The organism is Ahrensia marina, assembly GCF_001293565.1.
Classification (GTDB): Bacteria; Pseudomonadota; Alphaproteobacteria; order Rhizobiales; family Rhizobiaceae; genus Ahrensia; species Ahrensia marina.
On the sequence record NZ_JXMU01000026.1, the window covers coordinates 1 to 55162 of the forward strand.

Here is a 55162-nt window from a genome sequence, read left to right on the forward strand (position 1 = left end):
CGCGCGCGCGCGGAGCGCACGTAATCTTTGCCCAGCTCATCAACAACTGCAGCGCGCGTGATACGCGCATATGTTGCCAGCGACAATAGACCAAGCGCGATTGACGGCATAATAAGATGTGCCAGAGTTCCGGTTCCCGATGAAGGAAGCCAGCGCAGCCAGACACCGAAGAAAAGTATCATCATTATACCGGACCAGAATGTCGGCATGGATTGGCAGGCAAGCACAATACCCATGATAAAGCGCGAAATCGCGCGGCCGCGGGTGAGCGCCATCACCAATCCAAGCGGCAATCCTATCAGCAAGGCAACAACCAAAGCGCCACCGGCAAGCTGCAAGGTTTGCGGCAAGCGGCTAAGAATAATGTCCCAGACACTGGCGTTTTGGACAAAGCTGCGCCCAAGATCGAGACGTGCCATATCCATCAAAAAACTCGTATACTGCGCCCATAAAGAGCGGTCGAGGCCAAGCGTTACACGCATGGCCTCAATATCTGCCTGTGTCGCGGTTTCAGGCAATAAAAGCGCCGTTGGGTCCCCTGTGAGACGCTGGATAAAAAACACCAGCGTCACCACGCCAAAAGCTGCAATCAATGCCTGACCACCGCGATTAAGCAGAAAACGTAACATTATTCGGCAATGCTCATACGGTTAAGGAACATGCTTTCATTTGCAGTCGGTTCGAAAGTCAGATCCGACGCCGCGCCGTACAATACAGCTGCCTGATACATTGGCAGGATATAGTATTTTTCACGAACAATCTGATGCACTTTTTCATAGGCATCTTTACGTGTCTGCTCGTCCAGTGACACACGGGCAGTCTCGAGCAATTCGTCGAGTTCAGGGTCATTGACCCGGCTCCATGCACTACCCGAATGAAGGGTCGGATAAGCGATACCGTCAGCATCCTGACATGCGCAAGACCAGCGACCGAAGCTCAATTCAGAGTTTTCAGACGGCTCGGAACGCACAATGTTCAGATATGTCGGCATGTCCGTCACACTGATTTCGATATTGAAACCGACATCGTTGAGCATCTGTTGCAAGGCCTGAACAACGCGCTGGTCAAAAACTGGCGCTGTGGCAAACACTGCCGATGTTTCTGCAAGATCAGGATTTGCGGAAGTAATCTCCCGTGCGGCATCCGGATCATATACAAACGGCTCAATGTTTTCGGAATAACCAAAGTGCGCCGGGCTCGACATCTGGGCCATCGGTATTTCACCCGCACCTAGAAGTCCTTCGGTGATACCAAGATTATCGATGGCTAGGCTTGCAGCTTTTCGCATCTCGATGTCATTGAAAGGCGGCTTATCATTGTTGAGACCAAGATAGGCCACACGTTCTGTTGGCGCAGAAAGAACCTTTACGTCCGAGTTTGATGCCAATTGTGCCGCAGCATCGCTATCAATGCTTACAACCAGATCGGCTGTTCCTGCCTGAAGATCAGCAACGCGGGTTGCAGCATCCGGCACCGCACGGAATACGGCCTTTTCAAACGGGCCAGCCTCACCCCAGTAATTGTCGTTCCGGTTGAGCGTCACTGAAACGCCTCTGTCCCAGGCAGCGAATGAATAGGGACCGGAACCGACCGGCGATGCGTTAAACGCCTCAGCGCCGACTTCTTCAACGATTTTTTGCGGTACGATCGAAAGCTTCACCAATTGCGCCAAAAGAGCAGGATACGGCCCGTCAGTTGTCAAAGCGACCTTATTGCCATCAACAATTTTTGCGTCAGTGATCTGGTTGAACTGACCAAGTTGCGGTGATCCAAATTCAGGGTCAGTGATACGCTTTACAGAAAACACCACATCTTCCGGCGTAAGCGCAGAACCGTCATGGAATGTCACATCGTCACGGATCGTTAATGTCAGCTCCGTATCCGACGTCTGCTCCCATTCGGTGGCAATTTGAGCAACGATGTTGCCGTCATTGTCACGTGTGACAAGGTTGTCGAACACGTTGCGATAGACATAATAGCTATCCGGGTTCCATTGCATATGCGGATCTAGTGACGAAGGCTCTCCGGCCAAATCAATCGTAAGATCCCGGGCCAGAGCGGGTGTCACGATAACGGCTAAAGCTACCCCCGCAAGAAAACTCTTCATTGAATGTTTCATGCTTCTCTCCTGTTTTTGGTAGATGTGGTTGGTTTTGGTCGTGCTTGCGATCCGTTGCCTGACATCAGCGGCGTATCGCTTTTTAAGAGCTGGCGAAGGAAGAACGTTTCTTGCTCTTCTATCAGCTTCTCCCGCTCAAGCCTTATGGCTTCGCCATCCCCATCCAGTATTGCTTGCACTAGCTCGCGTATCTCAACACGGTGGAACAACTGCCTGTCGCCCACACCTTCCAAGAAATGGGTGATACGCGCAGAATGATGCCACAGCTTGCGCAAATGACGCGCTGTAAACGGGTTTATTGATTGCAGCATCAAACCATCGATACGATTTACATAATGACGGAATGAAGCCACGGCACCCGCTTCGGTCCGGCCGTATAAAGCCTCAATGACACTGGCAATCTGAATAAGCTCAGCTTTTGAGTCCGCGCTTAACTTCAGATCGCCTAAAGCCGGCTCGGCGACACGCCGCGCATCCAGAACCTGACCAATCAAAGCGCCCGTCACCGGTAATACCAGCCAACCAGTGCGCGGCTGCGGTGTCGCCCACCCGTCATACCCAAGCCGGGTTAAACCGGAGCGCGCGGCTGCGCGAGTCAATCCAAAACGATCCATCATGTCCGCCTCGGTAACAACTTCGCCGGGCTCGATTTCACACCAGATCACAGCATCAAGCAGCCGGTCTTCTGCAAATCGTGCTTTTGCTTCCGGCGCTGGAACGCCCTCAGCAGTGGTTACAGGGCGCAACATTGGTGAACTTGGATCGTACATAAAAATCTCAATTCGTTGTTGTTGACATGTTAGACATGAGTTTTAAACATTTTCAATAGTGCTTATTAATTTTTTTAAAGGAGCCTTCAATGGGGCAGAAACACATATCGGTTGCGGGTGCTAACACATTGCTTGGGCAGCATTTTCTGGCCCGAACAGCTGCAGATGAAGCAATCGTAATCGACAGCTTTCACAGCGAACTGTGCAAAGACGGCAACTTTAATTTGATGGATAAAACGCCTTGGCAGTTAGCTACCGCAATAGCAGAGCACTATGCCAAAGTACCTGTTCTCAGAGCGGATTCACCGCCACTGGCGCCAATTTTGATCTCTTTTTTGCCAGACAGGATTGGTGAGAAAATAGAGAAAATACACTTAGCCCGCGGCACACGGTTGGTCACGCACTGTGAATATGCGCGCTATAAAGCACCGCTCGCTATTCCCGGCGTGTTGCCGGTCGAGCCTTCCGCCGGATTTATAGCCACACCGAATTGTACGACCGCAATGTGCGCTTTGCCGCTACATCATTTGCACAAAGAACATAAAATTCGCGCTGTCACGATCACAACATTGCAAGCCATAAGCGGCACCGACTTACCGGGAATGCCGGCTCATATCATTCACGATCATGTCATCGGGCATCTGGAAGGAGAAGCTGAAACCCTGACTAATGAATTGAGTCATATTTTCAACAATGCCTTTGCATTGAACAGTTTTGCAACCCGTGTACCCGTCTGGAGGGGCCATACAATTACAATGGCAATATCCTTTGCTGACAAAACCGATGCAAAGACGGTGAGGCGTACCTTGGCCAGAACCAGCAATATCGAATTCAAAAACCAAAACGCACGCGATAATTTCAGCAATTATTGGCCGATGACAACAATCACAAATATAAGGGACGGTAATGATGCGGTGCTTATTGTTTTGAAAGGTGACAACCTGGAAGCCGCAACAACCGGGATCATGCATGAAATCGTCCATATGCTAGCGCCATAATAACGCTATATGATCGATGTACAGCGATCCAACTAGCGATAAACTACCTGTGGAAGCCACAAAGCAATTTGCGGGAAAACCATTATTAGGAAAAGAACTGCCAAAAGCGGAATTAAGAACGGCATTGTTGCCCGCACACAATCTTCAAAGCGCACATTCGCAACCTCTGCCAACACATAAAGAACCATTCCGATGGGCGGTGTCAAAAGTCCAATCATCAGATTGAGGATGACAAGTATTCCCAAGTGAACCGGATCAATACCGACAGTGCTTGCTATCGGAATAAGTACAGGAACGAGAATAGTTATCGCAGCGATTGTCTCCATGAACATGCCAATGACAAGCACAAGAAGCATCATCATGAAGAGTATGCCGATCTTGCTGTCTGTTATACCAAGCATGGCATTACCCAGAACAGCAGCCGCCTGATTGGCTGTCAAAATCCATGCAAAAATTGCGGCCGCAGCGACAATCATCAATATTGCTGCGGATGTCTCGATTGTATCCATCGACACTCTTAGTAGGTGTCTCCAGTTCAAGGTGCGATAAACACCAACACCCAGAAACAATGCATAGAACACAGCGGCAACCGCTGCTTCCGTTGGCGTGAATGCACCAGTGGCAATCCCGCCCACAATGATAACCGGCGTCAGCAGAGGTAAGAATGCCGCACGAAAGGTGTGCCACAGTGCGCACAAGTCAAAACCGCCATCTTTGGGATAGTTGCGACGCATTGAATACCAAGCGACCATAATCATGAGCGCCACCGCCATTAATAAGCCAGGCACAAGCCCGGCAGCAAACAGCTCACCAATCGACACAGAAGCCATTACGCCGTAAATCACCAATGGCAATGAGGGCGGAATAATTGGTCCGATGGTCGAAGAAGCGGCAGTCACGCCAACTGCAAAATCCGAGTCGTATCCGGCATCGCGCATGGCTTTGATTTCCACATTTCCCAGACCGCCAGCATCAGCAACAGCGGCGCCTGACATGCCTGCAAAAATGACACTCGCTCCAACATTTACATGCCCCAGCCCGCCCGGCAGCCACCCCACGAGCGAACGCGCAAATGTAAAAATCTTGGCGGTAATACCGCCGGTATTCATCAAATGGCCGGCAAGAATAAAAAACGGTATGGCAAGCAGCGGAAAGCTGTCCACGCCAGCGACCATATTGTGCAGAACCACAACATCAGGGACACCCGCAATTAATACATATATGAGTGATGCAGCGCCTAGTGACACGGCGACGGGCACGCCCATAACAAGAAACAGGACAAGAAAAACAAAAAGTAATGCGAGCGCCATGGTAAAACTTTCTCAGCCGAAATTATCAAGCTTTTCGGCAGCGACAGAACCGGCATCGCGGCGAAGTATTTGGATAATTCTAATAAATGCAAACAGCGCCATTAAAAAACAGGACGCGGTGACAGTGTAATAAATCAAGGATTTGGGCAGCGGCACCGAGGCCATGTATTGAGCCTTGGTTTTATATGCCAATTCGAGTCCCAGTACACCAAGCCAGCCAAAAAATGAGGCTGTTATGACCTCGGCGCTAACCGCAACAGGTTTGATCATCCATCGCGGCAGGAACAGGTAGAAAAATTCAAGATAGATATGCGATCCTTTTCGCACGCAAGTAATCGCACCGACAAAGCAAAGCAAAACCAGAAAATACCGAGACACTTCCTCCGTCCAGGCAAGACTGTCATTGAGAACATAACGGGTAAAGAACTGTGCTGCGACAAGACCAATCAAAATAACAAAAATCACAATAACCGGAGAATCCATCCAGCTAATATCCGAGATATCATCTGTTATCTCTTCGATTTCCGCCAGTTCTGCCTGATCGCTTTTAATTGCCGTCATTACATCCTCCCCCAATAGGCGCCCCCTTGTGCAAACAAAGGACGCGCCTTCTTGATGCTACATATTAATTGCTTCCGGACAATGATTGAAGTCTTTCGTAAAGCTCGGGGGAAAACGGAAGATCACCGGCAGTTAGTGCCGGCTTCACCGCAGCAATGAAAGGCTCGCGGTCCACAGTATTCACTGTAATGTTTTTCTCTTCGAACCAAGTCACGAGTTCCTGTTCTGCCTTTTCAATTTCATCACCGGCAGTTGCTGCGGTATCCTGCAAAGCCTTGATGACAGATGAACGGTCTTCCTCACTCAAACTATCCAATAATCTGCTCGTTGTTACAGTCAAAATGGAATTAGTAATGTGGCCGGTTAAATTGATATTGGTTTGAACTTCATAGAATTTTTTAGCCTGGATCGTTGTCAGAGGGTTTTCCTGCGCATCAACCACGCCCTGCTGCAAGCCAAGATAAACTTCTGAAAATGCCATAGGCGTTGGATTGGCACCAAGCGCTTTTGGAAAGAGCAAATAAGCAGGCGCATTTGGTACGCGAATTTTCAAGCCCTTCATGTCTTCTGGCTTTGTAACCGGTTTATTTGATGTGACATGACGCGAGCCGTAATAGCTGATGGCGACGATCTCATTCCCACCGGTTGCGTCTTTATATCCGTCCGCCAATTCTCTGAAGAGATCGCTGTCCCGATATAGTTTCCAGTGATCAAGGTCACGCAAAGTAAACGGAAAGTCGGTTATCGATATCGGTCCGTAAGATGTACCCGCAAAACCCGCACCGGTATAGATAATATCGACAGTTCCAAGGCTCAATCCTTCGTTGATTGCATCTTCCTTGCCAAGTGCCGAAGCCGGAAACACCTCAATTTTCACTCGGCCATCGGTTGCTTTTTCCACTTGCTCGGCAGCGGCAAGCGCGGCGCTGTGCAGCGGATGGGAAACCTCATACACATGGGCAAATTTCAGCATGCTTGCGGCCCATGATAATGTTGCTGTCAATGAGACAGCTGCCGTAACAGCCATACCACACAATAGTTTTAATACTTTCATAAACGTTACTCCCTTTATTTACTCTAAGTATTTCGATTGATTGAACCTTCAGATGGTTTTCACCGCCCCATCCAGCCGCCATCGACGGTTAGAATCTCCCCGCTAACGTAGTCGGATGCGCGTGATGCCAGAAATACAACAGGTCCGGCAAAGTCCTCCGGCTTGCCCCAACGGCCTGCCGGGATACGTTCAAGTATGGATTTTGATCGCACCGCATCGTCCTGCAACGCCTGCGTGTTATCGGTCGCAATATAACCTGGTGCTATCGCATTCACATTCACGCCCCTCCCTGCCCATTCATTGGCAAGCGCTTTCGTCAACTGCCCGATACCGCCTTTGGACGCAGCATAACCCGGCACTGTAATACCGCCCTGAAAGGTTAGAAGCGAAGCAGTGAAAATAATTTTCCCGCTGCCGCGCTCGACCATGGATTTCCCAACCTGCCGCGCCAATACAAATTGCGCAGACAAATTGGTTTCGAGCACCTCATCCCATAATTCATCGTCGTGCTCTGCTGCTGGTTTACGTTTAATCGTGCCAGCATTGTTTACGAGAATATCAATAGTTGGATGATCGGCAAGCACTTGATCTGCATATTTTCGCAAGGCTGCGCGGTCAGAAAAGTCACATTGATAGGACGTAAAGCTACGGCCCATAGCGCGGATCGTTTTGCCGACATCGCCCCCATCGGCCTCCAGCGTCGCACTAACACCGATAATTTCAGCACCAGCTTCTGCAAGTGCCTCCGCCATTCCCCGACCAATGCCGCGCTTTACCCCGCTTACAAGCGCCGTCTTACCAGACAGATCAAAAGATTTTAGAATACTCATTATGCGTCCTGTGTGATTTTTATCATGGATTTCATTGCGTTGGGATTAGCCGTAAGCGCTTCAAACGCAGCCTGAATATCATCGAGCGACTTGATGTCTGTGATGAAACTATCACAATCAACAACGCCTTCAGCGAGCAAGGTCATCGCTTGTTCATAATCTGACTTCAAATAAACCCGTGCGCCAATCAATTCGAGTTCGCGCCAGAAAAACTTGAACATGTCGATCTGGGGCTTGCTTGCATGGATAGCGACCATAACGATCCGCCCGCGTACCGCAGCAGCCTCAGTCATCAAATCAACGCCCGGCTGGCTACCTGAGACCTCAAATACAACGTCAGCGCCTTTACCGCCGGTACGCTCATGCACCAACTTGGCAACATCATCCGACTTCGGATTCAACGTTTCAAACCCAAGCTTTTGAGCATAGGCCAAACGGTTCTCATTGATTTCTGAAATAGTGACATTTGCGCCTGCATGACGCGCAACAAGCGCAATCAGCATACCGATTGGGCCACCGCCGATAACCAGAACATCTTCACCGGCAGAAACTTGGCCACGATCAACATCATGGCAAGCAACGGCCAATGGTTCGATCAATGCTGCATGAGACAGGTCAAGACTATTGGGCAAGACATGGATCGTATGCGCGGCCACGTTCCATTTTTGCTGAAAGGCTCCTTCGGTATCAATACCGATGAATTTCAAATTGTGGCAGATATGCTCATGCCCTGCTTTACATGCCGGACATTCTCCACAATGATCGAGCGGCCGTACGACGATATGCTGGCCAATTTCCAAACCTTCTACATTATCACCTATAGCGGAAATTACGCCCGACATTTCGTGACCAATGGTACGTTCAAAACCCACACGCTGGTCCATATGCCCAAGATAGATATGCAGGTCAGTGCCGCATATTCCACAATAAGCAACATCAATCTGTACTTCGCCTGAACCGAGTGCGGCAACAGGTTTACTGTCAACCGTGAACGTCTTGTTACCGCAATAAGTGGCTGCCTTAATGGACATTATCTCTCACTTTTTAAAATATTAGCATCGTTTAGTTTTTCCCAATCAAATGTTACGCCGACACCTGGCGTGTCGGGCGCAATAGCGCGCGCGTTCTCGATCACTAACGGGCGCGTTGTGTATTCATCGATCGGAAATGAGTGAACCTCCAGCCAGCCGCTGTCAGGAAGACCTGAAAGCAGACTGACATGCAACTCCTGCATGCCGTGGCTGCAAACCAGCACAGTGTATTTTTGCGCGAGTTTAGCAACCTGCAAGAACCCCGTTATGCCGCCGCAATTTGAAGCATCGGGCTGGATGAAAGAGAGTTTGGCATGCTTAAATGCTAACTCAAACTCATGAAGTGTGTGGAGATTTTCCCCCATCGCAAGCGGCATGCCCGAGGTCTCTACGATCTTTGCAAACCCAAAATAATCATCAGGAATCGTGGGTTCTTCAAACCATAATAGATCAAACGGTTTGAACGCTTCACACGCTGCAATGGCCTCATCCACCGACATGGAGTAATTCGCATCCACCATAAAGGCCACATCAGGGCCAACAAGATCGCGAACAGCAGCAATACGCTCGATATCTTCAGACAGTGTTGGCTGCCCGATCTTGATTTTCACCCCGTTAAAGCCGCGCTCAAGGTGCTTGCTTATTCCACATAGAAGCTTCGGCAACGGAAAGTTAAGGTCAATTCCGCCGCAATAAGCTTTGCAGGACTGTCCGGCCCCGCCCGCCATTCTCCACAATGGTTCGCCGCGCTGTTTCCCGCGCAGATCCCACAACGCAATATCAATTGCAGAGATTGCGAAAGACGCAATGCCCCCGCGTGCCACATAATGTACATGCCATTGCATCGCATCATATAGTGTTTCTAACTCGCCTGCCTCCTTCCCAATCAGGAACGGCGCGAGATCGTGCTGGATCATGGCCAGAATTGAATGCCCTCCTTTGCCGCCAGTATAGGTGTATCCCGTACCTGTGCAGCCGTTCTCAAGAAGGACAGTGACTGTGATCAGTTCGAAAAAATGGTGATCGCCATGCTTGGCATCGACAAGAACTTCAGCCAACGGAATATGAAACAGACGCGCATCGAGTGATTTAATTTTACTCATGCAACACGCCCTTTTCTTTTATTCCGTGACATCACGCGCGCTTGGAACAAGATAACCGCAAACAGGAAGCCGCCACGGATCACCATCTGCCAGTAGGCACTGATGCTGATAGTTCCCAGACCGTTTTCAAAATTGAGAATATTGAAGACAAGACCAAGCAGTAAGGCACCGGCAACAGTTGCAGGCACTGACCCTAACCCGCCGGTCAGCAAAGTACCGCCGACAACCACAGCTGCGATGGCAGACAGCTCCCAGCCGATGCCTTCGAGGGGTTGTCCCGCACCAAAACCGGAAGCCAGAATAACACCCGCCAGACCAGCGCATCCGCCAGAAAGAAGATAGACAAATGCTTTGGTTCGATTAACCTTCAAGCCCATCAATGTCGACGCATCTTCGCTGCCGCCAATGGCTAATACTGTGCGACCCAGCGATGTTTTCTCAAGAAGAAACCATAGACCAACAACAATGATCCCCACCACGACAATGGACCACGGCAAAATGTTGAAGACTTTTTCCATACCCATTTTGGTGAAGTTGGATCCCCAGTCCACCGCAATTGTATCCGCACCGGAGATGACAAGTGCACCACCTTTAGCGCCAAGCATCGTTGCCAACGTTGCGATGAAAGGCGGAATACGCAAAGCAATGATAAAGAATGCATTGAGCCCGCCAAAAAGCATCCCTGCCAGCACCGCAATGGGCAGGGCAATCTCAATACCATAAGGAGACATATAGGCTGCAACAACTGATGTGAATGCGGCAACCGAACCGACAGACAGGTCGATACCGCCCGTCATTATGACAAAGCTCATGCCCACCGAAATAATGATGAACATCGAATTATAGTTCAAAAAGGATGATATATTATAAGCGCCGCCGAAATTATCATAGCGAAGCAAACCAAATGTGATGAGTGCCGCAAGTGCAATCCATACAGCTATTGATTGAGGATTTCGCGAAATATAGCTACGCAGATCGAAAGCATTGGTATCTAACATGGCTTACTCCTTACGCGCTTGCTGCACATAAACGGCAGCCACAATAATGAGCGCCTTGGCTATGAGGGCAACTTCATCTTCCACGCCATTTGCCAGCAAGGTGTATTTTACGAGCTGAATAATAACCGCGCCCAGAATGGCACCGAAAATAGGCGCTCTACCTCCTTGCAATAAAGCCCCGCCGACAACTGCCGCCGCAATCGCATCTAGCTCCATCAGATCGCCATTGCGCGCAGCATCAGATGCGGAATTGATTGCGACGACAATCAAGCCGGCCAAGCCTGCAAGAGCGCCGCATATTATATAAACTGCAATTTTAACGCGGCGCACTGGACCGCCGGACAAGGTGGCGGCCCGTTCATTGCCGCCAACAGCAAGCACATACCGGCCAAAAATCGTCCGGTTAATGACCCAGAACAAAACAATAGCAATGACAATTGCCAGCCAGCCTTGAAAGGGCAAACCAAGAATTTTGCCAGTACCGAGATAGCTGAAGGCTGGATTTTTAAATGTTTGTAAATTGCCGTTGGTCAAAACCTGCGCAATGCCGCGACCAGATATAAACAGTATTAGTGTTGCAATAATCGGCTGCACCTTCAGAATTGAAACAAGAGCGCCATTGAATAGGCCGCAGGCCATGGCAACCAACACCGGAAAACCGATCGCTAATGCCACGCCAAGAACGGGGTACATTTGCCCGAATTCCGACTGGAAAATAAGCGGTGCAATTGCGCCTGCCAAAGCCATAATCGCCCCCACAGAAAGGTCGATACCGCCGGTGGCAATTACCAAGGTCATTCCCATTGCGACAATCGCGATCGTGGCAACCTGGCTAATGTTCACGAACAGTGTTTGTAATTGTAGAAAGTTGGGTGTTACTAAAATATTGAACACAAGGATCACGGCCAGAGCCACGAGCCCGCCATGATTTCGCAGGACTTTCTTCCAGTTAAATGCCGGCCCAAAAGACTGGCTTACATAGTTTTGCGCACTCATGCCGCTTCCCCATCCGTGTGTGCCAAAGCGTGCACGAGAATGTCTTCCGTAATGCCCGGGTTCTTCAGTTCTGTTATCGAGCGCCCTTCGTTGAGAACAACAATCCGGTCAGCGCCTTCAACCAATTCCTCAAACTCGGAGCTTATCAACACAACGCCGAAACCTTTGCTGACAAAATCGCGGATGATCGCTTGAATCTCACGTTTCGCCCCGACATCGACACCGCGTGTTGGTTCATCAAGAATAAGCAGCTCCGGCTCAACGGCCAGCCACCGCGCAAGCAGAACTTTCTGTTGGTTGCCACCTGAAAGCTCGCGTATAGGCTGCTCCATGCCCGCTGTTTTAATGCCAAGCGCCTCAATAAAGCCCTGAACAATCTCGCGCTCTCTTGCCCGATCAATTTGTCCGTTGCGCGTGAGCTTTGGCAAAAGTGCCAATGTTAGATTTTCGCGCACGGTCATGTCGGGAATAATCCCTTCTGCTTTGCGATCTTCTGTCAGAAATGCAATACCGGCCTTTATTGCCGCTGCCGGTGTTTCCAGACGCGCATCCAACCCTTTCAAGGAGACAGTACCGCTAGCAAGTGGATCAATACCGAAAAGCGCACGCGCAGCTTCTGTTCTACCCGAGCCTAAAAGCCCGCCAAGGCCGACAATTTCACCGCGGTGAACCGTCATATCCAGCTTCGTCAAACGCGGGCCGGTTGCGATATTATCAGCATGCAAAAGCACCTCGCCGTGTTTAGCGGCACCGCCGGAAAATTCGGTCATACCCGCTTCAGCGATTTCGCTTGAATCACGCCCCAACATACCCGAAATAAGGCCAAGCTTTGTGACACCATCCATCTTGCGGCAGTCAACTGTTCGCCCGTCACGCATTGTCGTTACACGATCACAGATTTCGAAAAGCTCATCGAGGAAATGCGAAACGTAAAGCACCGACACACCTGCATCGCGCAGGCTGCGCACAACGCCAAAAAGAACTTTGACTTCTGAGACATCGAGCGAAGATGTCGGCTCGTCCATAATCACCAGTTTCGCATCCAGTGATACAGCACGCGCGATTGCGACTAGTTGTTGAATCGCGGTTGAAAAACTCCCCAACCGGGCAGTCACATCAATATCAATACCAAAGCGTTTAAGTATTTCACGCGCACGATTATGCGCTTCATCCCAGTCTATGAATACGCCCAGCTTTTTGGGCTCATAGCCCATTACAATGTTCTCTGTGACCGAACGCAGAGGAACAAGATTCAACTCTTGATAGATTGTCGCAATTCCTGCGGCCTGCGCTTCCCGCGGGCTGCTTATCAGGCTCTCTGCACCGTCAAACTCTACCGCACCGTCATCACTGCGATAAACACCTGTCAATATTTTGATCAGTGTAGACTTACCGGCTCCGTTCTGCCCGATAAGCGCATGCACTTCGCCTTTTTCAATTTCAAGCGATGCGCCGTCGAGCGCGACCACGCCATTAAACGCCTTCTGTATTGCGCTCATTTTTAATAATTGTGACAATTATCCCCCTCGCTCCTCGAACAAACCAGGAGGCGTCAAGCTGTACGCCCCCTGCTTCATTGGGAGGTAATCAGTAAGCGTCGTCGACATTTTCTGCCGCATTTTCCTGTGTGAAAATGCGGTCTTTCACCTGAACCCAAGGCTCAATTTCCTCACCGGCGGCATAACGTTTCATCGTTTCACACGCCAAAGGACCAAAGAAAGGAGAGCTTTCGACAGTTACGCCCATTTTGCCATCAATGATGGCTTGAAGCGCGTCGCGTGTGCCGTCAATTGAAACGACCAAAACATCTTCGCCCGGTTTGCGTCCTGCAAGTTCCAGAGCTTGAATTGCACCAATTGCCATTTCATCATTGTGGGCATAAACGACGTCGACATCCGGGTGTGCCTGAAGCAATGTCTCCATAACCTGACGCCCTTTATCGCGCGCAAAATCACCTGTCTGGGAAGCAACAATCGTGAACCGCGAATCTTTAGCGATTGCGTCATCGAAGCCTTTTTTGCGATCATTGGCCGGAGATGAACCTGTTGTACCTTCGAGCTGGACAACAACGGCTTTGTCGCCTTCGAAATTTTCAATTGTCCATTCTGCAACACGGCGACCCTGATCAATAAAATCGGACCCTAGGAAAGACACATAGTCGACGCCCGCCTTGGCATTATTCGGATCAACCGAGCGGTCAACAAGGAATGTCGGAATGCCTGCTGCGGCCGCTTTCTTCACGGCTGGAATCAACGGCTTTTCTTCACGCGGGGGTAAAAATAAAACATCGATACCCTGAGCGATCATGCTGTCTACATCGGCCACCTGCTTGGCAGCCGAACCACCAGCATCTGTAGTGATGAGATCCCAGTTGCACGTCTCCGCAGTGTCTACAAAAGATTTTGTTTCCGCAATGCGCCAAGGATTGTTGGACTCCATTTGCGGGAACCCCACCTTGTAGCGTTCCTTCTGTTCAAGCGGCGGCAGACTTTGAGCCATTGCCACTGTGGACATTGCAAGCGCTAGAAAAGAAGCACCCAAAATTGTTCTGCGTTTCATTATAGTTCCTCCTCATTGTGCGGCCATCTTCCTCTTGGCCGTTTGGGTTAATCCCAATTCAAATAGCTGGTCTGCTTTCGCATATAGCCATCGAAACCGTATTTGCCGTCTTCGCCGCCAAGGCCCGACATTCCCCAGCCAGTATGAAATCCCTGAACGGCCTCGCCATTGCTTCGGTTGAGATAAAGCTCACCGAATTTCAAAACGTGTGGCGCAAGTTGAATGTGCTTGAAGTTTTTTGTGAACAGGTAGGCAGACAGCCCATATTGAGTATCATTGGCCAATGCGACCGCTTCATCGAATGAGTCGACCGTCATCGCGACCGCTACGGGTCCGAAAACCTCATCGCGAATGGCCGGAATCTTATTATTTTTGACGGATAGAACAGTTGGCGCCATCCAGTGGCCTTGCGCATATTGGCCGCTGTCCAAAATACCGCCCTCAAGCAACACTTCGGCGCCTGCCTCTACGCTTGCCGCAATTACGCCAGCAACCTTATCACGCTCAAAGCGGCTAATCTTCGGGCCCAAATCAACCGCTGCCATCGGATCGCCAATTGTAAGCGCCTGCGAGGCCGCGACGAATTTACCCATGAACTCGTCAGCAATCGAGCTATGCAAATACATACGCTCGTTACAGGTACAAATTTGCCCGCAGTTTGTATAACGCGCCAACACAGCGGCTGCGACCGCAGCATCAATGTCTGCATCGTCCATAACAATGAATGGCGCCTTGCCACCAAGCTCAAGACGAACAGTTTTGATCGTGTCTGCCGCTGTACGGAATATTTCTTTACCCGCACGAGTACTGCCGGTCATTGTCACCATTGCCGTCAAGGGGTGCTCTAGCATCGCCTGACCGGCTACTCGCCCTCTGCCGGTTATCGAATTAAAGACCCCGGCCGGAAATCCCGCATTGTGAGCAAGCTGCGCAAGCGCCAGACCGGATAGAGGTGTATGTTCGTGAGCCATCAACACAAATGTGTTGCCCGCAACCAACGCAGGTCCAAGCTTTCGGGCAGCAAGCGCTGCCGGATAATTCCAGGCTGTCAATCCGACAACCACACCATAGGGATGGCGGCGAATCTGTATTTCCTCGTTTAGGTTATCAGAAGCGACAATATCACCTTCAATGCGACGCGCATTTTCTGCCGCGTAGGTCAGAAAAGTTATGACTGCATCAATTTCGCCCCGCGCCTGCGCAATCGGCTTTCCCTGCTCAAGCGTCACAATGCGAGCCAATGCCTCGTGGTTAGCCTGAACTTCACTGGCTAGCTCCATTACTAGCCGTGCACGCTCAATAGCCGGTCGTCCCGCCCAACCTGTGAAAGCCTTCTGCGCGGCTTCGACAGCCATTGCGGCATCGTCTGCTGTTCCATCAACAATTGAAGCAATGACAGATTCGTCTGTCGGGCTTTCAACCTCAATTATCTCCCGTCCTTTCGGGTGAAACCAGGCGCCATCAATATAAATGCCTGCAGCAACAGGGTTAGAACTTGAAATGTTTAAATTGAACACGCTTTATCCATTTTGGTATGACCAATTTGGTTGTACCAAACATTTTTAGAAGAAGCTTGTCAATAGCGTAATTTCCTACACAGTGCCTTAAAATGCTTATTCAGTAGCTATCTACCGGTTTATTTAAATACTATTGCGTTTGCATTACCCCGATATTTTTGTCATATTCAACTCAGCAGATAGTTTTTAGTAGGACCAAAAAGCCTATGTCATTAGATGAAAATATTCGTGCCGCCGATGCAATCGTGGCAGAACTAGAGTCTCAAATCGTTTCGGGGCGCCTTAGAAACAAAAGCCCCTTGCCTGCAGAACGCGAATTAATGGAGCAGTTCGGCACCAGCAGAACTGTCGTAAGGGAAGCCATTTCGACACTATCCAATCGCGGGCTGGTTGAGAGCAAGCCCCGATTTCGCCCAATCGTCAGCAAACCGGATTATGCGACGGTGTTGAACGCGACCGGAAATGTTGTCAGACACCTTCTCAATGAGCCTGGCGGCGTAAAAAACCTGTATCAAAGCCGTGTCTTTATGGAGCGTGGCTTAGTAAGGCAGGCAGCAGTCTCTGCAACCAAAGACGACATAAGCGATCTTAAATCTGCTCTGGAAGCCAACAAGAATGCGATCAACAATTCAGAAGAGTTTTACAGAACTGATAATGCCTTCCACGGGGTCCTGTATCAAATTCCGCAAAATCCGATTTTCCCCGCACTTCATGAAGGATACACATCCTGGCTAGCACCACAATGGGCACAAATGTTGCGTCTGCCTGAGCGAAATCTGGCAAATTACAAAGCACACAAAGCCATTCTTGATGCGATATTGGAACGTGATCCCGACGCAGCCGAAGAAGCATTGAGCGTTCATCTTAAGGCGGCATGGGAATATGTGCGCGTTACATTTGATATGGACGCCGAGTGAAATGGAAAATTTTGACCATATTGTTATTGGCGGCGGCTCGTCAGGATGTGTAGCGGCTGCAAGACTTGTATCGGACAGCAACGCTAGAGTTCTCGTTCTGGAAGCAGGACACTCAAACCGCCACCCGTTGCTTGATATGCCGCCCGGCATTTTCAAGATGATAAATGGCTCAAAATATATGCGCTATCATAAAACGATCCCGCAAGAGCATCTCGACGGGCGCGTGCACGACATACCTCAAGGGCACGTGCTAGGCGGTGGATCATCGGTTAACGCGCAGGTTTACATGCGCGGCAGACCTTCCGACTATGATGAATGGCAGGAAATTCTACGTGGCAACAACGACAATATCGGCTGGGGCTGGAAAGATGTTCTGCCTCATTTCCGTAAAATGGAATCAAACAACCGGTTAAACAATGAACTGCACGGCACCAATGGTCCGATGCTTGTCTCTGACCCTGGACACATAGATGAAATGTCGCGCTGGTTTGTGCAGGCAGTACAAGCACTGGGCGAGCCGTTCAATCCTGACTTTAACGGTAGCAGCCAACGCGGCGTCGGCTTCTATCAGTTCATGAACCGATATGGAAAACGCAGCTCGGCAGCCTACGCATATATTGAGCCGCTAAAAAACAATCCTAAGTTGACAGTTAGATTGAACGCAGAAGTCCTTCGAATTGTCATTAAGAACGGCGCTGCCAAAGGCGTAACCTATCGGGACCGCCAAGGCGAGACTAAAACAGTCTATGCCGATGGCGAAATCATTGTCGCCGCCGGCGCGCTGGTTACGCCCAAAATATTGATGCTGTCCGGTGTCGGTCCTGCCGACCATCTTAAAGAACATGATCTCGATGTTCATATCGACCTACCAGGGGTTGGCCAAAACCTTATTGATCATCCGGAAGTTCACGCCACTGCGTTGGCAAACGGCGCTTACGGCTATTACAGACAGGGCAACGGGTGGCGGATGCTTAAAAATGGTATCCAGTTCAAACTGTTTGGCTCCGGTCCTGTCACTTCAGCAGGCGTGGAAGCCGGTGCTTTCGTCAATCCGGATAATCCGGACACGCCGCCGACAATTCAGGCCTTTTGTGTGCCAATCGTATATCTGGATCGAGATACACTTGGCCTCGTCGACGACGGACATGGGTTAACGATCACCACTGTGGTTGTAAAACCCAAGTCTCGCGGCGAAGTGCGGCTGAAATCGGCCAACCCGACTGATATGCCGGTAGTCTCGCCAAACCTGCTCAAACATCCCGAAGACATGAAGGATATGGTGGCAGGACAGCGCTTTTTCATAAAGGCGCTGCAAGCGTCACCGCTTGCAGAGCATATTGAACGCATTGCAATCCCGTCACCTGACGATCTTTCAGATGATGCTTTAAAAGCCCATTGCAAACGGTTCGTGAAAACCAACTACCACCCGGCAAGCACCGCAAAAATGGGAGCAGATGGAGACCCGATGGCCGTACTGGATGCAAGGCTGCGTGTGAGGGGTATTAAGAACTTGAGGGTTTGCGATATGTCCGCAGTCCCCAACATTAATGCCGGAAACACCAATGCTCCAGCGATGATGCTAGGTGACCGATGCGCCGACCTGATAATGGAAACAATTTAGTTACACAGAAAGTAACAGTGTCATAGGAACAAACAGCGGACCGGCTAAGCCATTTGGCAGCTCAATGGTTCTGAAATACCAAATGGCCCGACCCGCTATTCGGCCGCTATTTTCATCGCTTTCGGGTTCTCGATTTGATTAAGCAGTTCCTGTCGTCTTTGTTCATGCGCCATACGCGCTTCATCCTTGACCGGTCCAAAACCGCGCACCTGATCAACAGAGGACAAAAGTGACAAGGCAATGTGAGGAGGAATGCTCCCAAGCTTGCCAAGAACCAGCTCGATGTCCTTCTCATATTGCGCAATCAATGCGCGCTCCGCCTTGCGCTCTTCGCTTCTTCCAAACGGATCAAAAGGTGTGCCGCGCAGGCCTTTCATTTTTGTAAGAAAGCTGAACAACTTTAATGTCAGTGGACCGAATTCACGTTTTTTGGGACGTCCATTCGGTGCCGTACCACTGAGAACCGGCGGCGCAAGATTAAACGAAATCCGGTAATCGCCATCAAATTGCTCATCAAGTGCGGCCTTGAATTCCGGCTCTGTAAATAGGCGCGCCACCTCATACTCATCCTTATAGGAAAGCAGTTTTGAATAGTTCACGGCCACAGCACGTGTTAACGATTCACCGTTTCCAAAGCCGCTCGTCGCTTTGCGAACCTTTTCAACCATTTGCCTGTACCGGTCGGCCAGAGCTTTGTTCTGATAAGCCGTCAGATGGGAGGAACGATGATCAATCAGTTCATCAAGAGACATTTCGTCCTGAACAATCGACGCAGATTTATCCCGTAGTTTTGACATGACGAAATCAGGATCATGCGCCAGATACCGCCCCCAGTTTAAGGCGGCAATATTGGCGTCGATTGCAATACCGTTCAAACGTATTGCTTCTTCCAAAGCCTCAACGCCAACCGGTACAAGACCTTTTTGCAAAGCATAGCCAAGCATCATGATATTGGTCGCAATTTCATCGCCGGCCACGGTGACGGCAATATCGGAAAAGTCACGGAAATCGTCTTTCGAGCGAACCGTTTCGGCAACTGTCCGCTGAACGCCCGCAGCTTTAAAATCAAAGTCCCGCATCCGCACGAAATCAGAAACGGGAATAACCTTTGTATTGATAATACCGTGTGTTCGCTCAGGGTTACAAATAATCGTGCCATCTTTGGAAGCCGCCACAACAGCATCTGCGGCGATAATCACATCAGCGCAGCCATTGGCAATACGCGGCGAGCGCACCGGCTTATCTTGCGGTGAAATGCGGATATGACTCAACACTGCGCCACCTTTTTGCGCAAGGCCAGCCATATCCATGATCAGAGGGTTCTTGCCTTCAATATGCGCCGCCATACCGATAAGAGCGCCGATTGTCAGAACCCCTGTACCGCCGACACCTGTCACCGCTATATTCCATGGCTTTTCCATCACAGGCTGTTGCGGCTCAGGCAGTGTTGAAAAATCAGGCATCTGCGCCGGAGTATTTTTCTTCTTTTTGCTACCCCGCACGGTCACGAAAGACGGACAGAAGCCTTTAAGGCATGAATAATCCTTGTTGCAGGAAGACTGGTTGATCTGGCGTTTACGGCCAAATGCTGTCTCATGAGGCTCGATAGCAATACAGTTTGACTGCTTTGAACAATCACCGCAGCCCTCGCAAACCGCAGGATTAATAAATAGCCGCTCATCAGGATCAGGCGCAGCCTTATGTTTGCGTCTTCTGCGCAATTCCGCCGCGCAAGTCTGAACATAAACAATGGCCGTTACGCCCGGCACATCGCGCAGCTCAACCATAACCTCATCAATATAATCGCGATGTTTGACAATCACGCCAGGCGCTAAATCATGCGGTGTATAAAGATCAGGCTTGTCAGACAAAAGATAGATCTTTTCCACGCGCTCATGGTGTAGCTGATGCGTTAACTGTTGCGGCGAAAGCTCCCCGTCAATTGGCTGGCCGCCGGTCATGGCAACCGCATCATTGTATAAAAGCTTATAGGTGATATTGGCTTTGGCAGCGACAGATGCCCTGATAGCCAATGTACCTGAATGGAAATAAGTGCCGTCCCCTAAATTGACAAAACGGTGCTTTTCATCGGTGTAGCGGCCAATAGCTGTCCACGGCACACCCTCCGCTCCCATATGGGAAAAGGTTTCCGTGTTACGGTCCATCCACTGCACCATAAAGTGACAGCCGATCCCTGCCATAGCCTTGGAGCCTTCGGGAACACGTGTGGATGTATTGTGCGGACATCCGGCACAATAGTGCGGCAAGCGCGTAACCGGCGCGACATGTTTCAAGCCTTCCGCCTGACGGTGCTCCAAAACATGCAGCTTGGTTTCAATGCTTGCGGCCAAGCCTTCCGGCAGTCCCATTTTCAAAACCCTGTCGGCAATCGCCCGTGCAACGGCACCCACGGTCAAACCCGCGGAAAGCGAAAGAAACGGCTGGTCTTTTTCATCAAACTTACCGACGATGCGCGGCCGCACATCAGCGCGCCAGTTAAAGAGCTGTTCCTTAATCTGGTTTTCAATGAGCTCACGCCGCTCCTCGACAATCAAGACCTCTTCCAGCCCTTGCGAAAACTGGCGGATGCCAACCGGTTCAAGCGGCCATGGCATGCGGACCTTGTAAAGTCTAAGACCGATCACTTTGCGCTCTTCAGGTCCAATGCCCAGTTCAATCAAAGCCTGAACGACATCTTCATAGGCTTTACCCGAAGCGACGATGCCAAACCGCGCCTCCGGGCTATCCAGCGTAACCTTGTTGACATTGTTTGCCCGTGCAAAAGCAATTGCGGCATAGGCCTTTAGCTCCTGAAGACGCTGGTCCTGAACCAGTGGCGGATCAGGCCATCGCAGGTTAAGCCCTCCTTCAGGCATTTCGAAGTCTTCAGGCAGCACAAAACGTGTTTGCTCCTGCGCCAGATCAATGACTGACGTCGTTTCGATTGTCTCGGAGATAACTTTATAACCCACCCAGCAACCCGAATAACGGGACATGGCAATGCCAAACAAACCCATTTCTATAAATTCATGGATTGAGGAAGGATAAAGCACCGGCATCACAGCAGAAATAAACGCGTGGTCCGACTGATGCGGTATTGATGAAGATTTACAAGTATGGTCGTCACCGGCGAAAGCCAGAACACCGCCATGCTTCGAGCTGCCAGCCGCATTGCCATGTTTGAAAGCATCGCCGGACCGGTCAACGCCGGGGCCCTTACCGTACCAAAGACCGACAACACCATCACGGTTGGCTTGCTCAGAAAGATGAACCTGTTGTGACCCCCAGATTGAGGCAGCAGCCAGATCCTCGTTCAGCCCCGGCTGGAAGGAAATATTGTAAGGGTCCAAAAATTTCTTAGCCCGCACGATTTGCTGGTCAAGGTTACCGAGCGGCGATCCGCGATAACCGGAGATAAAAGTTGCCGTATTCAATCCCGCTTCGCGGTCGCGGCGCATTTGCACCATCGGCAAGCGGACCAAGGCCTGCGTTCCGGACAGGAAAACCCGTCCCGATGTCGCGGTGTATTTATCGTTCAATGTGACGTTCGCGTTCAATCTTCATCCTCCCGATGCTGAGTGACCGACATTGAAAGAGATAGGGTCAGATTGTGGACCGCGCTCGATTTCAAGTCTGATCTTAAACAGTAAGACGAACCAGCAGAAACATAGTCGCTAATTTTAAGAGTTTACACCAAGACGATGAAACAAGGTATCAGAAAAATGATAAAATAAGAGTACGTGTTGCTCAAAGCATCGAAATGCCATGACATAGCCACGAAAAATCCTGCGGACATTAAACGGGAATATCAGGCGTATTTTTTACCTCTTTCAGCGTCAGGCTTGTATTGATAAGCGAGACATGCGGCAGCTGGAGAAGCTTGTGTTTAACAGCTTCTTCGTAATCCCGAATACTTCGGGACAAAACCTTCAAGATGAAATCATATTCACCGGCAGTCGTGTAACACTCGACCACCTCAGGAATATCCCGGGATGCCCGCTCAAACTCCTCCAATGTGCTTCGTTTGTGCGATGCCATACGCACAAAGCAGAAAGCAACAATTTCAAAACCCATTTTTTGAGCATCAAGCAGGTAGCGTTTATCGGTTATATAACCTTCTTCCTGAAGCCTTTTGAGCCTGCGCCAACAAGGCGTGTGACTTAGCCCGGTCGCTTCACCCAGTTCCCGCATTGTCAGCTCCGGCTGGTTTTGCAGCACTCGGAGAATGCGTTTGTCCGCCTCATCCAACGATGTTTTATCCGGCATAACGCTCTCCAGCCTATCAGTTTTCCCAATAAGAGACATATTACACCATCCTACCGCATAGTTCAAAAGCGAAACAGTAACACTCAAAAGAGCAGGATATCGTCAGCTTGTTACCCAAGCGCCGCTTCACTCAAAGACACGTACTCTTATGGGTTTTTAAGGTGCGGCAAGCATTACAACCTGATGCACGCATGCGTTTGGATCGCATTTAAACGGAAAACATCCGAAAAATGATAATTAAGTCATTCGTTTAACAATATTTTCACCTCGTGGAACGAACCTATAGCCACGTTAGCGGCGAGTAGGCTGGTCCAGAGCCATCACAAACAGATGGTGTATTGGGCCTACATCTGCTGGTTTATCCAGGTTGTTGAGGAGACGACACGCTTACTAGGCCACTGGAATCGGGGGGCGATGCATGAAAACAACGATGCGCCTAAATTCAGATACGAAACTGTCGGTCTCCGGCCGCAATCGTTTGTCAAGTTTTCAGTCAGACATATGCCATACCATCGTCGACCGTATGGAACAGGGCGTCATTGTTTTTGACCGCCAGAATATTCTTTATGCCAACGACAATGTCTTTGACATCTTGTCAATTCCGGAAGAACTCCTCGCACCAGGGTCATCGCTGGAAGAGTTTATCAAATTCGGCGTCAAGCGCGGCGATTATTACCCCAATTCAGAGCTTACTTTCGCCAGCATTCGTATGCGCTTAATGGCAGGCGAAGATTTTGTTTTACTTCGCAAAACACCAAACGGACGGTTTTATCGCATTAACAGCCGGTTTCGCGACGGGGTTGGCATTAGCACCTATACCGACATAACAAATGAATCACGCGAAAAAGCTGTTCTGACCAATACAGTCGAAGCAATTGCGCAGGGCTTGCTCGTGCATGACCGTGAAAAGATCGTTATTTCCAACAAACATCTGTTGAGCGTCATGGATCTGCCACCCGAAGTCGTGGAGGCAGGAACGCCTTGGAAGGAATTCATCGAGTATCGGGCAAAACGCGGCGATTACGACGATCCTGAAGAGCATGTAAAAAAAATTCTACAGGCTTTTGACTCGCAAACCGGTTTCTCTTCTGAAACCCGCGCGGGCAGCAAAACCATCCGTGTTGAGTGTCGGAATGCGCACGGCATGATGTTTGTCACTTATACGGATGTTACCGATGCCCGGGACCGCGAATATAAATTGCAGCAAAAAGAGGCAGAGGTACGGCTTCTGGCTGAAACCGACAGCCTCACAGGTTTGAAGAACAGGCGCGCATTTGATGATATTCTTGCCAGACATTTCAAGAAAAGGAAAAAGAAGTCCAGTAAAACGTCGAAAGAATTGGCGTTGATACTGCTTGATTTAGATCATTTCAAACCGGTGAATGATACATATGGCCATAGCTTTGGCGATACGCTGCTAAAGCAAGTCGCACGCCGATTTGGTAAAATTGTTCGGAAAAGCGACACGATGGCCCGCATCGGAGGCGATGAATTTGGCGCAATCGTCGAAGTCGATGACAAAGGCGAAGCCATCGAAATAGCCACATGTATGCGCGATGCGGCGAGAATTCCGATCTTGATCGAGCAAACTAAATTGCGGGTAAATGCATCCGTCGGCGTAAGTTATTTTTCTGACGGATTTGAAGACGCACCTGCCATGTTTGTCGGCGCGGATCTTGCTCTATATGCTGCTAAAGACGACAGTCGCGGGTCTGTATATGAGTTCGAAGCTGAATTTGCGACCAACGCCATACAAAAGTATTTGCTTGAGCAAGACCTATTATCGGCCCTAGATAAAAACGAATTCGTTCTCCATTATCAGGTTCAGCAGGATTTGAGTTCCGGCAAGGTAGCCGGCTATGAAGCCCTTATGCGTTGGCACCACCCGGTAAAAGGTCTCATTTCTCCGGCGGATTTCATTCCTCTGGCGGAAGAAACAGGGTTCATCGTGGAAATGGGACGTTGGGCCTTGAAGCAGGCAGCGCGTGATTTTGGCGGCAAGGATAAATCCACACGGGTTGCTGTGAACGTGTCTCCGGTTCAGTTCCGCGAATCTAACTTGATCGAAGATATCAAACAGGCACTCGAAGAATCAGACCTTGCTCCAGAGCAGTTGGAAATCGAAATTACGGAAGACGTTCTTATTGAAGACAATGTAAATACGTTGAAAATCTTGAAAGGCATCCGCCAAATTGGCGTCGGACTGTCACTGGACGACTTTGGCGCTGGCTACTCTTCCTTGAGTTATCTGACACGCTACCCGTTCAGCAAACTCAAAATTGACCGCTACTTCATAGATCAGATGATCCGTGATGAACGCAGCCAGTCTCTGGTCAAATCCATTCTTTCCCTCGCCTCCAATATGGGTATGAAAGTAACCGCAGAAGGGGTTGAAACGTCTGAACAGCTTGATCTTCTGGTTAAAAGCAATTGTGACGAAGTTCAGGGTTATTTGCTTGGGAAACCGCAACCTTTGGACGAAATCAAGAAAACGGCCGTGTTGTAGCATCAAGCGTGAACATTTTTCCTTTGCGTGCACTGCACAATACTTTTAAATGGGACGGCATGATCAGCACGTCCCGAGTATAGGCATGTTACCCGACAACCCGAAAAATCACGCAGATTTATTGGCGCGGTTTCGGTGGAACATTCCCGAACGCTTCAATATTGGAACAGCATGCGCCGATGATATTGCGCGCCTTACCCCAGACAGGCCGGCTATTATTGACTATGCTGATGGCGAACCGCAAATCTTAAGCTTTAAGCAATTGGCTGAACGCTCGAGCCGTTTTGCCGCCGCGCTGAAAGGCATTGGCATCAGGCGCGGTGAACGAGTTGCGGTTATGCTGCCGCAAAGTATCGAAGCTGCTATTGCTCACCTTGGTATCTATAAACTCGGTGCGATTGCTGTCCCGCTGGCCATGCAGTTCGGTCCCGAAGCGATGCAGCACCGCTTGGCAACATCGGGAGCACGGGCGTTGATAGCAGACATGATAGGTCTGGAACGCCTCGCATCCATTCAATCGAATTTACCGGCATTAGAGTTTCGCATTTCTATTGATGGAACGGAAGCAACGCAAGACTTCAATAGTCTGATTTCAAAAGCGTCGGCTCATTTTCCGATTGCAGAAACATCACCAAATGACCCTGCGATGATGCTGTTCACATCCGGCACAACCGGTCAGCCCAAAGGTACATTACACGCCCACCGTGTCCTGCTCGGCCACCTTCCCGGCATACAGATGGCGCAAGGTTTTATGCCGCAAAAAGATGACCGTCTGTGGACCCCGTCAGATTGGGCTTGGGCAGGCGGATTGTTGAACGCGCTGCTGCCAGCGCTCTATTGCGGCGTAACTGTTGTGGCAGCGCGTGCGCCAAAATTTGAGGCCGATTGGGCTATCGATCTGATGAAAAAAGCCGGTGTCCGCAATATCTTCATGCCGCCGACAGCGTTGAAGTTGATGCAGGCCAATTTGAACAAGATTCCCGAATTGAATATCCGCTCAATCGGTTCTGCAGGCGAAGCACTGGGAGGGCAAACGCTGGAATGGGCGAAAGAACATTTTGGCATCAGTATCAATGAGTTTTACGGCCAGACAGAATGTAACGCCGTTATCAGCGCATGCCATGAAATTGGGACGGTTAAGCCCGGTTCAATGGGCAAATCTGTTCCCGGTCACCAAGTTGCAATTTTGAATGAAACCGGCAGCGCAGCCCAAACAGGTGAAACCGGCGAGATCGCGATCCACAACAGCAGCCCGGTCATGTTCCTTAGATATTTTGATAATAAGACGGAGACCGAACGGAAATTTAATGACGAATGGATGCTAACCGGTGACCGTGCCTATCGCGATGAGGACGGTTATTTCCATTTTGTCGGCCGCAACGATGATATCATCATCTCGGCCGGCTATCGTATTGGACCGGCAGAAATTGAAGATTGCCTGACAGCGCACCCCGCTGTTGAGCTGGCAGCGGTGACGGGGAAAGCAGATGCGACACGCACACAAATTACCGTCGCGCATATCAAACTCGTTGAAGGCGAACAGCCGAGCGAGCAGCTAAAACAACATATACGAAACTTCGTAAAAACGCGGCTTTCAGCCCATGAATATCCGCGCGAAATCATTTTTGTCGATGATATTCCAATGACCGAAAGCGGCAAAATAATCCGCCGTGTATTCCGCAATCAGACAGCGTAACAGTTTCAGCGTCGGCCAAGCATATGCTTTAGACGCGCACCAACATTTTTGGCTGTTTTCTTCGTTGAGGAGTACAAATCCATTTGCGAAGCAGCCTGACGCACTTCGCGGTCTTTGTCCGGATCAACACCAATGACGAGTGTTACCATTTCAGCTTCATCACGCCACAGATGTGACATCATCGGATGATCTTCAGAAGCACAGCTATCTGCAAATGTCACGTTAGGATCATCCAGGAGCGTTTCAGTAGTCCGAACCATCAGCAGTTTGCCCGGCGAAAAAGCGCGCATCGTCTCATCGTAAGCGATTTTCCAAGTCCATGCCGTTCCGTTTTCTACGAAGACTATGAGCGAGGCAATAACGCGATTGTCCAGCTTCAGCATATAGATACGGCATTTGTCGACTTCGGCCAGTGAGTTGACGGCCTCACGCGCAAAAGCCGCGCGCAAACGGTCCGATGCAAGCGATGTGCGTTGCTTGCCTTTCCAGCCGGCATTTTCAAGCAACAGAAACTCTTCCATGCCCCGACGAATATCCGTAGGATTTCGGGCAATTTCAAAAGCAAAATCGCCCTGCGCCTCCAGCTTTCGCCATAAACGGCCAAAGTCGCGCCGGTGGTGGCTACCCATATTTTCCTTAAAGAAAACGTCGGCATCCGTTGTCGCGTTTAAAACGGGGCGCTTTACAGGACGGGTGGAAGCAACAGGCAGGCCGTTTGCCAAGGCTACCGATCTTAAAAGGGAAACAACAGGACTGTTGACCATAACATCGGGAAAAGCGATGATTTTTGGCAGAGCAACTGTCGGCAGTGATAATGTGCCAAAGATATCCTCTATAACCTGCATTGCCTCACGCCGCTCAACAATCGGCGTACCCAGCGGGCCGTAAGGGTTGGCCCACGCGCGTACAAGGTCAGGCCCGATCGCAAAGCCGGGTTTCTCCACGGTAAATGGCATCAGAAAACGCGTTTCAGAGGACTGGTCATCTGAATCTTGCAGCACCATCAGGCGCACCTGCCGCTCATCAAGGCGCGGCATTGCGGGCACACAGAAGCGCGGACTGAAAAACACGTTTGGCTCAATGCAATAGTCGCAGGCGCGCTCGATCGTCGGCAGAATGTCAAAACCTGCCTTTGCCGGAAAAACGCGAAAATGTCGCTTGCCCTTTGACAGACGGCTGACTTCGGGAATGTTATCTTTGACACCGCTTGCAGGCGTACCGGGCATAACAAGCGGCGTTTCAACAATCTCTTCATCAATAATAGGCAACGCAGACATTTTAAGAAACTCTCTCATCAAAGACAGGCGAAAATACAAACATCGAAACACCAACCCGCATACGCACGAAATAGAAAAGAGCAATCGTTTCAAAGACGGTCGCAATGGCGGTCGCCGCAGCGGCACCGTAAATGCCGTATTCGGGTATTAAAATCAGATTCAAAACAATATTGGATGCCAGAACGCCGCCAAATATAATTGCGCAGATATTTTGATTACCCGACATATTCAGCAAGCTTTCCGCTGGGCCAATGCTGGCGCGAAGCACCACACCGGCAACCATGATAAACAGAACAGGATAGCCTTCGCGGAAAGCTGTACCGAACATCGAAAGCAAAAGCGGACCGGCCGCAAGTACCGCAATGCCCATTGCCAGCGATGGCCAGAATGTCCATGTCGCAGAGCGCCGTGCCAATTGGCGCAGTGCCGATTTATCTTCATCTTCCATTCGGGCCGCAAAAAGGTTCGCGATACCGGCCTTAACGGCAAAAAAGACGAAATGGACAAGCGATAAAGTTTTTGCTGCCGCGTAATAGATACCCACGCTTTCGGGATTCATCATGATGCCAACCATGAACACATCGGCATGAACGAGCAGAGCAAAGAAACCCTCGACGAGAAAAATCGGCAAGGCCACCAAAATCCACTGGCGCATCTCGATACGTGGTTTGGCTTTTTTGTACTGGCGTCTCAAATCGCGTGTAATCACGAAATACTGGATGAGAGAGCTGCAATAGCTGGCAATCACAGCGCAGATTAAACCCGTCACACCATTGACAGGATAGCCCATAAGCCACGCGCCAACCATTAAAACGAGAATGAAAATCGGGCGCAGCAAATATGTAGGTGCGAGTGCACGAATAGGCCAGCTATTGGCGCGCGCAGTACCGTCAAGCATATCGCCAAGCGCAATCATTGGCAGCGCAAAGGCACCCACAATGAAAGGCACGGTATAATGACTGTCGAAATATGCAGCACCATAGATGGTTGTGAATATAGTTGCGGCGGCGGCAATTGTGGAACTGAGCAATACAAACACGCGGCTTGAGAGCAGCAGACCGTTCAAGCGCTCAAAATCAGCCCTTCCATGATACTGCGGAAGAAACCTGATAATGGCAGTGTGAAAACCAAGGCAGGACAGGTTTCCGATAACGATCATCGAAATCCAGACCATGACAAAAATGCCGTACTCGAAAGCCCCCATAAAGCGGGCAAGAACGACCTGACTGACAAAGGCAATGGCAGCACTGAATATGCGGATGGCAAATGCGATGATTGATGCGCGCTGCGCGTTGGAGGCATCATCAACGCCTGAAAGCGCAACGTCCAAACGCTCGGCAAAAGGCCGCAGACGCGCAAAAAGCGACGTCGGGAAAAATGTTTCAGCTGTTTGTACCGCAGAAAACCGCAATATGTTCACTCACAAATTGAATTTAGGTGAGTTATACGCCCATTGGCTTAAAATTTTGTTCGCATATAAATTGCCGGAAAACATGGTAAACCAAGCGCTAATGCAAAAAACCTGCGCGGTTTTCCGACCACGCAGGCTCTATATTCAATTAGGGCAATCGGCCTTGGTATTAAGCAAATGCACCGTGGCAATGTTTAAATTTTTTGCCTGATCCGCATGGGCAAAGCTCGTTACGCCCAATTTTTCCCCATGTCGCCGGATTTTCAGGGTCGCGCTCTTCCGGCGCAACAAAGCCTTGCGCCGCAGTCAGTGCCGCAGCACCGGATGCACCGGCAGAACGGTCAGTACCTTCACCAAAATCATTTTCGCCGGTTGTACCGTCTATGTGACGGCCTTCCATTTCCGGCAATTCAGGATCAGGCGCATCGGCTGCATCACGAACGATTTCAACGCGCATCAATTTCGAAGTGACCGAGATACGCAAGTTTGCAAGCATCGACTGGAACAGTTCGAACGCTTCCTGTTTATATTCCTGCAATGGATCGCGCTGCGCATAACCGCGGAAACCCACCACCGAACGGAGGTGGTCAAGCGCAACCAGATGCTCGCGCCAGAGTTCGTCAATTGTTTGCAATATCAATGACTTCTCAACATAAGTCATGATCTCTTGGCCAAAACGCTCTGTGCGCTGTTCGGCAACGTCATCACTCACTTTCAGCAAGCGTTCCAGCATATCGTCTTCTGCAATGCCTTCTTCCGCAGCCCATTCTTCGATTGGCGCGTCGATATTAAGCTGCTCAACCACGGCCTGTTTCAGCTCGGCAACATGCCATTGCTCCGCATAGGCTTTTTCCGGAATGTGCTCGGCAATAAGATTTTCAACCACTTCATGGCGCATCTCGGTGACCATGTCGGTTAAATTATCGCTGTCCATCACCTCAAGACGCTGCTCAAAAATGACCTTACGCTGATCATTCATCACATCATCATATTTCAGCAAATTCTTACGGATATCGAAGTTGCGCGCTTCAACTTTGCGCTGTGCTTTTTCAAGCGCTTTGTTGATCCACGGATGAACGATTGCTTCGCCGTCTTTCATGCCAAGCTTGGTCAGCATGCCGTCCATGCGCTCTGAACCGAAGATACGCATGAGATCATCTTGCAAGGACAGATAGAACTTAGAGCGTCCAGGGTCGCCCTGACGGCCCGACCGGCCCCGCAGCTGGTTGTCGATACGGCGGCTCTCATGGCGTTCGGTCGCCAGAACATACAGGCCGCCAGCATCCAGCGCCTCTTTTTTCAGCACTTCAATTTCAGCAGCGATCTGTGCGATACGTTCCTTGCGCTTGGCTTCGTCCGTAACATCACCAAGCTCTTGGGCAATACGCATATCCAAATTGCCACCAAGTTTAATGTCCGTACCGCGACCGGCCATATTGGTCGCAATTGTGATAGAACCGGGAACACCGGCCTGAGCCACAATGAACGCCTCGCGCTCATGTTGGCGCGCATTAAGAACTTCGTGCTTTACGCCCCCTGCCTTGATGGCAGTTTCAACGTCATCGAGCGAGGTTTGCAAATATTCCGCAAACTCTTTTTCCTTGCCTTCTTTAATACCGGAAAGACGCTGCTCAAGCTTGCCTTTCAAAGCCTGCAGATAAGGAGCGCTACTCAAAAAGCTTGAAAGCAATTCTGACTTTTCGATTGACGTGGTACCGACAAGCACCGGCTGTTTGCGGCGCTGGCTTGCAATGATATCCAAGACGACAGCGTCATATTTCTCTTCAACAGAGCGGTAGACTTCATCGTCCTCATCAATACGCATGATCGGCAGATTGGTCGGAATTTCCGCAACACCCAACCCGTAAATATTGCCGAACTCTTCTGCTTCCGTTGAAGCCGTACCGGTCATACCCGACAGCTTTTCATACATACGGAAATAGTTCTGGAAAGTCACAGAGGCCAGTGTCTGGTTTTCAGGCTGGATGGATACGCCTTCCTTGGCTTCAAGCGCCTGGTGCAGCCCTTCTGAGAAACGGCGACCGGGCATCTGGCGTCCAGTAAACTCGTCAATGATGACAATCTCGTCACCCTTGACCATATAATCCTTATCGCGCTGGAAAAGCTTGTGCGCTTTCAGCGCATTGTTGATGTGGTGAACAATCGACACGTTCTCGACATCATAAAGATTGTCGCCCTTAAGCATATCCGCTTCACGCAAAAGGTTTTCAACGCGCTCTGTGCCGTCTTCCGTAAATGTTGAAGATTTCTGCTTTTCGTCGATCGTGTAATCTTCATCATTCAGCATTGGAATGAATTTATCGATTTGAACGTAAAGCTCGGACTTGTCTTCCAATGGACCAGAGATAATTAGCGGCGTGCGCGCTTCGTCTACGAGAATAGAGTCGACCTCGTCCACCACGGCAAAGAAATGGTCACGCTGCACCATTTGGGCGCGGTCCATTTTCATATTGTCGCGCAGATAATCAAATCCAAGTTCATTATTGGTGGCGTAAGTAACGTCGCACTCATAGGCCGCTTTGCGCGCCTCATCATCCATACCATGAATGATAACGCCGCATTTCATGCCCAGAAACGAGAATATGCGCCCCATTTCTTCGCTATCGCGCTGCGCAAGATAGTCGTTCACAGTAACAACATGAACGCCCTTGCCTGCCAACGCATTAAGATAAGACGGCAAGACAGCAACAAGCGTTTTACCTTCACCGGTCCGCATTTCAGAAATCGAACCATCATTAAGCACCATGCCGCCGATCAGCTGGACATCAAACGGTCGCAAACCCAATGTGCGCACCGACGCTTCACGTACAACCGCAAAGGCTTCAACCAAAAGAGCGTCGAGCGACGCTCCATCCGCAATACGCTGACGGAATTCATCCGTCTTGGCACGCAATTGCTCGTCAGAAAGCGCCTGCATATCACTTTCCAGAGCGTTGATCGCCGCAACTTTGCTATCGAATGATTTTAAATAACGGTCATTTGCCGTGCCGAAGATTTTGGCTGCGATGCCGCCGATACTGACCATTATGTATGGTCCTTTCCGTTAAAGCCGACCTTAACAAGTCGCTGAAATGAGCTACAGCCAGAATTGCTGCGATTAAATTGTTTTGGCACTCATGTTTGAAAAATCCAAGCTGGACGTGCCACATTCGGACAGATAAGAGTGGCATTAATCGATGTCAACGCTACGAACAGTGCCATTAATAAGTCACCACGTCAGCCGTTGAGCAAAAAACGAAGCAAAATTAATGAAATGGATCACTATCCCATGACACAAATGCCAACCAACCTACCGTTGAACGCACGTCGCACACGAAAATTTGCAGGTATTTCCGCAGCTATTTTTGCCATGGGCAGTGTATTCAGCACACCGGCATTTGCGCAGGATGGTGAAGACAAGATTGTCGGCTCACTGGGCGGCGAAACAATAACGCAACGCGATCTGGCGTTGACTGTCAGCGAAATGGGCGATCAGCTCGGACAGGTTCCACCTGAACAGCAACAATTTGCCGCCCTTATGGCGCTTATCGATATCAAGCTTCTCGCGGCCAAAGCGCGCGAAAACGGACTTGATGAGGATGAAGAATTTAAAAAGCGCGCCAAGTTTCTGGAAGACCGGGCTCTGCACAACATCCTGTTTAGAAAAGATGTGATAGACGGCATTACCGACGAAGAAGTACGCGCACGCTACGACAAGGAAGTCGCCGCAACACCGGCAGAAAACGAAGTCAAGGCCGCCCACATTCTCGTGGAAAAGGAAGAAGAAGCCAAGGAAATCATCAAAGCCTTGGATGAAGGCGCTGATTTTGCTGAACTGGCCAAAGAAAAGTCAACCGGTCCTTCCGGACCTCAGGGCGGCGATCTCGGCTATTTTACAAAAGGGCGCATGGTTCCTGAATTTGAAGAAGCCGCGTTTGCACTCGATTCTGGCAGCTACACCAAAGAACCGGTCCAAACACAATTTGGCTATCACGTGATTCTAGTCAAAGATATTCGTCCGGTACAACCGCCGGCATATGAGCAGGTTCAACAGCAGATCCGTGCCGCATTGTTGCGTGAAAAATACTTCAACTACATCAAAGAACTTCGCGCATCGGCTGATATCAATATCGAAGACGAAGCGCTAAAAGCAGCGTATGATAAAGCAGTCGCGGAACAAGAAGCGCAATAAAAATGGCGAAATCATCTCCCGTATCCCCACTGGCACCCAAACAGGTGCCAGTCTTGCCACCAATTAAAGGCGTTACACTGGCCACAGCAGAAGCAGGCATCAAATATAAAGGCCGCACGGATGTGATGGCGATGATATTTGATAAACCCGCCGCCGTTGCGGGCGTATTTACAAAATCAAAATGCCCGTCCGCGCCCGTTGACCTTTGCCGCGCACATCTGCCGAAGGGCCGCGCTAAAATATTGGTTGTCAATTCCGGCAATGCAAACGCTTTCACAGGCAAAAAAGGCGCGGCAGCAACAAAATTAACCGCTGAAATCGCGGCAAAAGCGGCCAATTGCGATTTCGATGAAGTCTATCTGTCTTCAACCGGTGTCATCGGCGAGCCTTTAGATGCCACAAAGTTTGAAGGCCACATCGAAAAGATGGTCCAGAACGCGAGTCCGGACGCTTGGCTGCAAAGCGCGCAAGCAATCATGACAACCGATACCTTTGCCAAAGTGGCTACCCAACAGGTTGAGATTGACGGCAAGACCTATACTGTCAACGGCATGGCAAAAGGCGCAGGTATGATTGCGCCCGACATGGCAACAATGCTTGCTTATATTGTAACAGATGCTCCGGTATCCGCAGCGGTTCTGCAAAACTATCTGACACAATCCACCGAGACGACGTTCAATGCCGTGACCGTGGATGGCGACACATCCACATCAGACACATTGCTGGCATTTGCAACAGGGCCCGCCGATTATACAAATCCTGAAGATAAAAAGCTCGTAGCTTTCAAATCGGCGTTCCATGATGTGCTACATAATCTCGCCATGCAGATTATCCGTGACGGCGAAGGTATTCGCAAAGTCATGCGCATTGAGGTCGAAGGGGCAACGTCAAAGGCGGCCGCCAAAAAGATTGCGATGTCTATCGCCAATTCGCCGCTGGTTAAAACTGCGGTCGCCGGTGAAGATGCCAATTGGGGGCGCATCGTCATGGCCGTTGGCAAAGCAGGAGAACCGGCCGATCGCGACCGCCTTCAAATTCGTTTTGGCGATATTGTTGTCGCAAGAGACGGTGAACGTGAAGAGGGCTACAGCGAAGAAGCATGCGCCGCCTATATGAAGAATGACGAGATTGTTATCGGTGTGGATATAGGCCTTGGCAGCGAACGCTTTACCGCATGGGGCTGTGACCTGACCAAGGAATATGTAGAAATCAACGGCGACTATCGAAGCTAAAGCCCATTGGCATCGCCATTATAGTAATGTGCTCTAGGAGTAATTGATCCCTGTGCCTGAACTTTCACTGGTAAGACGACTGGAAGCTGTTGGTTTCCGTGCTTGGCCTGCAGCCTCTGTTCACTATGACGGAAGCTGGGCTGTAAGACTGACAGCAAGCCATCCTTCACGTCGCCTAAACTCGGTCAACCCGCTCGACCCCGCAGACCAAAGAGACTTCGAAAGCCGCATCGCCCGTATGGAGCATCGCTTTGCGTCCTATAATCGGCCTTTGGTCTTTCGCCTGTCGCCGCTTGCCCCTTCAACATTGGCAGCGCATTTTGACAAGGAAGGCTGGCAGCGCGTCGCCGAAACACGAGTTCTCAAAGCAGATTTAAAAGAACTCGATCTTGATTCCGGCATCGATCAACTGCCCGGCAAAGACATCGGGCGCTTTGTTGATGCGTCGATCTCCATTCGCGCTGAAGACCCTGAACGCAAACCCGGCCTGACCGAAGTGCTTGAATCCATCCGCCCCCCAAACGGCATGTTTGTCATGGAGGACAGCACCGGACCGGTTGCCTGCGCATTATGTGTGCGTGACAATGACATGGCCGGACTTTTTGATATTGGTGTTTGCCAAGATTGTCAGGGAATGGGATATGGCAGGTCTATCGTGCGCACTGCGTTGCGCTGGGCACGCCAGCAAGGGGCAAAAACAGCATGGCTACAAGTGGAATCAGCCAATAAGGGCGCCAATGCGCTCTACAGCCGCTTGGGCTTCGAAGAAGTTTACTCCTATGTCTACCGGATGAAAAAAAGCGACCGCCATGGCTGACATCATACTTGTATCTGCTTGCGCGCTTATCGATCCCGATAACCGGATTTTGCTGGCACAGCGCCCGCAAGGAAAATCATTGGCTGGTCTGTGGGAATTTCCCGGCGGCAAGGTCGAAGCTTCAGAAACACCTGAGGAAAGTCTTGTGCGTGAACTCAATGAAGAGCTCGGCATCAAAACTGAGATAGCTTGCCTTGCCCCTTTGACATTCGCCAGTCATGCATACGAAACATTCCACCTTTTGATGCCGCTTTTCATCTGCCGCAAATTTGAAGGCATCCCGGTACCGCGCGAAAACCAAACGCTGAAATGGGTCCGCCCTGAAAAATTGCGTGATTTTCCGATGCCGCCGGCAGACGAGCCGCTGATTCCCGTTCTTCAGGATTTGCTGCGCTAAAAGCCACTGCGCAAACGTCCAACATCGTTAATCAATCGTTTAATGAAAGCTGATAATTGTCATCTTACGAAGATGGCAATTATTACAAGGCTTACGTTATGAGTGACGAACTGGAATGGGCAAGAATTCGTGGTGAAGACCAACGCCAATCAAGCTCAGGGAAAAACGGCACACTTCGTATCGCACTTATGTTTGGTGGCGCAGCGGCTGCACTGGGGCTTATTGCAGCGCCGCTTCTTGATCGCGGTAATGTTTCAAACCAGAACTTTGCTATTCTTGATGGCAATATCGATCCGTTTACAACTGCCAGCACACGCCCAAGCACAAACGGACAGAAATCATACACCATCCGGCGCTCTGTCTTGCAGAAAAGCCCTGTTGCCAAGTGCATAATTATGTCCAACGGCGCAGCAACAGGCGATTGTTAAAACTTAAGCTAAGTTGGTCACCGTTGAGTAAGCGAAAAATGAAACCAAACGCATTTTCACAAAAACAAACGCATGCGTTAACTTCTTTGCGTTATGCAGGCACGCGTAAGGATGCGTAATATGTTCAAAAGATTTATTAAAGACGAAAAAGGTGCAACAGCGGTTGAATACGCGCTGATCGTAACGGTGCTTTCTCTGGCCGTTGTCGCCGGCGTTTCAGGCGCATTTGATGCCGTCGAGTTTCTTTTTTCCGACAATAATTCACAGATAAACCAGGCAATGAACTAATTATTTGCTGCTTTGTCTTTCAAAACCTTTGCAAGGCTATGTTTGGCACTGCCCGGCTTGAGCGGTTGAGGCTGTGATGCATCGGGTGCCCAACCTGACATCCATATGAATGAGAATGTCGCCCTAATTCTTCCATCTGCATCGGCAAAATTATCGGCATAGTGCTGCGCTGCTGCATGCAGCAGATCGCGGCGGGTCACGCTTTTTTGCCTTTCAAGCAATGTATTGGTTGCCCCCATTGCACGCAAATCAAGCATAAGATCAAACATAGTGTCATAGCGCACAATCACGCTATCAATGTCAGTCACCGGCAGCGCAAAGCCTGCCCGCTGCAATAGACCGCCTGCATCACGCACATCCATAAATGGCAAAACACGCGGCCTGACACCGCCCGTTATCTTGCTTTCCGCCGCAAAAAGACTTTGGCGCAATTCCGTAAGCGTATCCCCGCCCGGAACACAGGCGAGAAAAAGCCCGTCCGGTTTGAGCGCCCTACAATATTGGATCAGCATGCCCGGCGTATCATTGACCTGATGAAGGTTGGCTATATCGACAATTAGATCTTGCGATTGCGCCTCAAGGCCGAGCACATCGCTGTGCCGCGCCTCCTCATCCGTCATCGCGGCAGACATCTTAATTGCGTTTTCGCCCTCGAAATAAGTCTCCAACAGTTCATGGTAAACACTTATAAACCGCCCCTTGGAAAATTTGCGGTGGGTGACTGCCAAGCGGTCATGCAGATCATCCAGAATCCGGCCGAGTAAAAAATCCGCCCCGGCAACATTAAGGCGCTTGGCCCGTTCCAAGACGGCATCAACTTGCTTTTTGTCAATAATGGTGCGGATACTCATAAACTGCTTTCATCAAGGCTGAATGTTTTGAAACTACAAATGAGAACTTGGGCGAAAAATGCAAGCCGTTCTGTCTCTGGAACCCTGTTTCCGGATGTTTGTCTGGGTTGCGGTACTTTTGTCACAAAGCAAGGTGTTGTTTGTGCGCGGTGCTGGGCCGACCTTCACTTCATCGAACGTCCTTTCTGTGAAGTCAACGGCACGCCTTTCACTGTCGACTTTGGATTGGGCGCTGTAAGTGCGGATGCTATTGCCAATCCTCCCCACTATCATGCGGCCCGTTCGGCAACGATACATGTGTCAATTGCAAGGCGGCTTGTTACGCGGTTGAAATATGGAGACAGGACCGACCTTGCGCCCTGGATGGCGGACTGGATGGTCCGCGCTGGCCGTGATTTTATCAATGAAACAGAGTTGATTGTGCCTATTCCTTTACATCGCTGGCGGTATTTCTCCCGCCGTTACAATCAATCCGCTGAACTGGCACGTGCCATTTCTCAAAAGACCGGCAAGCCTCACAATCCCGCAGCACTGGCAAGAAAAAAATCAACGCGGCAGCAAGTCGGCCTGAATTTACGCCAACGGCAGGAAAATGTTCGCGGTGCCTTCATCGTACCCGAAGAACAGCATATACAAATAGCAGGACGTACAATCCTTCTTGTCGACGATGTTTTAACCACCGGCGCAACGGTCAATGCCGCCGCCAAGGCATTGCAAAAATCAGGCGCAGCAAAAATTTATGTTTTAACCTTCAGTCAGGTTGTCCCTCATTTTATAGAGCCGCACAAAATCCGCTCAGGATAACCAAACACCGTAATTTGATGCAGTTTGCATTTGCTCAAAAGCAATCACTGCCTATATAGGCGGGTGAAACTTTAGGAAACACAATGGCTAATGTAACAATTTATACGCGCAAAATGTGCGGTTTCTGTTCGGCAGCAAAGTCACTGCTCGATAAGAAAAAAGTATCCTACAAGGAATATGACGCAACTTTTGATCCTGCGCTTAAAAAAGAAATGATTCAGAAATCAAACGGCGCCGCTACTTTTCCGCAAATATTCATCGGCCAGCTTCATATTGGTGGCTGCGATGATATGATGGCGCTTGAACGTGCTGGCAAACTTGACCAGCTGCTAAAGGCTTGATCATGCGCTGCGCTGCAATTCAAATGCGATCTGGTGTCGACGTCGCAGCAAATATTGCTGCGATGCAAACTTTAATACGTGAAGCTGCCGCCGATGGCGCGCAATATGCCCAAACGCCAGAGATGACAGGCCTTTTGCAAAAAAGCCGTAAAGATCTGATGATGGCGATAAAACCGGATGAAGAAGACCCGGTATTTGAAGCGGCGGCAGCGCTCGCCAAGGAGCTGAAGGTTTGGGTGCATATCGGCTCGACACCAATTTTGCTGGAAGGCGGCAAAGTTGCCAACCGTGCGGCACTGTTCTCGCCCCAAGGAATTCGCGCGGGAACTTACGACAAAATCCACATGTTCGATGTTGATCTGGACAATGGGGAAAGTTGGCGTGAAAGCGCAATTTATGAAGCAGGCGAAGCCACGCAAATCGTGCAGGCGGGAGAAATAACCCTCGGTCTCGCCATCTGTTATGATGTGCGTTTTCCTGAAATTTTCCGTCAGCAAGCTTTGGCCGGTGCCAACGTTCTGACCACACCGGCCGCCTTTACCAAACAGACCGGGCAAGCGCACTGGCACGTTCTTCAGCGCGCGCGGGCCATTGAAAATGGCGCATATGTTATAGCAGCCGCGCAAGGCGGCACCCATGAAGATACACGCGAAACCTATGGCCATTCACTCATTGTAGACCCTTGGGGCAATGTTTTGGCTGAAAAAGACGATGATCAGCCAGGCCATATTGTTGCAGATATTGATATTTCAAAGTCTGAAGCGGCGCGCGCAAAGATTCCGAATTTGAAAAATGCCCGCCCGTACCGCGTCGAAACACAGCACGTCGATTAGAGCCATGAAATTCTCGCTTGAGTGTAAAAATTCCCATGCCTTTGAAGGCTGGTTCAAGTCAAATGATGATTTTGAAACACAGTCAAAACGTGGCTTTCTGGAATGCCCTATTTGCGGCACACATGAGGTGGCCAAATCCCTGATGGCCCCGTCTGTCTCGACCGGGCGTCAGAAAGAGAAAATGCAGGTCGCCGCCGGTCAACAAGCGCAGGCCCAGATCATGGCCAAAATGATGGAATTTGCCAAAGAGGTTAAATCCAAGGCCGACAATGTGGGCGATAAGTTCCCTGAAGAAGCGCGCAAAATTCATTACGGAGAAACCGAAAGCAGGCCAATTTACGGAAAAGCTTCCAACGAAGAGGTGGCCGACTTGCTGGATGAAGGCGTCGACCTTATGCCTTTGCCCGATGTTCCCGATGACGAGAAGCTGAATTAGTTTGTTTAAGATTCACGCTTCGCCACAACCATATAATTGACATCCATGTCTTTTGACAGGTTCCAGTCATCGGTCAGTGGATTATAAAAGACACCGCTGCGCTTGAACACGGAGACCCCCGTCCCTTCCAGTGCAGCATCAATTTCCGACGGCTTGACCAGTTTTTCGTACTGGTGCGTACCCTTGGGCAGCCAGCGCAAAACATTTTCAGCCATAAATATCGCCAGCGCGCGTGCTTTGGTTGTCCGGTTGATTGTCGCGATAAATATCAAACCGCCCGGTTTGACCATATGCGCACAGGATTTCAAAAACAGATCAACATCGGAAACATGTTCAACAACTTCCATATTCAAAATGACGTCGAACTGCTCTCCTTGCGCATCGAGATTTTCAGATGTCGTCGCGCGGTAATCAATCGTCAGCTCTGACTGTTTTGCGTGAATCTTCGCGATTTCAATATTTTTCTCCGAAGCGTCCGCGCCAACAACATCGGCGCCCATCCGTGCCATTGGCTCGCAAAGCAATCCGCCGCCACATCCGATGTCCAAAATTCGCAGTCCTGAAAACGGTTTGTCCTGAGAGGCATCCAGCTCAAAATGCTCAGTCACGGTTTCGCGTATATATCGTAGCCGCACCGGATTGAATTTATGCAGCGGTTTAAACTTGCCTGCCGGATCCCACCATTCGGCCGCCATAGCCGAAAAACGGTCAACATCATCTTGATCAATTGTCGTGGTATTGTCGGCGGACATAACAGGCTCCTTGTTGCCAAGAGATTGAGCGTCAGTGCCCACAAGTCAAGAGGCACAGTGCCGCATAGTGCACGCACGGTGATGAGCTTGCAGCGTTGAAAAGTTTTCGCTAAGGAGCGCGCAGTAATTTTATTAAGTCCAACGACCAGTAGTCGAGCATCGCATAATGGCCCGCATTGTCATGAAATTTGGCGGCACGTCCGTCGCCGATATTGAACGCATTCGCAATGTGGCCAGGCATGTAAAACGTGAAACCGATGCAGGACATGAAGTCGCCGTTGTTGTGTCCGCTATGGCGGGCAAAACCAACGAGTTAGTTGGCTGGGCGCGTGAAGCCTCGCCGATGCACGATGCGCGTGAATATGATTCAATCGTTGCTTCCGGCGAACAGGTGACATCGGGCCTTCTTGCCATAACATTGCAAAGCATGAGCGTTGACGCACGCTCATGGCTTGGCTGGCAAATACCGATCAAAACTGACAATGCCCATGGTGCGGCACGCATTATGGACATTGAAGGTTCTGAAATGGTGCGCCGTTTGGGCATTGGCCAAGTGGCCGTTGTTGCAGGATTTCAGGGCATTGGACCGGACAACCGCATCGCCACACTGGGCCGCGGTGGATCAGACACCAGCGCCGTTGCCATTGCAGCAGCAATCAAAGCGGACCGCTGTGATATTTATACAGATGTTGACGGTGTTTATACTACCGACCCGCGCATCGAGCCCAATGCCCGCAGGCTGAACAAGGTCTCCTATGAGGAGATGCTTGAAATGGCCTCGCTGGGCGCGAAAGTCTTGCAGGTCCGTTCTGTTGAACTGGCCATGGTCCATAATGTACGCACCTTTGTGCGTTCCAGTTTTGAAGCGCCGGACGCACCCGGAATGGGCGATTTTGACAATCCGCCCGGCACACTGATTTGTGATGAGGATGAAATCGTGGAAAAGCAGATCGTTACCGGCATTGCTTATGCAAAAGACGAAGCGCAAATTTCGTTGCGTCAGCTTGATGACCGCCCCGGTGTGTCAGCGGCAATTTTCGGGCCATTGGCTGAAGCCGGAATTAATGTTGATATGATTGTCCAGAATATTTCCGGCGACGGCAAATATACAGACATGACTTTTACCGTACCGCACGGCGATCTTCAAAAAGCTGTTGCGCTGCTAACCGAAAGCAAAGAAAAAATCGGTTTTGACCAGGTCCAATCTGAAGCCGGTCTCGTCAAAGTTTCTGTGATTGGCGTCGGCATGCGTTCGCACACCGGCGTTGCGGCAACCGCATTTAAGGCAATGGCCGAAAAAGGCATCAACATTCGCGCGATTACAACATCGGAAATCAAGATTTCTATTTTGATCGACGGACCATATGCGGAACTGGCCGTAAGAACACTTCATAATGTTTATGGTCTCGACAAGGCTTAACTTGCAGTTCAAAATCAAAGCTGAATAAATCGGCGCGCTTATCTGTTCACGCGTTCCGTGAAAGAGGTATTGCAGTTCTATGCGTGAAATAGACGCCGGCCCAAGAGTATTACTGAAACGGATTCGCCAGATCATGGCGAAACCGATGGACCCGCAAGCGCGCCTTGATGATTTTGTTAAACAAATCGCTCAATCCATGGTCGCGGAAGTCTGCTCGGCCTATGTATTGCGCGCAGACAGCATTCTGGAGCTTTATGCGACCTTCGGTTTGAACCCTGACGCGGTGCACCTGTCACAATTGCGTCTCGGTCAGGGTCTTGTCGGCACCATCGCATCGTCCTCACGTGCTTTAAATTTATCAGAGGCGCAAAAGCATCCGGCTTTCCAATATCTGCCGGAAACTGGGGAGGAGCTTTATCACTCGTTTCTCGGTGTTCCAATATTACGCGCGGGCCGCACGCTCGGCGTTCTTGTTATCCAGAATGAAGCGCACCGCGTTTATTCCGATGATGAAGTTGAAGCCATGGAAACCGTTGCCATGGTTATCGGTGAGCTCATCGCCCAAGGTGATTTAAAAGGCTTGTCCACGGCCGGTGTTGAACTGGATATGGAAAAACCGATTTCGCGACACGGCCAGTCTTTGTCAGACGGTATCGGCCTTGGCCATGTTGTTCTGCATGAGCCGCGTGTTGTTGTAACTAATCTTTTCAACGAAGACACGGATGCAGAGCTTGAAAGGCTGGAAAAAGCCATTCGCGGCCTCCGGCTGACCATTGATGATATGCTGGCACGGCGGGAAGTCGCTTTTGAAGGCGAGCACCGCGAAATTCTTGAAACCTATCGCATGTTTGCGCACGACAAAGGGTGGGTGCGCCGCATGGAAGAAGCGGTGCGCAACGGTCTGACTGCTGAAGCGGGCGTTGAAAAAGTGCAAAGTGACATGCGCGCGAAAATGCAGTCCGTCAACGATCCTTTTTTGCGTGAACGGTTAAGCGATTTCGACGATTTGGCGAACAGGTTGCTGCGTCAACTGGTGGGCAATGCCGGTGCCAAAGCAGGCAACATGCCACAGGATGCCATCCTGCTTGCCCGCACAATGGGCGCAGCAGAGCTTCTGGATTATCCGCGCGATACGTTGCGTGGCCTCGTGCTGGAGGACGGTGCACCGACAAGCCATGTCGTTATTGTGGCGCGGGCAATGGGCATTCCCGTCGTCGGTCAGGTGAAAGGCATCGTCGCCGTTTCGGAAAATGGCGATGCGATCATTGTCGACGGCATTGCCGGCGATGTTCACATTCGCCCGCAGCAGGATGTCCAGTTGGCGTTTGCGGAAAAAGTTCGTTTTCGCGCCAAGCGTCAGGAAGAATACCGCGCATTGCGCACCCAGCCTAACATTACCAAAGACGGTGAAGAATTCACCTTGATGATGAATGCCGGTCTTATGGTCGATATTCCCCAATTGGAAGAATCAGGCGCCAGCGGCATCGGTCTGTTTCGAACAGAATTGCAGTTCATGGTGGCAGCAACCTTCCCCAAGGCGGACGCTCAGGAAAAACTATACCGCGCAGTGATTTCAGAAAGTGGCGGCAAGCCAGTCACGTTCCGTACGCTCGATATTGGCGGCGACAAAGTGCTTCCTTATTTCCGCAATGCGCCGGACGAAGAAAACCCGGCGCTTGGCTGGCGGGCAATTCGATTGGCTCTGGACCGGCCCGGCCTTTTCCGCACCCAACTCCGCGCGCTATTGCGGGCATCAGCGGGCAGCGAGCTGCGCCTCATGGTGCCGATGGTGTCTGAAATTTTGGAACTCAAACAATCCCGCGAACTCGTTCAAAATGAGGTGCGCCATCTCTCCAAATTTGGCCATGGCCTGCCGAACAAGGTGCATCTGGGCGCAATGCTGGAAGTGCCGAGCCTTTTGTTCGATCTAGACAACCTTATGAAAGAAGCCGATTTCATATCAATTGGCTCCAATGATCTTTTCCAGTTTTTCATGGCAACGGATCGCGGCAACAGCCATGTTGCAGGCCGCTTTGACACATTAGGAATTCCGTTTTTGCGGGCCTTAAAGACGATTGCCGATAAAGCCAGAGAGCACAACACATCGCTGACTTTGTGCGGCGAAATTGCTTCTCGGCCGATTACAGCGCTTGCCCTACTCGCGCTTGGCATAAACAAGACATCCATGTCACCGGCAGGCATTGGCCCTGTCAAGGATGCGCTTTTGAAAACCGACATCGCTGCGCTGCGCAGTGAGCTTTTACCATGTCTGGAAAACAGCACCTCACCGCGCTGCGCCCGCACGCTTATTGAAGATTTTGCTGAAAAGAATGATATACCGCTTTAGCGCCATATCGCTAAAAGCAAATACCGGTTTGCGTTCGATATTGCCGCAAGCCCGATTTTAATACCCAAACGAGATTTATTCCGCGAATGATAGAATTGCCTGACGACAAAATGGACCAGATGGTTAAGCGTTTTGAGATGCTTGAGGCTCAGATGGCCGAAGGGCCGGATGCTGAAACCTATGTGAAATTGGCTGGCGAATATTCCGATCTAGAAGATATCGTAAAAAATATCCGTTTGTATCGCGCAAAAACGGCTGAAAAAGCTGAACTTGATAGCATGCTTGCGGATCAGGATACAGATGCGGAAATGCGAGAGCTTGCAGAGGCTGAACTTGAAGAAGTCGAAGAGACGCTCGAAGGCCTGCACAAAGAAATCCAAATATTGCTGCTGCCCAAAGACGCCGCTGACAATAAAAGTGCAATTCTTGAAATCCGCGCTGGAACAGGCGGACTGGAAGCTGCGCTTTTTGCTGGCAATCTATTTCGCATGTATGAGCGTTTTGCCTCGGAAAACGGTTGGAAAGTAGAAGTCATTTCCCAAAGTGAAGGCGATGCAGGCGGTTTTAAAGAAATTATCGCAACGGTGTCGGGACGCGGTGTATTTGCGAAATTCAAATTTGAATCCGGTGTTCACCGCGTACAGCGTGTGCCCGAAACAGAATCGGGCGGACGCGTTCACACATCGGCGGCCACGGTTGCCGTTTTGCCGCAAGCCGAGGAAGTCGACATTGAAATCCGCAATGAAGATATTCGCATTGATACAATGCGCGCCTCTGGTGCCGGTGGCCAGCACGTCAACACAACCGACAGTGCCGTGCGCATAACCCATATTCCAACCGGCGTTGTTGTGGTGCAGGCGGAAAAATCCCAGCACCAGAACCGTGCGCGGGCAATGGAAGTGTTACGCGCTAGGTTGTACGATATGGAACGTCAGAAAGCAGCCGAGGAGCGCTCTGAAAACCGCAGGCTTCAAGTCGGTTCCGGCGACCGTTCAGAACGCATCCGCACATATAATTTCCCGCAAGGACGGGTGACCGATCACCGCATTAATCTGACGCTTTATAAGCTCGACCGGATTATGGAAGGTGATTTGAACGACGTGATTGATCCCTTGATCGCTGATTATCAGGCCAATCTTTTAACGGAAAACCTGGAAGGCTGATCGTTGACAAACGGCAGTGACGCAAAAAGCATCGGTCAAGCATATCGCGATGCTCAACAACAGTTTCGCGATGCAGGCTTGGAAACGCCCGATATTGATGCCGCACTGTTGCTGGAACATGCCAGCGACGCGACGACAATCGAGCGCATAACACGGCCCGAACGACAAATGACAGGCGCGCAAATCAGTACATTTGCCAACTTTGTAGAACGCCGTATTGATCGCGAACCGGTACATCGTATCATTGGTGAGCGCGAATTTTATGGCCTCGCGCTCGGTTTAAATGAAGCCACGCTCATACCGCGCCCGGACACAGAAATTCTGGTCGATATGGTGCTGCCTTTTGTGCAGCAATGCATTAAAAAAAGTGGACGCTGCTCGATTTTAGACCTTGGCACCGGAACAGGCGCAATTGCACTCGCGATATTGAGCCAAGCGCCAAAGGCCACGGCAACAATCACTGATTTAGAACCCAAAGCACTTGAAATGGCTCTTACCAACGCTGAGCGCCACCAGCTTCAGGAACGGGTGACATCCATACAGTCTGACTGGTTTGAAAATGTGTCAGAGCGCTATGATTTAATCCTTTCAAACCCGCCCTATATAGCTAGTGAAGTCATTAAGGCTTTGTCGGTAGATGTGCGTGATTACGACCCTCACCTTGCACTGGATGGCGGCGAAACAGGGCTGGATGCATACAGCATTATTTCATCGCAATGCGCGTCTTACTTGAAGACGGACGGACGAATCGCCGTAGAAATCGGATTTGATCAAAAAAACAGCGTCACAAAGCTGTTCAATCAAGCCGGTTTCAAGGCAATCGAAGCTCGAACCGATCTTAACAGGAACAATCGGGCGCTTTTTTTCACATAAATTTCATGAATTTAAGTAAAAAATAAAAAAAGCGCTTGGCAAGCAGCAAAAGCAACGTTACCAAAGATAGCAAGTGAAGCCGAGTGACGCTCAGTCCGGCATAACACAGTAATCTAATTCACTAACGGGCGACGATAGGTTTGCGAGCAAGCAAATATCGTCATGGGAAACCTCGTTTGAAAGTGACACGAGATCTAAAATGATAATTATCCGTAGCGATCGAATGGTCCAAGCCGGATTCAAGCTTCTGAACAGTAAGACGAGATTTAGATGAGACCACAACAGCAGGGTCGTCGCCGCAACAATAATCGCGGTGGCAATAACAACAGAAACCGCAATCAGAACCCGCTTCAGCGCAGTTATGAAAGCAACGGACCGGATGTAAAAATACGCGGTAATCCGCAGGTCATTGCTGATAAATACAATCAACTTGCACGCGATGCGAGTTCTGCCGGTGATACAGTTATGGCTGAAAACTACTTTCAGCACGCAGAGCATTACACACGCATTATCATGGCAGCGCAGCCTCCCCAGCAGCAGCGCGATGACAATGATCAAACCGATAACGCGCAAGACGAAAATGACGGCACCGACAATAATGAAACGCAGGCCAATGCCGGCGGCGATCAGGATAACCGCAACAATCGCGGGCGTGGGCGCAATCGTGGCCGGGGCCGCGACCGTGACAACGACCAAAATCGTGATGGCGATCAAAATAATGATGCCAAAAACGATGCAGATGACAAGGCGGAAGTGACAGCAGACGCTTCACAGAAAAAGCCGGCAGAAGCAAAAAAAGACAATGCTGAACACGCAGCAGAACCGGTTGCCATCGCACCGGAAACAACTGAGGCCGCAGCAGAAGCAGCACCGGTGAAAAAGCCGCGTGCACCGCGCAAACCGCGTGCGCCCAAGGCTCCAAAAGCAGAAGCTTCTTCTGAAACTGTAGCTGAGCCGGTATCTGCCGAACAGGCCAGTGAGCCAAAGCCGGAAGCGGCTGAATAATCTTCAGCTTTTTGGCTGAGTGATTGAACCCGTCTTGAACAAATCAAGGCGGGTTTTATTTTTTCAAAGGGGAACATCCTTCGCAATTGAGCGTTACTCAACCACAGCAACCAATAAGAAGGATACAGTTATGAACTGGGATATTGTTGAAGGTAATTGGGAACAGTGGAAAGGCAAAGCCCGCGAGCAGTGGGGTAAGCTAACCGAGGATGACATGGACGTTGTACAAGGTAAGCGCGAACAACTCGTCGGTAAAATCCAAGAAAACTATGGTAAAAGTAAAGACGAAGCTGAAAAAGAAGTCGATGACTGGCTCAATAGTTAAATGAAGTCTCGAAAAGCCCCTGACAGTCAGGGGCTTTTTTCTGTTTGCAGCAGATAAATAAAGCTGCCTCACGCCCCGTGCGGAACAAACCTTTTATTCACATATAACAGTTCCCATATATTGTTTGACGATAGGGCTTGCCTCATTGATTGTCTGTCATGGGCAATTTGGGAGTCCGTCATCGATAAATCTTTGTCCATTGCCTTTTCAGGGATGGTCATAAATCGGAGACAAAAATGAATATTGAACAATACTCGGAACGCGTGCGCGGTTTTATTCAAAGCGCACAAACCTACGCATTGGGCGAAAGCCACCAACAGTTTACACCGGAACACCTTCTTAAAGTTTTGGTCGATGACAATGAAGGCATGGCCGCCTCACTGATTGAGCGCGCAGGCGGCGATAGCAAACAAGTTCGCTTGGGCGTTGAAGCAGCGCTTGGCGCGCTGCCAAAAGTTGAAGGCGGCAACGGCCAGCTCTATATGGCTGCACCGCTAGCGAAAGTTTTCAAAACCGCGGAAGAAGTTGCCAAAAAATCCGGCGATAGTTTTGTCACTGTCGAGCGGCTTTTGCTCGCTTTGGCGATGGAAAAGACTGCGAAAACTGCCGACATCCTTAAGAAGGCCGGCGTAACACCAAACGCATTGAATACTGCCATTAATGATATACGCAAGGGCCGTACCGCTGACAGTGCAAGCGCTGAAAGCGCCTATGACGCATTGAAAAAATATGCCCGTGACCTGACGGCGGATGCCCGTGACGGCAAGCTTGACCCTGTGATTGGACGCGACGATGAAATTCGCCGCACCATGCAGGTTTTGTCACGCCGCACGAAAAACAACCCTGTTCTAATTGGCGAACCCGGCGTTGGTAAAACGGCGATTGCTGAAGGCCTTGCCTTGCGCATTGTTGACGGCGATGTGCCTGAAAGCCTGCGCAATAAAAAGCTGATGGCGCTTGATATGGGTGCCTTGATCGCAGGCGCGAAATATCGCGGTGAGTTTGAAGAACGCTTGAAAGCTGTGCTTAACGAGGTTCAGGCAGAGGCCGGTGAAATCATCCTGTTCATAGACGAGATGCACACACTTGTCGGGGCCGGTAAGGCTGATGGCGCTATGGACGCATCAAATCTGCTCAAGCCAGCCCTCGCCCGCGGTGAACTTCACTGCGTTGGCGCAACAACGTTGGATGAATACCGCAAGCACGTTGAAAAAGACGCGGCTCTTGCGCGGCGCTTCCAGCCGGTTTTTGTGAATGAACCGGCTGTCGAAGATACCATTTCGATTTTGCGCGGCCTGAAAGAGAAATACGAACAGCACCATAAGGTTCGGGTGTCGGATTCAGCCTTGGTTGCAGCCGCCACGCTTTCAAACCGCTATATTGCAGACCGCTTCCTGCCCGATAAAGCCATTGACCTGGTCGATGAGGCAGCATCGCGCCTGCGTATGCAAGTTGATTCCAAACCGGAAGCGCTGGACGAAATTGACCGCCGCATCATGCAGCTTAAAATCGAGCGGGAAGCCTTGCGCGCTGAAAAAGATGCGGCCTCCAAGGACCGTCTTGAAAAGCTGGAAGAAGAGCTTGCTGATCTTGAAGACAAGTCAGCCGAAATCACCACGACCTGGCAGTCCGAAAAAGAAAAGCTTGGTGCCGCAGCCGATCTAAAGCGCCAACTTGAGGAAGCACGCAACGAGCTTGCCATTGCGCAACGCTCAGGCGAGTTTCAACGCGCCGGTGAGTTGACCTACGGGACGATTCCGGACCTCGAAGCCAAGCTGGCAGAAGCTGAAAAGCGTGAAGAAAACTCCGGTACCGCATCCTTCGTTGAGGAAACAGTGTCACCGGATCACATTGCGCATATTGTGTCGCGCTGGACCGGTGTGCCTGTTGACAAAATGCTCGAAGGCGAACGCGACAAGCTGCTGCGTATGGAAGATGAAATCGCTAAACGTGTTGTCGGCCAGGGCGAAGCGGTGCAAGCGGTTTCCAAAGCGATACGCCGTGCGCGTGCCGGTTTGCAGGACCCGAACCGTCCGATTGGCTCGTTCATCTTTTTAGGGCCCACAGGCGTTGGTAAAACAGAGCTGACCAAAGCACTGGCGGACTTCCTGTTTGATGATGATCAGGCAATGGTGCGGATCGACATGTCCGAATTCATGGAGAAACATGCTGTATCACGCTTGATCGGCGCACCTCCGGGCTATGTTGGCTATGATGAAGGCGGGCTTTTGACCGAAGCTGTCCGGCGCAGGCCTTATCAAGTTGTCCTTTTCGACGAGATTGAAAAGGCCCATCCGGACGTCTTTAACGTGCTGCTGCAAGTCTTGGATGATGGACGTTTGACCGATGGTCAGGGCAGAACTGTGGACTTCAAGAACACGCTCATCATCATGACGTCAAACTTGGGGTCGGAGTTTCTTGTCAATCTGACAGAAGATCAGGACGTCGACCTCGTGCGAGATGATGTCATGAATGTGCTGCGTGGTGCTTTCAGGCCTGAGTTCTTGAACCGTGTTGACGAAACCATTCTGTTCCATCGCCTCAAACGGGCAAATATGGGCCAGATCGTCAACATTCAGCTCAAACGTTTGGAAGCGCTTCTGGCGGACCGTAAAATCACTTTGGAGCTGGATGAAAAGGCCCGCGAGTGGCTCGCAGAAAAAGGCTATGATCCTGCTTATGGTGCACGTCCGCTTAAACGGGTAATTCAGAAATATGTGCAGGACCCGCTGGCGGAAAAAATTCTTGGCGGCGAAATCCTCGACGGCTCGACCGTAAAGGTGCTGGAGGGTTCGGACCGGCTTAATTTCAAGGCCGTAAAACCGGCCAATGACCAAGCCGCATAAGAAAACAATGAAATGGCTGCCGTTAAAACGGCGGCCATTTTATCGTCGTATTCCAGTGGCTTAAAGTGACCTCAAGGGACGCTTTTGGAACCTGACGTCTATTCAGGCATTGATAGTCAGGGACTGAATTACAAGGGGTTATAACGTGTCTGCACGCCTATTATACATTTCAACGCGTTCTGTTTTGTGCGCATACACTTTCGCCTTTGTTGCCAGCTCCGCGATAGCACAACAATCGTCCAGATTTCCAAATGGTCAGGCCATTCCGTTGGCAGGAATCGGGATCGCAATCGATCAGGACGGGCGTAAAATTACCTATGACCTTGAGACCGAAGAGATCATTCGCATTGAAGTGCCCGAAACTGGTGAGATATTCACAAGCACGCCGGCCGACCCCTCACAGACCATTACCGCGCCGCAACGTGTCGAGCGCGCGCCGCTCGGCGACCCTGCGCCATCTGATTTTGCAACCGTAGAGCCGGAGTTTGAACCGGTACCGGAAGATCCAAACTTTGACCGCAGGCCGCTACCTTCCGATGAGAATATGCAAGCTGTTGTGCCGCCGATGAACGATGATCCGTTTGCAGAGCCGCAAACAATTGGCCCTCAGCCTTCTGACGAAACACAAACGGCGGCGATCATAAAACCTGACAATCCAAACCTTGATGACAAGCCTGAATTTACGGCCAAGTTACAGATACTGCTTGATCGCTTGGGGATGTCGCCCGGCGTTATTGATGGCAGGAACGGCAGCAATGTGAGAAAAGCACTCAACGCGCTTTCACTCAAAAATGGCCGCGACCTGACATCGCTTTCAGACGGGGAGCTGGAGGCGGAATTAATGTCGACAGGCGGCCCCGCTTTTTCAACCTACACAATCACACCGGAAGACACATCCGGACCGTTTGTCAGCGCTATTCCTGCTGATTATGCCGAAAAATCAAAGATGCCGGCCATGTCTTATACTTCTGCAATGGAAGCATTGGCCGAGAAATTCCATATGGATGAGAACTATCTCAAAAAACTCAATCCGGGCGTGGATTTCAATCGAGCCGGCACGACGATTAAAATCGCAAACACCGGAGAAAAGATCAAAGTGAAAGTAGCGCGTATCGAAGCCGATAAAGGCGCCGAACAGGTGCGTGCCTATGATGCGCAGGGCAATTTGATTGTCGCCTATCCCGCAACAATCGGATCAACAGCTACCCCGTCGCCATCAGGCACTGTGACGATCGAACGGATCGCACTGGACCCGAATTATACCTACAATCCGAAGATCAACTTTACACAAGGCGACAATAAAGAAGTTTTGACAATTCCGCCGGGCCCCAACGGTCCTGTGGGCTCTGTTTGGCTCGCCCTTTCCAAGCCGACTTACGGCATTCACGGCACGCCGGACCCTGCCCGCATCGGCAAGTCTAATTCCCACGGCTGCGTGCGCCTGACAAACTGGGACGCGCAGGAACTGGCTGGCATGGTGTCCAAAGGCGTGACAGTTGAATTCCTTGAGTAATCGGGCGATTGTCTATTCATGACGCGCGATGAGTACAATGATTTCTGTGAAAGCCTGCCGCACACCACACATGTTGTGCAATGGGGAAATGCTGACGTATGGAAAGTCGGCGGCAAGGTTTTTGCAATAGGCGGCTGGCAGGATAATACTGATAGCGACCCTCACGTCACTTTCAAAGTTTCCGATATGGCGTTTCAGATACTGGGCGAACAGGAAGGGTTGCGCCCCGCGCCTTACCTTGCCTCGCGTGGCATGAAATGGATTCAGCGATATCGTGATGACGCAATGAGCGATGATGATTTGCGCGAATATTTAAAAGAAAGTCACCGTTTGATTTCTCTTAAACTAACGAAAAAGTTACAGCGTGAGCTCGGCCTAAACCAAGATTGAATTGACTTACCAATACGCGCAATCCAAATCACTGATCATACTATTTTTGATACCGAGGCAGCCTTGCGTTTCACACTCCTTGTCTTGATTTTACTCGTTCAGTCCTCTTTCGCAGCAGCGCAAAAACTGCCTGCCACAAGCGATGCGTTTGACACTATCAAAGTGGGTGGAGCGCAGCTTTATAAGCCGGAAAAACCATTCCGCGATCCGCGTATCACTACACTGCAAATCGTCATGGACCGCGCCGGTTTTTCTCCCGGCGTTATCGACGGTTTGGATACCAAACGTTTCCACATGCAGTTGAGAGCTTTTAAAACCGCGCTTAATCATGATTTTAAACTGAATGATCAAGAAGCTTTATCCCGGCTTTTGGCACAAAGCGGCGGTGAGGCATTTATTGATTATGAAATTACAGCGAAAGATCTGGGCTATCGTTTCACACCGGACATTCCGGTACTATATGTCGATCAGGCATCCATGCAGCGCATCGACTTCACCTCAGCGCAGGAAATGTTTGCCGAACGCTTTCACATGGACGAGCAATTTTTGACAGAACTGAATGAAGGCAAAGAATTTTCAAAAGTGGGCGAGACAATCAAAGTTGCTGCTTTCGGGAAATATCTACAAAAGCGCATTGCCCGCATTGAGGCTGATAAAAGAAATCTTCAAGTACGCGGCTACGATGAAAAGGGAAATATCGTTGCCACCTATCCTGCCTCAATCGGGTCTACGGCAACGCCCTCCCCCACCGGCACACACACCGTGCGCAACAAGGCTCAAAACCCTGCCTATACCTACGACCCGAACGGGTCAGCACAGCCCGGTCAGTCCAAGGGCTTGGTATTGCTACCGCCGGGTCCAAACGGTCCGGTTGGAGGAGCGTGGATCGGTCTGTCAAAGAAAACATATGGTATTCACGGCACACCGGACCCGTCCAATATCGGGGTCACAGCCAGTGTGGGCTGTGTGCGGCTGACCAATTGGGATGCACTCGAGCTGGCACGTCTTGTAAGCCGCGGCGTTAAAGTAACCTTTATTGAGTAAAGGTCAGCTTCCTGTTTGCATTGCACCGCCAGCGCGATTACATTGCAGCGCACAATTAAAAATAGGCGGGGAAAATGACTGAGATCAAAAAAATTGGTGTTATTGGCGCAGGGCAAATGGGAGCAGGCATCGCTCAGGTTTCTGCGGCCGCCGGCTATAGTGTCGTGCTAAGCGATATTTCCCTTGATAATGCAAAAGCTGCGATCGAAAAAATTGGCGCGTCAACGGCCAAGCTCGTTTCGGGCAAAAAGATGGATGCAAAAGGCCGCGACACAATCCTCGCCAATATGACTGCCGCTGGCGAGCTCTCTGCTCTGGGTGATTGCGATCTTGTCATCGAGGCGGCAAGTGAAGTCGAAAGCATCAAGACATCGATTTTCAAAGAACTTTGCCCGTTGTTGAAGCCCGAAGCGCTGATCGCTTCCAACACCTCATCCATTTCCATTACCCGTTTGGCCTCGTCAACCGACAGACCGGAACAGTTTATGGGTATTCATTTTATGAATCCGGTTCCACGCATGAAGCTAGTGGAACTCATTCGCGGTATTGCAACCGCCGAATCGACATTCAAAGCCGCCAATGAATATGCCGTCGATCTTGGTAAAACCGTAACAACGTCCGAAGACTTTCCTGGCTTTATCGTCAACCGTATTCTTATGCCAATGATCAACGAAGCGATTTATACGCTGTATGAAGGCGTCGGCACAGTTGAATCAATTGATACGGGTCTAAAGCTTGGCGCCAATCATCCGATGGGGCCGCTTGAACTTGCCGATTTCATCGGTCTTGATACCTGTCTTGCAATCATGCAGGTGCTTTATGATGGGCTTTCCGATTCCAAATACCGTCCATGTCCGCTGCTGGTAAAATATGTGGAAGCAGGATGGCTTGGCCGCAAAACCAAACGCGGATTTTACGATTATCGCGGCGAAACACCGGTTCCAACACGTTAAGTCAGAACCGGTATTCGACAATTAATATAGCGGAGAGACTGAGCGCGGTGAAATATCGCCGCGGGCAGGCATATTAGGTCCCAGCGTTTTGATGTGCGCAGCCAGACGTTTACGCAGCGGCAACTGACCCGCAGATCTTTGCTCAAACGGTGACAGTGCTTCATCCAGTGTTTCGATTGTAAGTGGCTTTGCCATGGTGATTCCTTTGCAGCGCCTCCCAGGATCATAATACGCAGCGATTATGTTCTTTCAATGGAAAATTGTGCATCGCAGCATTATCCTAAAGCATAGGTCTTGGCGACCGATTTGACTGGATCATAATTGCGGACTAAATAGATTTCGTGGTGATTTGGCCGGTCGGCTTGCAGCCAC

The 55162-nt window shown here is 50.4% G+C and carries 48 protein-coding genes, 1 pseudogene and 1 riboswitch; of the genes and pseudogenes, 26 read left to right on the plus strand and 23 right to left on the minus strand.

What is annotated here, in order from left to right:
- The 3 genes from SU32_RS14570 to SU32_RS14580 all read right to left on the minus strand — a co-directional run.
- Positions 1-629, minus strand: a 629-nt coding sequence (locus tag SU32_RS14570; protein ID WP_054000113.1) for an ABC transporter permease, incomplete at its 3' end; no start/stop codon positions are given.
- Positions 629-2119, minus strand: coding sequence for an ABC transporter substrate-binding protein (locus SU32_RS14575; protein WP_054000114.1), 1491 nt, complete (start codon positions 2117-2119; stop codon positions 629-631). The genes SU32_RS14570 and SU32_RS14575, both read right to left, overlap by 1 nt.
- Positions 2116-2889 carry a GntR family transcriptional regulator gene (locus SU32_RS14580; RefSeq protein ID WP_144421162.1) on the minus strand — a complete coding sequence of 258 codons (774 nt, stop codon included), beginning with the start codon at positions 2887-2889 and terminating at the stop codon, positions 2116-2118. Before SU32_RS14580 ends, SU32_RS14575 begins: the two co-directional genes overlap by 4 nt.
- An 89-nt stretch (positions 2890-2978) precedes the next feature.
- On the opposite strand from SU32_RS14580, the gene SU32_RS14585 reads away from it, so the two are divergent.
- On the plus strand, positions 2979-3887 hold the full coding sequence (locus SU32_RS14585) for an aspartate-semialdehyde dehydrogenase (RefSeq protein ID WP_054000116.1): 909 nt from the start codon (positions 2979-2981) through the stop codon (positions 3885-3887).
- A gap of 32 nt (positions 3888-3919) precedes the next feature.
- Here the strand turns inward: SU32_RS14585 and SU32_RS14590 are convergent, their stop codons facing one another.
- The 11 genes from SU32_RS14590 to SU32_RS14640 all read right to left on the minus strand — a co-directional run bounded on the left by SU32_RS14590 (position 3920) and on the right by SU32_RS14640 (position 15846).
- Positions 3920-5197: a TRAP transporter large permease gene (locus tag SU32_RS14590; RefSeq protein WP_054000117.1), complete on the minus strand. Its 1278-nt coding sequence runs from the start codon at positions 5195-5197 to the stop codon at positions 3920-3922.
- Positions 5198-5209: 12 nt separating this feature from the next.
- Positions 5210-5758, minus strand: coding sequence for a TRAP transporter small permease (locus SU32_RS14595; protein WP_054000118.1), 549 nt, complete (start codon positions 5756-5758; stop codon positions 5210-5212).
- Positions 5759-5822: 64 nt separating this feature from the next.
- Positions 5823-6812: a sialic acid TRAP transporter substrate-binding protein SiaP gene (locus SU32_RS14600; RefSeq protein ID WP_054000119.1), complete on the minus strand. Its 990-nt coding sequence runs from the start codon at positions 6810-6812 to the stop codon at positions 5823-5825.
- 59 nt (positions 6813-6871) lie between these two features.
- Positions 6872-7642 carry an SDR family oxidoreductase gene (locus SU32_RS14605; protein WP_054000120.1) on the minus strand — a complete coding sequence of 257 codons (771 nt, stop codon included), beginning with the start codon at positions 7640-7642 and terminating at the stop codon, positions 6872-6874.
- Entirely contained in the window at positions 7642-8673 is a 1032-nt protein-coding gene (locus SU32_RS14610; RefSeq protein WP_082376793.1) for a zinc-dependent alcohol dehydrogenase, read from the minus strand. Before SU32_RS14610 ends, SU32_RS14605 begins: the two co-directional genes overlap by 1 nt.
- Positions 8673-9776, minus strand: a complete 1104-nt coding sequence (locus SU32_RS14615) for a mandelate racemase/muconate lactonizing enzyme family protein (protein WP_054000121.1) — start codon at positions 9774-9776, stop codon at positions 8673-8675. Before SU32_RS14615 ends, SU32_RS14610 begins: the two co-directional genes overlap by 1 nt.
- Complete coding sequence (locus tag SU32_RS14620; protein ID WP_054000122.1) at positions 9773-10774, minus strand: ABC transporter permease; 1002 nt, start codon at positions 10772-10774, stop codon at positions 9773-9775. The genes SU32_RS14615 and SU32_RS14620 overlap by 4 nt, the downstream gene beginning before the upstream one ends.
- 3 nt (positions 10775-10777) lie before the next feature.
- Positions 10778-11770 (minus strand): ABC transporter permease, encoded by a 993-nt coding sequence (locus SU32_RS14625; RefSeq protein ID WP_054000123.1) that lies wholly within the window; start codon positions 11768-11770, stop codon positions 10778-10780.
- Positions 11767-13287, minus strand: coding sequence for a sugar ABC transporter ATP-binding protein (locus SU32_RS14630; protein ID WP_342670092.1), 1521 nt, complete (start codon positions 13285-13287; stop codon positions 11767-11769). The genes SU32_RS14625 and SU32_RS14630 overlap by 4 nt, the downstream gene beginning before the upstream one ends.
- Before the next feature lie 70 nt (positions 13288-13357).
- Positions 13358-14329 carry an ABC transporter substrate-binding protein gene (locus SU32_RS14635; RefSeq protein WP_054000125.1) on the minus strand — a complete coding sequence of 324 codons (972 nt, stop codon included), beginning with the start codon at positions 14327-14329 and terminating at the stop codon, positions 13358-13360.
- Between the two features lie 47 nt (positions 14330-14376).
- Positions 14377-15846 (minus strand): aldehyde dehydrogenase family protein, encoded by a 1470-nt coding sequence (locus SU32_RS14640; RefSeq protein ID WP_211097786.1) that lies wholly within the window; start codon positions 15844-15846, stop codon positions 14377-14379.
- 206 nt (positions 15847-16052) lie between these two features.
- Here SU32_RS14640 and SU32_RS14645 point away from each other — a divergent pair, with 206 nt between their 5' ends.
- Entirely contained in the window at positions 16053-16763 is a 711-nt protein-coding gene (locus SU32_RS14645) for an FCD domain-containing protein (RefSeq protein WP_054000126.1), read from the plus strand.
- Position 16764: 1 nt separating this feature from the next.
- Positions 16765-18384, plus strand: coding sequence for a GMC family oxidoreductase (locus SU32_RS14650; protein ID WP_054000127.1), 1620 nt, complete (start codon positions 16765-16767; stop codon positions 18382-18384).
- A 95-nt stretch (positions 18385-18479) separates the two neighbouring features.
- Here the strand turns inward: SU32_RS14650 and SU32_RS14655 are convergent, their stop codons facing one another.
- Positions 18480-21941 (minus strand): indolepyruvate ferredoxin oxidoreductase family protein, encoded by a 3462-nt coding sequence (locus SU32_RS14655; protein WP_054000128.1) that lies wholly within the window; start codon positions 21939-21941, stop codon positions 18480-18482.
- A 238-nt stretch (positions 21942-22179) separates the two neighbouring features.
- On the minus strand, positions 22180-22650 hold the full coding sequence (locus SU32_RS14660) for an Lrp/AsnC family transcriptional regulator (RefSeq protein WP_054000129.1): 471 nt from the start codon (positions 22648-22650) through the stop codon (positions 22180-22182).
- A 418-nt stretch (positions 22651-23068) separates the two neighbouring features.
- Between SU32_RS14660 and SU32_RS14665 the strand changes: the two genes are divergently transcribed.
- Positions 23069-25156 (plus strand): EAL domain-containing protein, encoded by a 2088-nt coding sequence (locus SU32_RS14665; RefSeq protein WP_054000130.1) that lies wholly within the window; start codon positions 23069-23071, stop codon positions 25154-25156.
- A gap of 85 nt (positions 25157-25241) precedes the next feature.
- On the plus strand, positions 25242-26852 hold the full coding sequence (locus tag SU32_RS14670) for an AMP-binding protein (RefSeq protein ID WP_054000131.1): 1611 nt from the start codon (positions 25242-25244) through the stop codon (positions 26850-26852).
- A 5-nt stretch (positions 26853-26857) separates the two neighbouring features.
- Here the strand turns inward: SU32_RS14670 and SU32_RS14675 are convergent, their stop codons facing one another.
- The 4 genes and pseudogenes from SU32_RS14675 to secA all read right to left on the minus strand — a co-directional run.
- Positions 26858-28129, minus strand: a complete 1272-nt coding sequence (locus SU32_RS14675; protein WP_054000132.1) for a GNAT family N-acetyltransferase — start codon at positions 28127-28129, stop codon at positions 26858-26860.
- Position 28130: 1 nt separating this feature from the next.
- A complete protein-coding gene (locus SU32_RS14680; protein WP_054000133.1) occupies positions 28131-29540 on the minus strand; it encodes a lipopolysaccharide biosynthesis protein in 1410 nt (469 codons plus the stop codon).
- Between the two features lie 169 nt (positions 29541-29709).
- Positions 29710-29925, minus strand: a complete 216-nt coding sequence (locus SU32_RS17680; protein WP_425394286.1) for an SEC-C metal-binding domain-containing protein — start codon at positions 29923-29925, stop codon at positions 29710-29712.
- A pseudogene (secA, locus tag SU32_RS14685) lies at positions 29907-32586 on the minus strand (preprotein translocase subunit SecA); the annotation flags it as partial. The gene SU32_RS17680 and the pseudogene secA, both read right to left, overlap by 19 nt.
- A gap of 243 nt (positions 32587-32829) precedes the next feature.
- Here secA and SU32_RS14690 point away from each other — a divergent pair.
- The 6 genes from SU32_RS14690 (at position 32830) to SU32_RS14715 (ending at position 36894) form a co-directional block, all read left to right on the plus strand.
- Positions 32830-33732: a foldase protein PrsA gene (locus tag SU32_RS14690; protein ID WP_201454967.1), complete on the plus strand. Its 903-nt coding sequence runs from the start codon at positions 32830-32832 to the stop codon at positions 33730-33732.
- Positions 33733-33734: 2 nt separating this feature from the next.
- Positions 33735-34964 (plus strand): bifunctional glutamate N-acetyltransferase/amino-acid acetyltransferase ArgJ, encoded by a 1230-nt coding sequence (gene argJ, locus SU32_RS14695; protein WP_054000135.1) that lies wholly within the window; start codon positions 33735-33737, stop codon positions 34962-34964.
- A gap of 52 nt (positions 34965-35016) precedes the next feature.
- Positions 35017-35781 carry a GNAT family N-acetyltransferase gene (locus SU32_RS14700; protein WP_054000157.1) on the plus strand — a complete coding sequence of 255 codons (765 nt, stop codon included), beginning with the start codon at positions 35017-35019 and terminating at the stop codon, positions 35779-35781.
- The gene (locus SU32_RS14705) at positions 35774-36178 is read left to right on the plus strand and encodes a (deoxy)nucleoside triphosphate pyrophosphohydrolase (protein WP_054000136.1); all 405 of its coding nucleotides are present in this window, start codon (positions 35774-35776) and stop codon (positions 36176-36178) included. Before SU32_RS14700 ends, SU32_RS14705 begins: the two co-directional genes overlap by 8 nt.
- 98 nt (positions 36179-36276) lie before the next feature.
- Entirely contained in the window at positions 36277-36606 is a 330-nt protein-coding gene (locus SU32_RS14710; RefSeq protein WP_054000158.1) for a hypothetical protein, read from the plus strand.
- 120 nt (positions 36607-36726) lie between these two features.
- Positions 36727-36894, plus strand: a complete 168-nt coding sequence (locus SU32_RS14715) for a Flp family type IVb pilin (RefSeq protein WP_082376798.1) — start codon at positions 36727-36729, stop codon at positions 36892-36894.
- On the opposite strand, the gene SU32_RS14720 is transcribed toward SU32_RS14715, so the two are convergent.
- On the minus strand, positions 36891-37745 hold the full coding sequence (locus SU32_RS14720) for a methyltransferase domain-containing protein (RefSeq protein ID WP_054000138.1): 855 nt from the start codon (positions 37743-37745) through the stop codon (positions 36891-36893). The genes SU32_RS14715 and SU32_RS14720 overlap by 4 nt on opposite strands.
- Before the next feature lie 39 nt (positions 37746-37784).
- On the opposite strand from SU32_RS14720, the gene SU32_RS14725 reads away from it, so the two are divergent.
- The 4 genes from SU32_RS14725 to SU32_RS14740 all read left to right on the plus strand — a co-directional run bounded on the left by SU32_RS14725 (position 37785) and on the right by SU32_RS14740 (position 40159).
- On the plus strand, positions 37785-38549 hold the full coding sequence (locus tag SU32_RS14725) for a ComF family protein (protein WP_054000139.1): 765 nt from the start codon (positions 37785-37787) through the stop codon (positions 38547-38549).
- A gap of 83 nt (positions 38550-38632) precedes the next feature.
- Entirely contained in the window at positions 38633-38890 is a 258-nt protein-coding gene (gene grxC, locus SU32_RS14730; RefSeq protein ID WP_054000140.1) for a glutaredoxin 3, read from the plus strand.
- 2 nt (positions 38891-38892) lie between these two features.
- Positions 38893-39723, plus strand: a complete 831-nt coding sequence (locus SU32_RS14735) for a carbon-nitrogen hydrolase family protein (protein WP_054000141.1) — start codon at positions 38893-38895, stop codon at positions 39721-39723.
- A 4-nt stretch (positions 39724-39727) separates the two neighbouring features.
- Complete coding sequence (locus SU32_RS14740) at positions 39728-40159, plus strand: DUF1178 family protein (protein WP_054000142.1); 432 nt, start codon at positions 39728-39730, stop codon at positions 40157-40159.
- A gap of 5 nt (positions 40160-40164) precedes the next feature.
- Here the strand turns inward: SU32_RS14740 and ubiG are convergent, their stop codons facing one another.
- Positions 40165-40911, minus strand: coding sequence for a bifunctional 2-polyprenyl-6-hydroxyphenol methylase/3-demethylubiquinol 3-O-methyltransferase UbiG (gene ubiG, locus SU32_RS14745; RefSeq protein WP_054000143.1), 747 nt, complete (start codon positions 40909-40911; stop codon positions 40165-40167).
- Between the two features lie 166 nt (positions 40912-41077).
- Here ubiG and SU32_RS14750 point away from each other — a divergent pair, with 166 nt between their 5' ends.
- The 11 genes from SU32_RS14750 (at position 41078) to SU32_RS14800 (ending at position 54790) form a co-directional block, all read left to right on the plus strand.
- A complete protein-coding gene (locus SU32_RS14750) occupies positions 41078-42331 on the plus strand; it encodes an aspartate kinase (protein ID WP_054000144.1) in 1254 nt (417 codons plus the stop codon).
- Positions 42332-42410: 79 nt separating this feature from the next.
- Positions 42411-44678 carry a phosphoenolpyruvate--protein phosphotransferase gene (ptsP, locus tag SU32_RS14755; protein WP_054000145.1) on the plus strand — a complete coding sequence of 756 codons (2268 nt, stop codon included), beginning with the start codon at positions 42411-42413 and terminating at the stop codon, positions 44676-44678.
- A gap of 86 nt (positions 44679-44764) precedes the next feature.
- Positions 44765-45841, plus strand: a complete 1077-nt coding sequence (gene prfA / locus SU32_RS14760; RefSeq protein WP_054000146.1) for a peptide chain release factor 1 — start codon at positions 44765-44767, stop codon at positions 45839-45841.
- A 3-nt stretch (positions 45842-45844) separates the two neighbouring features.
- Positions 45845-46714 carry a peptide chain release factor N(5)-glutamine methyltransferase gene (gene prmC / locus SU32_RS14765; RefSeq protein ID WP_054000147.1) on the plus strand — a complete coding sequence of 290 codons (870 nt, stop codon included), beginning with the start codon at positions 45845-45847 and terminating at the stop codon, positions 46712-46714.
- A gap of 270 nt (positions 46715-46984) precedes the next feature.
- A complete protein-coding gene (locus SU32_RS14770; RefSeq protein ID WP_054000148.1) occupies positions 46985-47719 on the plus strand; it encodes a DUF4167 domain-containing protein in 735 nt (244 codons plus the stop codon).
- A 130-nt stretch (positions 47720-47849) separates the two neighbouring features.
- Entirely contained in the window at positions 47850-48044 is a 195-nt protein-coding gene (locus tag SU32_RS14775; RefSeq protein ID WP_054000159.1) for a CsbD family protein, read from the plus strand.
- A 236-nt stretch (positions 48045-48280) separates the two neighbouring features.
- Entirely contained in the window at positions 48281-50890 is a 2610-nt protein-coding gene (gene clpB / locus SU32_RS14780) for an ATP-dependent chaperone ClpB (protein ID WP_054000149.1), read from the plus strand.
- Between the two features lie 268 nt (positions 50891-51158).
- A complete protein-coding gene (locus SU32_RS14785) occupies positions 51159-52403 on the plus strand; it encodes a L,D-transpeptidase (RefSeq protein WP_425394285.1) in 1245 nt (414 codons plus the stop codon).
- Between the two features lie 18 nt (positions 52404-52421).
- Complete coding sequence (locus SU32_RS14790; protein ID WP_054000151.1) at positions 52422-52793, plus strand: MmcQ/YjbR family DNA-binding protein; 372 nt, start codon at positions 52422-52424, stop codon at positions 52791-52793.
- A 63-nt stretch (positions 52794-52856) separates the two neighbouring features.
- Positions 52857-53837 (plus strand): L,D-transpeptidase, encoded by a 981-nt coding sequence (locus tag SU32_RS14795; RefSeq protein WP_054000152.1) that lies wholly within the window; start codon positions 52857-52859, stop codon positions 53835-53837.
- A 74-nt stretch (positions 53838-53911) separates the two neighbouring features.
- Positions 53912-54790 (plus strand): 3-hydroxybutyryl-CoA dehydrogenase, encoded by an 879-nt coding sequence (locus SU32_RS14800; RefSeq protein WP_054000153.1) that lies wholly within the window; start codon positions 53912-53914, stop codon positions 54788-54790.
- Positions 54791-54811: 21 nt separating this feature from the next.
- Here SU32_RS14800 and SU32_RS17330 read toward each other — a convergent pair whose 3' ends face one another.
- Positions 54812-54985 carry a hypothetical protein gene (locus SU32_RS17330; RefSeq protein ID WP_160316315.1) on the minus strand — a complete coding sequence of 58 codons (174 nt, stop codon included), beginning with the start codon at positions 54983-54985 and terminating at the stop codon, positions 54812-54814.
- A 136-nt stretch (positions 54986-55121) separates the two neighbouring features.
- A riboswitch (SAM riboswitch) is annotated at positions 55122-55162 on the plus strand. This riboswitch is flagged as partial in the annotation.

Bases quoted from the DNA above. Each gene is read 5' to 3' on its own strand.
- SU32_RS14575 (WP_054000114.1), bottom strand. From the start codon at position 2,119: ATGAAACATTCAATGAAGAGTTTTCTTGCGGGGGTAGCTTTAGCCGTT.
- SU32_RS14580 (WP_144421162.1), bottom strand. From the start codon at position 2,889: ATGTACGATCCAAGTTCACCAATGTTGCGCCCTGTAACCACTGCTGAG.
- SU32_RS14585 (WP_054000116.1), top strand. From the start codon at position 2,979: ATGGGGCAGAAACACATATCGGTTGCGGGTGCTAACACATTGCTTGGG.
- SU32_RS14590 (WP_054000117.1), bottom strand. From the start codon at position 5,197: ATGGCGCTCGCATTACTTTTTGTTTTTCTTGTCCTGTTTCTTGTTATG.
- SU32_RS14595 (WP_054000118.1), bottom strand. From the start codon at position 5,758: ATGACGGCAATTAAAAGCGATCAGGCAGAACTGGCGGAAATCGAAGAG.
- SU32_RS14600 (WP_054000119.1), bottom strand. From the start codon at position 6,812: ATGAAAGTATTAAAACTATTGTGTGGTATGGCTGTTACGGCAGCTGTC.
- SU32_RS14605 (WP_054000120.1), bottom strand. From the start codon at position 7,642: ATGAGTATTCTAAAATCTTTTGATCTGTCTGGTAAGACGGCGCTTGTA.
- SU32_RS14610 (WP_082376793.1), bottom strand. From the start codon at position 8,673: ATGTCCATTAAGGCAGCCACTTATTGCGGTAACAAGACGTTCACGGTT.
- SU32_RS14615 (WP_054000121.1), bottom strand. From the start codon at position 9,776: ATGAGTAAAATTAAATCACTCGATGCGCGTCTGTTTCATATTCCGTTG.
- SU32_RS14620 (WP_054000122.1), bottom strand. From the start codon at position 10,774: ATGTTAGATACCAATGCTTTCGATCTGCGTAGCTATATTTCGCGAAAT.
- SU32_RS14625 (WP_054000123.1), bottom strand. From the start codon at position 11,770: ATGAGTGCGCAAAACTATGTAAGCCAGTCTTTTGGGCCGGCATTTAAC.
- SU32_RS14635 (WP_054000125.1), bottom strand. From the start codon at position 14,329: ATGAAACGCAGAACAATTTTGGGTGCTTCTTTTCTAGCGCTTGCAATG.
- SU32_RS14645 (WP_054000126.1), top strand. From the start codon at position 16,053: ATGTCATTAGATGAAAATATTCGTGCCGCCGATGCAATCGTGGCAGAA.
- SU32_RS14650 (WP_054000127.1), top strand. From the start codon at position 16,765: ATGGAAAATTTTGACCATATTGTTATTGGCGGCGGCTCGTCAGGATGT.
- SU32_RS14660 (WP_054000129.1), bottom strand. From the start codon at position 22,650: ATGCCGGATAAAACATCGTTGGATGAGGCGGACAAACGCATTCTCCGA.
- SU32_RS14665 (WP_054000130.1), top strand. From the start codon at position 23,069: ATGAAAACAACGATGCGCCTAAATTCAGATACGAAACTGTCGGTCTCC.
- SU32_RS14670 (WP_054000131.1), top strand. From the start codon at position 25,242: ATGTTACCCGACAACCCGAAAAATCACGCAGATTTATTGGCGCGGTTT.
- SU32_RS14675 (WP_054000132.1), bottom strand. From the start codon at position 28,129: ATGTCTGCGTTGCCTATTATTGATGAAGAGATTGTTGAAACGCCGCTT.
- SU32_RS14690 (WP_201454967.1), top strand. From the start codon at position 32,830: ATGACACAAATGCCAACCAACCTACCGTTGAACGCACGTCGCACACGA.
- argJ (WP_054000135.1), top strand. From the start codon at position 33,735: ATGGCGAAATCATCTCCCGTATCCCCACTGGCACCCAAACAGGTGCCA.
- SU32_RS14705 (WP_054000136.1), top strand. From the start codon at position 35,774: ATGGCTGACATCATACTTGTATCTGCTTGCGCGCTTATCGATCCCGAT.
- SU32_RS14710 (WP_054000158.1), top strand. From the start codon at position 36,277: ATGAGTGACGAACTGGAATGGGCAAGAATTCGTGGTGAAGACCAACGC.
- SU32_RS14715 (WP_082376798.1), top strand. From the start codon at position 36,727: ATGTTCAAAAGATTTATTAAAGACGAAAAAGGTGCAACAGCGGTTGAA.
- SU32_RS14720 (WP_054000138.1), bottom strand. From the start codon at position 37,745: ATGAGTATCCGCACCATTATTGACAAAAAGCAAGTTGATGCCGTCTTG.
- SU32_RS14725 (WP_054000139.1), top strand. From the start codon at position 37,785: ATGAGAACTTGGGCGAAAAATGCAAGCCGTTCTGTCTCTGGAACCCTG.
- grxC (WP_054000140.1), top strand. From the start codon at position 38,633: ATGGCTAATGTAACAATTTATACGCGCAAAATGTGCGGTTTCTGTTCG.
- SU32_RS14735 (WP_054000141.1), top strand. From the start codon at position 38,893: ATGCGCTGCGCTGCAATTCAAATGCGATCTGGTGTCGACGTCGCAGCA.
- SU32_RS14740 (WP_054000142.1), top strand. From the start codon at position 39,728: ATGAAATTCTCGCTTGAGTGTAAAAATTCCCATGCCTTTGAAGGCTGG.
- ubiG (WP_054000143.1), bottom strand. From the start codon at position 40,911: ATGTCCGCCGACAATACCACGACAATTGATCAAGATGATGTTGACCGT.
- SU32_RS14750 (WP_054000144.1), top strand. From the start codon at position 41,078: ATGGCCCGCATTGTCATGAAATTTGGCGGCACGTCCGTCGCCGATATT.
- ptsP (WP_054000145.1), top strand. From the start codon at position 42,411: ATGCGTGAAATAGACGCCGGCCCAAGAGTATTACTGAAACGGATTCGC.
- prfA (WP_054000146.1), top strand. From the start codon at position 44,765: ATGATAGAATTGCCTGACGACAAAATGGACCAGATGGTTAAGCGTTTT.
- SU32_RS14770 (WP_054000148.1), top strand. From the start codon at position 46,985: ATGAGACCACAACAGCAGGGTCGTCGCCGCAACAATAATCGCGGTGGC.
- SU32_RS14775 (WP_054000159.1), top strand. From the start codon at position 47,850: ATGAACTGGGATATTGTTGAAGGTAATTGGGAACAGTGGAAAGGCAAA.
- clpB (WP_054000149.1), top strand. From the start codon at position 48,281: ATGAATATTGAACAATACTCGGAACGCGTGCGCGGTTTTATTCAAAGC.
- SU32_RS14790 (WP_054000151.1), top strand. From the start codon at position 52,422: ATGACGCGCGATGAGTACAATGATTTCTGTGAAAGCCTGCCGCACACC.
- SU32_RS14800 (WP_054000153.1), top strand. From the start codon at position 53,912: ATGACTGAGATCAAAAAAATTGGTGTTATTGGCGCAGGGCAAATGGGA.
- SU32_RS17330 (WP_160316315.1), bottom strand. From the start codon at position 54,985: ATGGCAAAGCCACTTACAATCGAAACACTGGATGAAGCACTGTCACCG.